This window comes from Gilliamella sp. W8123 (assembly GCF_016101085.1).
GTDB classification, from domain to species: Bacteria; Pseudomonadota; Gammaproteobacteria; order Enterobacterales; family Orbaceae; genus Gilliamella; species Gilliamella apis.
The window spans coordinates 173,014-230,684 of sequence record NZ_JACFRE010000002.1 but is presented as its reverse complement, the minus strand read 5'-3'; the positions used below and the strand labels follow the sequence as shown (position 1 = coordinate 230,684).

At 33.5% G+C, this 57,671-nt stretch carries 46 protein-coding genes and 2 tRNA genes (2 of these 48 only partly in view); 26 read left to right on the top strand and 22 right to left on the bottom strand.

All coding sequences use genetic code 11. From position 1 onward, the window contains the following. Both H3T56_RS03865 and yaaA read right to left on the bottom strand, forming a co-directional pair. Nucleotides 1-744 carry the 5' portion of an AEC family transporter gene (locus H3T56_RS03865; RefSeq protein WP_198192075.1) on the bottom strand. Its footprint begins 216 nt before the window's first position, so the window shows 744 of its 960 coding nt (coding positions 1-744); its start codon is at nucleotides 742-744; its stop codon lies beyond the left edge, outside the window. A gap of 14 nt (nucleotides 745-758) precedes the next feature. Continuing rightward, complete coding sequence (yaaA, locus tag H3T56_RS03860; protein WP_198192074.1) at nucleotides 759-1,532, bottom strand: peroxide stress protein YaaA; 774 nt, start codon at nucleotides 1,530-1,532, stop codon at nucleotides 759-761. Nucleotides 1,533-1,608: 76 nt separating this feature from the next. On the opposite strand from yaaA, the gene H3T56_RS03855 reads away from it, so the two are divergent. Both H3T56_RS03855 and rnz read left to right on the top strand, forming a co-directional pair. Next, entirely contained in the window at nucleotides 1,609-1,836 is a 228-nt protein-coding gene (locus tag H3T56_RS03855; RefSeq protein ID WP_086357582.1) for a YccJ family protein, read from the top strand. A gap of 6 nt (nucleotides 1,837-1,842) precedes the next feature. After that, a complete protein-coding gene (gene rnz, locus H3T56_RS03850; protein WP_198192073.1) occupies nucleotides 1,843-2,760 on the top strand; it encodes a ribonuclease Z in 918 nt (305 codons plus the stop codon). 393 nt (nucleotides 2,761-3,153) lie between these two features. Here the strand turns inward: rnz and argE are convergent, their stop codons facing one another. Continuing rightward, nucleotides 3,154-4,311, bottom strand: a complete 1,158-nt coding sequence (argE, locus tag H3T56_RS03845) for an acetylornithine deacetylase (RefSeq protein ID WP_086320650.1) — start codon at nucleotides 4,309-4,311, stop codon at nucleotides 3,154-3,156. A gap of 262 nt (nucleotides 4,312-4,573) precedes the next feature. Here argE and H3T56_RS03840 point away from each other — a divergent pair, with 262 nt between their 5' ends. The 5 genes from H3T56_RS03840 to H3T56_RS03820 all read left to right on the top strand — a co-directional run bounded on the left by H3T56_RS03840 (nucleotide 4,574) and on the right by H3T56_RS03820 (nucleotide 11,041). Beyond that, complete coding sequence (locus H3T56_RS03840) at nucleotides 4,574-5,197, top strand: hypothetical protein (RefSeq protein WP_198192072.1); 624 nt, start codon at nucleotides 4,574-4,576, stop codon at nucleotides 5,195-5,197. A gap of 374 nt (nucleotides 5,198-5,571) precedes the next feature. Further along, entirely contained in the window at nucleotides 5,572-6,645 is a 1,074-nt protein-coding gene (locus tag H3T56_RS03835) for an HlyD family secretion protein (protein WP_198192071.1), read from the top strand. A 13-nt stretch (nucleotides 6,646-6,658) separates the two neighbouring features. After that, nucleotides 6,659-9,460, top strand: coding sequence for a ribosome-associated ATPase/putative transporter RbbA (gene rbbA / locus H3T56_RS03830; protein WP_198192070.1), 2,802 nt, complete (start codon nucleotides 6,659-6,661; stop codon nucleotides 9,458-9,460). Between the two features lie 5 nt (nucleotides 9,461-9,465). After that, a complete protein-coding gene (locus tag H3T56_RS03825) occupies nucleotides 9,466-10,596 on the top strand; it encodes an ABC transporter permease (protein WP_086320648.1) in 1,131 nt (376 codons plus the stop codon). Nucleotides 10,597-10,666: 70 nt separating this feature from the next. Continuing rightward, entirely contained in the window at nucleotides 10,667-11,041 is a 375-nt protein-coding gene (locus H3T56_RS03820) for a hypothetical protein (RefSeq protein ID WP_198192069.1), read from the top strand. Between the two features lie 28 nt (nucleotides 11,042-11,069). On the opposite strand, the gene H3T56_RS03815 is transcribed toward H3T56_RS03820, so the two are convergent. Beyond that, nucleotides 11,070-12,335: a Y-family DNA polymerase gene (locus tag H3T56_RS03815; RefSeq protein WP_198192068.1), complete on the bottom strand. Its 1,266-nt coding sequence runs from the start codon at nucleotides 12,333-12,335 to the stop codon at nucleotides 11,070-11,072. After that, on the bottom strand, nucleotides 12,335-12,778 hold the full coding sequence (locus H3T56_RS03810) for a LexA family transcriptional regulator (protein ID WP_065578801.1): 444 nt from the start codon (nucleotides 12,776-12,778) through the stop codon (nucleotides 12,335-12,337). Before H3T56_RS03810 ends, H3T56_RS03815 begins: the two co-directional genes overlap by 1 nt. A gap of 277 nt (nucleotides 12,779-13,055) precedes the next feature. Between H3T56_RS03810 and H3T56_RS03805 the strand changes: the two genes are divergently transcribed. Then, a complete protein-coding gene (locus H3T56_RS03805) occupies nucleotides 13,056-14,585 on the top strand; it encodes a tannase/feruloyl esterase family alpha/beta hydrolase (RefSeq protein WP_065578800.1) in 1,530 nt (509 codons plus the stop codon). 71 nt (nucleotides 14,586-14,656) lie between these two features. Here the strand turns inward: H3T56_RS03805 and H3T56_RS03800 are convergent, their stop codons facing one another. After that, nucleotides 14,657-15,022: a helix-turn-helix domain-containing protein gene (locus tag H3T56_RS03800; RefSeq protein WP_065578799.1), complete on the bottom strand. Its 366-nt coding sequence runs from the start codon at nucleotides 15,020-15,022 to the stop codon at nucleotides 14,657-14,659. Between the two features lie 184 nt (nucleotides 15,023-15,206). On the opposite strand from H3T56_RS03800, the gene H3T56_RS03795 reads away from it, so the two are divergent. Next, entirely contained in the window at nucleotides 15,207-15,677 is a 471-nt protein-coding gene (locus H3T56_RS03795) for an ester cyclase (RefSeq protein ID WP_065578798.1), read from the top strand. 174 nt (nucleotides 15,678-15,851) lie between these two features. On the opposite strand, the gene H3T56_RS03790 is transcribed toward H3T56_RS03795, so the two are convergent. Together H3T56_RS03790 and H3T56_RS03785 are read right to left on the bottom strand one after the other, a co-directional pair. Then, nucleotides 15,852-16,430, bottom strand: coding sequence for a hypothetical protein (locus H3T56_RS03790; protein ID WP_198192067.1), 579 nt, complete (start codon nucleotides 16,428-16,430; stop codon nucleotides 15,852-15,854). A 34-nt stretch (nucleotides 16,431-16,464) separates the two neighbouring features. Continuing rightward, a complete protein-coding gene (locus H3T56_RS03785; protein WP_065578796.1) occupies nucleotides 16,465-17,208 on the bottom strand; it encodes an Imm52 family immunity protein in 744 nt (247 codons plus the stop codon). 504 nt (nucleotides 17,209-17,712) lie between these two features. Here H3T56_RS03785 and H3T56_RS03780 point away from each other — a divergent pair. Genes H3T56_RS03780 through H3T56_RS03765 form a run of 4 tightly spaced genes read left to right on the top strand, consistent with a single transcriptional unit; the run spans nucleotide 17,713 to nucleotide 22,074 of the window. Beyond that, the gene (locus tag H3T56_RS03780; RefSeq protein WP_065651157.1) at nucleotides 17,713-18,600 is read left to right on the top strand and encodes a substrate-binding domain-containing protein; all 888 of its coding nucleotides are present in this window, start codon (nucleotides 17,713-17,715) and stop codon (nucleotides 18,598-18,600) included. Nucleotides 18,601-18,651: 51 nt separating this feature from the next. Further along, nucleotides 18,652-20,145, top strand: coding sequence for a sugar ABC transporter ATP-binding protein (locus H3T56_RS03775; protein ID WP_065578794.1), 1,494 nt, complete (start codon nucleotides 18,652-18,654; stop codon nucleotides 20,143-20,145). Then, nucleotides 20,142-21,125, top strand: coding sequence for an ABC transporter permease (locus H3T56_RS03770; RefSeq protein ID WP_198192066.1), 984 nt, complete (start codon nucleotides 20,142-20,144; stop codon nucleotides 21,123-21,125). The genes H3T56_RS03775 and H3T56_RS03770 overlap by 4 nt, the downstream gene beginning before the upstream one ends. A gap of 16 nt (nucleotides 21,126-21,141) precedes the next feature. Further along, nucleotides 21,142-22,074 carry a sugar kinase gene (locus H3T56_RS03765; protein ID WP_086320602.1) on the top strand — a complete coding sequence of 311 codons (933 nt, stop codon included), beginning with the start codon at nucleotides 21,142-21,144 and terminating at the stop codon, nucleotides 22,072-22,074. Nucleotides 22,075-22,416: 342 nt separating this feature from the next. On the opposite strand, the gene H3T56_RS03760 is transcribed toward H3T56_RS03765, so the two are convergent. Then, nucleotides 22,417-23,238, bottom strand: a complete 822-nt coding sequence (locus tag H3T56_RS03760; RefSeq protein WP_065651155.1) for a DeoR/GlpR family DNA-binding transcription regulator — start codon at nucleotides 23,236-23,238, stop codon at nucleotides 22,417-22,419. A gap of 309 nt (nucleotides 23,239-23,547) precedes the next feature. Between H3T56_RS03760 and H3T56_RS03755 the strand changes: the two genes are divergently transcribed. From H3T56_RS03755 to H3T56_RS03745, 3 genes are all read left to right on the top strand, one after another. Then, nucleotides 23,548-23,973 (top strand): hypothetical protein, encoded by a 426-nt coding sequence (locus tag H3T56_RS03755; RefSeq protein ID WP_065651154.1) that lies wholly within the window; start codon nucleotides 23,548-23,550, stop codon nucleotides 23,971-23,973. A gap of 219 nt (nucleotides 23,974-24,192) precedes the next feature. Next, nucleotides 24,193-24,519 carry a hypothetical protein gene (locus tag H3T56_RS03750; RefSeq protein WP_065578790.1) on the top strand — a complete coding sequence of 109 codons (327 nt, stop codon included), beginning with the start codon at nucleotides 24,193-24,195 and terminating at the stop codon, nucleotides 24,517-24,519. A gap of 12 nt (nucleotides 24,520-24,531) precedes the next feature. Continuing rightward, nucleotides 24,532-25,368: an MBL fold metallo-hydrolase gene (locus tag H3T56_RS03745; RefSeq protein WP_198192065.1), complete on the top strand. Its 837-nt coding sequence runs from the start codon at nucleotides 24,532-24,534 to the stop codon at nucleotides 25,366-25,368. 150 nt (nucleotides 25,369-25,518) lie between these two features. On the opposite strand, the gene H3T56_RS03740 is transcribed toward H3T56_RS03745, so the two are convergent. Then, entirely contained in the window at nucleotides 25,519-26,406 is an 888-nt protein-coding gene (locus H3T56_RS03740) for a LysR family transcriptional regulator (RefSeq protein ID WP_198192064.1), read from the bottom strand. 443 nt (nucleotides 26,407-26,849) lie between these two features. On the opposite strand from H3T56_RS03740, the gene H3T56_RS03735 reads away from it, so the two are divergent. Next, nucleotides 26,850-28,226, top strand: coding sequence for an MFS transporter (locus H3T56_RS03735; RefSeq protein ID WP_198192063.1), 1,377 nt, complete (start codon nucleotides 26,850-26,852; stop codon nucleotides 28,224-28,226). A 17-nt stretch (nucleotides 28,227-28,243) separates the two neighbouring features. Here the strand turns inward: H3T56_RS03735 and H3T56_RS03730 are convergent, their stop codons facing one another. Continuing rightward, nucleotides 28,244-29,452 (bottom strand): MFS transporter, encoded by a 1,209-nt coding sequence (locus H3T56_RS03730; protein WP_198192062.1) that lies wholly within the window; start codon nucleotides 29,450-29,452, stop codon nucleotides 28,244-28,246. Between the two features lie 134 nt (nucleotides 29,453-29,586). On the opposite strand from H3T56_RS03730, the gene H3T56_RS03725 reads away from it, so the two are divergent. After that, entirely contained in the window at nucleotides 29,587-30,474 is an 888-nt protein-coding gene (locus H3T56_RS03725) for an AraC family transcriptional regulator (RefSeq protein ID WP_198192061.1), read from the top strand. Between the two features lie 49 nt (nucleotides 30,475-30,523). On the opposite strand, the gene H3T56_RS03720 is transcribed toward H3T56_RS03725, so the two are convergent. Then, nucleotides 30,524-32,740, bottom strand: coding sequence for a TonB-dependent receptor (locus H3T56_RS03720; protein WP_198192060.1), 2,217 nt, complete (start codon nucleotides 32,738-32,740; stop codon nucleotides 30,524-30,526). A gap of 1,161 nt (nucleotides 32,741-33,901) precedes the next feature. On the opposite strand from H3T56_RS03720, the gene H3T56_RS03715 reads away from it, so the two are divergent. From H3T56_RS03715 to H3T56_RS03700, 4 genes are all read left to right on the top strand, one after another. Continuing rightward, entirely contained in the window at nucleotides 33,902-35,908 is a 2,007-nt protein-coding gene (locus H3T56_RS03715; RefSeq protein ID WP_144187852.1) for a TonB-dependent receptor, read from the top strand. Nucleotides 35,909-36,216: 308 nt separating this feature from the next. Next, nucleotides 36,217-37,968, top strand: a complete 1,752-nt coding sequence (locus H3T56_RS03710) for an ABC transporter ATP-binding protein (RefSeq protein ID WP_144187850.1) — start codon at nucleotides 36,217-36,219, stop codon at nucleotides 37,966-37,968. Next, a complete protein-coding gene (locus H3T56_RS03705) occupies nucleotides 37,968-39,725 on the top strand; it encodes an ABC transporter ATP-binding protein (protein WP_198192059.1) in 1,758 nt (585 codons plus the stop codon). The genes H3T56_RS03710 and H3T56_RS03705 overlap by 1 nt, the downstream gene beginning before the upstream one ends. A gap of 145 nt (nucleotides 39,726-39,870) precedes the next feature. Then, a complete protein-coding gene (locus H3T56_RS03700) occupies nucleotides 39,871-41,088 on the top strand; it encodes an MFS transporter (RefSeq protein WP_198192058.1) in 1,218 nt (405 codons plus the stop codon). Between the two features lie 631 nt (nucleotides 41,089-41,719). On the opposite strand, the gene H3T56_RS03695 is transcribed toward H3T56_RS03700, so the two are convergent. Then, nucleotides 41,720-42,403 (bottom strand): helix-turn-helix transcriptional regulator, encoded by a 684-nt coding sequence (locus H3T56_RS03695; protein WP_144187846.1) that lies wholly within the window; start codon nucleotides 42,401-42,403, stop codon nucleotides 41,720-41,722. A 306-nt stretch (nucleotides 42,404-42,709) separates the two neighbouring features. Here H3T56_RS03695 and H3T56_RS03690 point away from each other — a divergent pair, with 306 nt between their 5' ends. From H3T56_RS03690 to H3T56_RS03675, 4 genes are all read left to right on the top strand, one after another. Beyond that, the gene (locus tag H3T56_RS03690; RefSeq protein ID WP_198192057.1) at nucleotides 42,710-44,068 is read left to right on the top strand and encodes an MFS transporter; all 1,359 of its coding nucleotides are present in this window, start codon (nucleotides 42,710-42,712) and stop codon (nucleotides 44,066-44,068) included. A 254-nt stretch (nucleotides 44,069-44,322) separates the two neighbouring features. Then, nucleotides 44,323-47,424 (top strand): type I restriction endonuclease subunit R, encoded by a 3,102-nt coding sequence (locus tag H3T56_RS03685; protein ID WP_198192056.1) that lies wholly within the window; start codon nucleotides 44,323-44,325, stop codon nucleotides 47,422-47,424. Continuing rightward, nucleotides 47,424-49,061: a class I SAM-dependent DNA methyltransferase gene (locus tag H3T56_RS03680; RefSeq protein ID WP_198192055.1), complete on the top strand. Its 1,638-nt coding sequence runs from the start codon at nucleotides 47,424-47,426 to the stop codon at nucleotides 49,059-49,061. Before H3T56_RS03685 ends, H3T56_RS03680 begins: the two co-directional genes overlap by 1 nt. Next, nucleotides 49,054-50,313 (top strand): restriction endonuclease subunit S, encoded by a 1,260-nt coding sequence (locus H3T56_RS03675; RefSeq protein WP_198192054.1) that lies wholly within the window; start codon nucleotides 49,054-49,056, stop codon nucleotides 50,311-50,313. Before H3T56_RS03680 ends, H3T56_RS03675 begins: the two co-directional genes overlap by 8 nt. 816 nt (nucleotides 50,314-51,129) lie before the next feature. On the opposite strand, the gene H3T56_RS03670 is transcribed toward H3T56_RS03675, so the two are convergent. The 9 genes from H3T56_RS03670 to H3T56_RS03630 all read right to left on the bottom strand — a co-directional run. Beyond that, nucleotides 51,130-51,205, bottom strand: a tRNA-Gly gene (locus tag H3T56_RS03670). Between the two features lie 17 nt (nucleotides 51,206-51,222). Beyond that, nucleotides 51,223-51,310: transfer RNA gene (locus H3T56_RS03665), tRNA-Leu, on the bottom strand. Between the two features lie 221 nt (nucleotides 51,311-51,531). Further along, a complete protein-coding gene (gene pgsA, locus H3T56_RS03660) occupies nucleotides 51,532-52,086 on the bottom strand; it encodes a CDP-diacylglycerol--glycerol-3-phosphate 3-phosphatidyltransferase (RefSeq protein ID WP_065578773.1) in 555 nt (184 codons plus the stop codon). 107 nt (nucleotides 52,087-52,193) lie between these two features. Beyond that, nucleotides 52,194-54,029, bottom strand: a complete 1,836-nt coding sequence (uvrC, locus tag H3T56_RS03655) for an excinuclease ABC subunit UvrC (protein WP_065613463.1) — start codon at nucleotides 54,027-54,029, stop codon at nucleotides 52,194-52,196. A gap of 1 nt (nucleotide 54,030) precedes the next feature. Beyond that, nucleotides 54,031-54,708, bottom strand: a complete 678-nt coding sequence (artM, locus tag H3T56_RS03650) for an arginine ABC transporter permease ArtM (protein ID WP_198192053.1) — start codon at nucleotides 54,706-54,708, stop codon at nucleotides 54,031-54,033. A gap of 9 nt (nucleotides 54,709-54,717) precedes the next feature. After that, on the bottom strand, nucleotides 54,718-55,494 hold the full coding sequence (gene artQ / locus H3T56_RS03645) for an arginine ABC transporter permease ArtQ (RefSeq protein ID WP_199283272.1): 777 nt from the start codon (nucleotides 55,492-55,494) through the stop codon (nucleotides 54,718-54,720). Nucleotides 55,495-55,578: 84 nt separating this feature from the next. After that, nucleotides 55,579-56,313: a transporter substrate-binding domain-containing protein gene (locus H3T56_RS03640; protein ID WP_065612946.1), complete on the bottom strand. Its 735-nt coding sequence runs from the start codon at nucleotides 56,311-56,313 to the stop codon at nucleotides 55,579-55,581. 29 nt (nucleotides 56,314-56,342) lie between these two features. Next, nucleotides 56,343-57,071 (bottom strand): arginine ABC transporter ATP-binding protein ArtP, encoded by a 729-nt coding sequence (artP, locus tag H3T56_RS03635; RefSeq protein WP_065578769.1) that lies wholly within the window; start codon nucleotides 57,069-57,071, stop codon nucleotides 56,343-56,345. A gap of 314 nt (nucleotides 57,072-57,385) precedes the next feature. Further along, on the bottom strand, nucleotides 57,386-57,671 hold the final stretch of the coding sequence (locus H3T56_RS03630; protein WP_065612947.1) for a vancomycin high temperature exclusion protein. The gene runs 362 nt beyond the window's last position; the window shows 286 of its 648 coding nt (coding positions 363-648); the start codon falls outside the window, past its right edge; it ends in the stop codon at nucleotides 57,386-57,388.

Sequence of the window (57,671 nt, the reverse complement as noted above, 5' to 3'; positions counted from 1 at the left end):
GGTCGCAATTGGTAACACAAATAGTTTGATAATACAGATTGCTATAGTGATATGTAAATCGTTACGAATTTTATATTCAGCCAGCCCCATACCTAATACGATTAATGATAGTGGTGCGGTCATATCACTGACCATTTTGGTCGATTTTTCGATAAATATAGGTAAAGGTATACCAGAGTAATTAACGGCCATACCGACAAATATACCGATGATGATTGGATTTTTCGATACATTTTTAAAGGCTTTGATAAAACCTTTGCTTGATAGTTTACCCATTTGCACAAATTCAATGGATACTGTTGCTAAAGTCCATAAAATTAAAGCATTAAATATTACGATAATGGCGACTATAGGAATCGCTTTTTCACCCAATAACATATTAATAATTGGAATACCAACAAATACCGTATTTGTGTAAATTCCACCCATAGCAAACATGGTACTTTCAGAACCATTAAGTTTAAAAAATTTAACCGCAATAAAGCAACTCAAGGCAAAAACAATAAATGAGCCACCAAAAAATACTAATAAAAGATTAATATCGATTTCTGAATGTTCAGAAAAGTGGCTCATAATTTGAAAGAGCATAATTGGGAAAGCAATATAAAAAGTGAATTTAGTTACACTATCGGTTACCGTTTTTTGCCAACGGCCCATTTTTACAGCAATATAACCTAACAAAATTAAGATAAATAAAGGTAAGGTGGTTAAAAACTGTTGCCATAATGTGATTAAAAATTCCATCTTAATATATCTTTCTATGCATGTTTTCTGGTGAAGTACCATTCTAATTCAGTTGAGCGATTAGAATCAAATTGATAGCCATCTAAATTAAAACTTTTAATATCATTATAATTATTAATGTTATTTTTTATAATAAATCGACTCATTAATCCGCGTGCTTTTTTGGCGTAAAAGCTGATCACTTTATAATCATCTTTGGTTTTATCTAAAAATATCGGTTGAATAATTTTGCCATTTAGGTGTTTAACTTGTATCGCTTTAAAGTATTCATTAGAGGCTAAATTAATTAAAGTTGGTTGAGATGATTTTGCTAACTCTTCATTGAGTTTATCGGTTAAGCTTTCTCCCCAAAATTGGTAAAGATTAGTATTGTTACCATTTTTTAACCGAATACCCATTTCTAAACGGTAAGGTTGAATTAAATCAAGTGGCCTTAATAAGCCATATAACCCAGACAGAATACGTAAATGCGATTGCGCAAATTGCAAGTCACTAGCAGTAAAATCTTCAACATGTAGACCTTCGTATACATCGCCTTTAAACGCTAGAATCGCTTGTCTGGCATTTTGTAAATTAAAATCAGGATGCCAATTCTGGAATCTTTCATAATTGACTGCCGCAAGTTTGGGGCTGATAGACATTAATTTAGCTAAATCATTGCTAGTTAGCTTTTTACAAACAGTAATAAGTTGTTTTGTTGCCTCTAAACATTCGGGTAGGGTATGGGTTGTAGAGATTAATGGACTTTGATAGTCAAGGGTTTTGGCTGGAGAGATGATAGTTAGCATAAAGAGTGTTACCTATTGTGTTTTGTGCGAATAGGGTTTATTTTACCTGTAATCTTAGCAAATAAGGAGAATAAATATGAATAGTACCAAAAAAGAAATACATGATATTCGATCTTGGGCAAATATTCGTGAAACCTCTATTGAAATTGCCGAGGCTATTTTTGAACTCGCTAATGATGATGAAAAATTAGCAGAACAAATTTGGGAAGAAGGTAGCGATGAAGTCTTAAAACTTGCCTTTTCCAAAACTAAAGCAGACAAGCTCTTTTGGGGTGAACAAACCATTGAGCGCAAAAACGTATAATTTTTTATGAAACTAACATTTTTAGGAACGAGTGCTGGGTCACCAACAGCTGAACGTAATGTAAGTAGTGTTATGCTTGATCTCCGACAAGAACGAGGGCGATTATGGCTGTTTGATAGTGGTGAAGCAACGCAAATGCAAATGCAAAAGGCCAATTTTAGTTTAGCCAAATTGGAGATGATATTTCTGACTCATTTGCATGGTGATCATCTGTTTGGTTTACCTGGTGTGTTGACTACTCGTTCTTTAATGCAAAACCAATCATCATTAACGTTAGTTGGACCTAAAGGTATTAAACAATTTATTCAAACAGTGATTGAAATTAGTTCTTCATGGCTTACTTACCCTTTAAATATTATTGAACTTGAACAAGATAGCTTAGTGTTTGAAGATAATAAATTTCGCGTCGACGCCAAATTATTACAACATCGAGTCCCTTGTTTTGGTTATCGTATTGTTGAAAAGGATCTTCCTGCAACGCTGGATATTGATAAATTAAAAAAAGATAACATCCAAATAGGTTCACATTATGCTCATTTAAAAGAAGGTTTAACCGTTACTTTAGAAGATGGTAGAACAATTAATGGTAAGGATTATCAAGGCGATATTAAGCAAGGCAAAAAAGTAGCTATTTTGGGTGATACCATCCCTTGTCAAGCATCCATTGATTTAGCTGAAAACGTCGATTTATTAGTGCATGAGGCCACTCAAGAGCAAGCTCTTGAGGCAAAAGCCATTGAACGTGGGCACTCAACGACAATACACGCTGCCAATATAGCTAAGCAAGCTAATGCTAAAAGGTTAATCATAACGCATATTAGCCCTAGATATAGTATTCAAGATAATCAAAAACTGGTTAATGAAGCTAGGAGCATCTTTGCTAATACTGAAATTGCTACTGATTTTGCCACTTTTCAAGTTTAATCAATCACGCCGACTTTGTCGGCTATTACTAATAAAACTAATTAAAGCCAAAACTATAACTATAACAATAATTAAAACATGACTTTTCTTGTATATTTTTACTAAATCAAGATGACTATATTTGTAAAAAATATTGAGGAGTCTATACCGTCTTAAGATGAAAATGATTCATTAATATCATTTAGTATCACTATTTACAGAAAATTTTTATTTATGATTGTAGTGGTTAGATAACTTTATAAATAAATTTTATTAAGTGATAAATGTAGGATGAAAAAGTAAGTTTTTGTAAAAAATATTGAGGAGTGTATACCGTCTTAATATAAAAATAATGAATTATTGTGCTTTAATAGCATTAAGCTGATTCGCCGACATTGCCGGCGAATGTACTTTTTATAAACAAAAATCTTTAATTAAATTTTCAATGGTTAATTTGGTCGGTTTTAAGAAATCCATTGAAATAAATTCATCCGGTTGATGAGCTTGCTCAATCGAGCCCGGTCCTAAAACGATGGTTGGGGCGATTTGATTTAAATATGGTGCTTCAGTACTGTAGTTAACGGTTTGCGCAGTGTGACCAACCAGTTTTTCGATATGATTTAATGCTGGGTGATCTTTTTTGCATTCATAGCCCGGTATTGGTGATACCTCATATTCGATGGAAACTCGATTAGGATATTGGTCCATAACGGGTTGTAATGCTTCACAAAGGGCATTATAAAGTGAGTCAATATCGTTATCTGGTAAAACCCGAATATCAATAATCAATTCACAACAGCCACAAATACGATTAGCTGCATCACCACCATGAATAACACCAAGATTCATGGTTGGATAAGGTACGCTAAAGCCATCATTATGATATTGTTGTTTGAATTTTTGCTTCAAAATAAGTAATCTTTCAATCACTAAATGCATGATTTCGATAGCATTAATACCTTTGTCTGGATCACTTGAATGGCCTGACTTACCAATAACTCTAATTGAATTAGATATAAATCCTTTATGAGCACGAATAGGAATCAATGAAGTAGGTTCGCCGATAATCGTGCAGTCTGGTTGTAGTTGCGTTTGTTGGGCAAAAAATGAAGCACCAGCCATTGATGTCTCTTCGTCTGCGGTGGCTAATACATAAATTGGTTTGGTTAATGTCTTAAGATCGATATCACGCAATGCATCTAATATAAATGCAAAAAATCCTTTCATATCTGCAGTGCCTAGCCCATAAAGCTTATTATTTTCTTCGGTTAACTTGAATGGATCTTTGCTCCATTGTCCATCATCAAAAGGCACTGTATCACTATGACCACTTAATAATAGGCCGCCTTGAGTTTTATTGTCACTATTGGAATAGGTGGCTAGCATATTAAATTTATTACGAGTATTTGGTACAGGTTGAATGTCAATTGTAAAGCCTAAATCAGCAAACCATTGCGCTAATTTGTCAATTAGTGGCTTATTGGAATAATCTAATTTTTCATTGGTTACATTACTGATAGTTGGAGTGGATATTAATTCATTATAAATTGTCAAAAAAGAAGGAAGAGCCATAAAATCACCTTTATTAAATAAGTCATAACGCTGAGAAAAATATATTTAATTACTATATTTCCTTACAACACTGCTAGCAATATCTTGTTGCTATTTTGTTAGACGGTTATTGATTAGCAACTAATTGTTTCATCATTGAATATTTCGCTACTACTATAGTTAAAGATAGACTAAATATTATTTGTCATTATTGATATAATAACTTATTTTAAGGCTACTCAAAGTAAAAAATTATTATTAATCACTAATAAGGAAATAGACAGTGAAGATTAAATCATTATGTTTTATTGGTTTACTCATGCCATTTTTCGCAAATGCGCAAAATCCATCATTTGATGATGATTTTAGTCATTTATTAAAAAGCTTTACCCAATGTGATAAGACTTTTTTTTCGGATTTAAATCAAAAAAAATATCGTAATTATTTTCCAATCGTAACTTTACCAAATGGTTATAGCAAATTTGTCACTAAATTAAATAATAATCCTAGAAAAAGTAGACTTACATTTGATCCTCCAATTATCTTTAATGGTTTGAAAATAGAAGGCTTTGAACAATCTGAATATATTTACGATGAACATCTGAAGTACTATTTTTGGGGATTTAACACCGATAATACCTTTGAAGAGATTAAAAGTGCGCTCTCATGGGTTGATTGGCAAATATCGGCAGATAATACACTTAATATTGCCAATGCATTATTTTATAAAAATGGTGTTTGGTCTGACAATAAACATGTATTAAACAATACCAGTCCGGTTAAAGGTACTGCCGAGAACATATTGTTTCTTGAAACTGATAATATTATTGGAAAAGTGACGATTCAATGTACTATTCAAGGTGATATTCCATTAAAAGAATTAAGACGTTTTAGACCGGATTTATGATCTTTTTCAAGATAATCGTTTAACATATTATAAAATAACTCCAAATTAATTTTATATTGATTTGGAGTTTAGTTTTTTTTATTAACCTCATTCTATTGACTAAATCAATAATATATTAAAATAATTTTCAATTAAATTAATTGGATATTCATTTTTTTTGCTTTTCTTTATAAATCATCATCTACGTTTATTGTGATCTCTATTTAAAATTATAAATGACCTTTTTTAGCTTTTACTGCGTTTGTCTTGCGAGTTGATATTATTTATAAAATACATTTGTTATGATGAGCATATTGAAAATAAATCGATTCTAACGATTAAATTTTTCGTTAAGTTATATTATAGATTTGTCACTTTAGAATAAGGTGTTATTCATGAAACAAATAAACAAAAAATGGATTGTTATTGCAGTTGTAGTTGTTATTATTGGTTTTATTTTGTGGCAGCAATTTAAGCCTGATGGCTATGGTGCTGATTTTACTAGTGGCAACGGACGTATCGAAGCTACTGAAATCAATATCTCTACCAAATTAGCCGGTAGAATTGAAAAGATTAATGTTGAAGAGGGCGATTTTGTCACTGCAGGCCAACCGCTAGTCATTATGCAAACTGATACGTTACAAGCGCAATTAAATGAAGCCCAAGCTCAACATCGACAAGCTATGAGTAATGAAGCGACATCAAAAGCACAAGTAGCTTTAAAAATGAGTGATAAAGTTGCTGCTTTAGCTGGTGTTACACAAAGAGAAAGTGACTTAGATATAGCCAATAAGCATTTACAACGTACTGCTGCACTTTATCAAAAAGGAGCGATTTCAGTACAACAATTTGATGATGATACTGCTAAAGTAAATAGTGCCAAAGCCGCATTAGATTCAGCTAAATCACAAGTTACTGCTGCCGATGCAGCGATTGAAGCTGCTCAAGCTGGTGTAGAAAGCGCTAAATCAGCGATAAATGTAGCGTTAGCGAATATTAATCAAATTCAAGCTGATATTAATGATAGTACCTTAACCGCTCCTGTTGATGGCCGTATTCAATATCGTATAGCCCAACCAGGTGAAGTTTTATCTTCAGGTGGAAAAGTATTAAATCTAGTCAATCTATCCGATGTCTATTTGACTTTCTTTTTGCCAGAAACAATTGCGGGGAAAGTGGGTATTGGTGATGAAGTTAGGCTAGTGCTTGATGCTCTTCCAGATAAAGCTATTTCTGCCAAAGTTTCGTTTGTATCTAGTGTGGCACAATTTACGCCTAAAACAGTTGAAACCAAAGATGAACGTCAAAAGTTGATGTTTAGAGTTAAAGCACAATTAAGTCCAGAATTGTTAAGATGTTATATTACTCATGTTAAAACCGGTCTTCCTGGCGTTGCATGGGTTAGACTTGATCCTAATACGGAGTGGCCTTCAGGTTTATCTGATGTTGCAAAATGCCAAACAAAATAATTGGAGATAGCATATGTCAGAATCGGATAAAAAGGATTTGAGGTTACTTGATGAAGGTAAAACCATTGAAGATGCAGTTGTCAATGTCAGTAATGTAACATTACATTATAAAAAAACTTGTGCACTCAAGGATGTCAGTATTGCTATCCCACCAAGATGTATGGTGGGATTGATCGGTCCCGATGGAGTGGGTAAATCTAGTCTATTATCTTTGATAGCCGGCGCGCATGTCATCCAAGAGGGATTAGTTTACGTTTTAGATGGGGATATGAAAGATAAATCACATCGTCAAAACGTATGTACCCGTATTGCTTATATGCCACAAGGATTAGGTAAAAACCTTTATCCTACACTGTCAGTCGAAGAAAATTTACAATTTTTTGCCCGTCTATTTGGTAATGATGCCGCCGAAAGACGGCGACGTATTGATGAGTTAACTAAAAGCACTGGTTTATATCCTTTTCTATCTCGGCCTGCGGGTCGTCTTTCTGGCGGAATGAAACAAAAGGTAAGTTTATGTTCGGCTTTGATTCATGATCCTGATTTACTTATTCTTGATGAACCAACAACCGGTGTTGATCCGCTTTCTCGTGCACAATTTTGGCAACTCATTAATAAAATCCGTGAGCAACGTCCACAAATGAGTGTTATTGTTGCTACTGCGTATATGGATGAGGCACAAAACTTTGATTGGTTAGTGGCAATGTATGGCGGTAAGATCCTCGAAACAGGTACACCACAAGCACTGTTAGCCAAAACAGGGAAAGATAATTTAGATGATGCTTTTATTCAATTAATGCCTGAAGATGCTAGAGAAGGTTATCAGGCCGTTGAAATCCCACCATTAGATTTAAATCAAGATTTAAAAGTAGCAATCGAAGCCAAAGGATTAACTAAGCAATTTGGCGATTTTATTGCGGTTGATCACGTTAATTTCTCTATAAAGCAAGGCGAGATTTTTGGCTTTTTAGGATCAAATGGTTGCGGTAAATCAACCACCATGAAGATGTTAACCGGTCTATTACCTATTTCATCAGGTGAAGCGTGGTTATTTGGTAAACCAGTTGATGCCAGTGATATTAATGTAAGACGTCATTTAGGTTATATGTCGCAGGCGTTCTCACTTTATAGTGAATTGACGGTTGAGCAAAACCTCGTGTTACATGCTCGTCTATTTGGTATTGAAGAAAGTAAAATACCAGCACGAGTCGAGGAGTTAGTTAAGCGTTTTGGTCTGGAAAATGAATTGAAAAGTTTGCCAGATAGTCTACCGTTAGGCGTTAAGCAAAGACTTTCTTTATCGGTTGCTGTGGTGCATAATCCTGAAATTCTTATTCTCGATGAACCTACCTCTGGGGTCGATCCGATTGCTCGTGATGACTTTTGGCGTTTAATTATTGAACTATCGCGAAAAGATAAAGTTACCGTATTTATCACCACCCATTTTATGAATGAAGCGGCGCGTTGTGATAGGATTTCGTTAATGCATGCTGGTAAGGTTTTAGCCAGCGATACGCCAGATAATATTATTCATTCTAAAGATGCGAAAACTCTTGAAGAGGCCTTTATTCAATATTTAGTTGATGCTGGCGCTGATGATACAAACAATGATGAAAAAGCTAGCGAAATGCCTAAAGCCGTAACTAATGATAACGAGCAAGTTAAAGTCAATGCGCATCATCTACAAGGGTTCAGTCTAACTCGTTTGATTGGTTGTTTGTGGCGTGAAACACTTGAGTTATCCCGCGATCCATTGCGCGCTTTATTAGCACTATTAGGTTCAGCGATATTAATGTTGGTGATGGGCTATGGTATCACGATGGATGTTGAGGATTTAAATTTTGCAGTATTAGATCGTGATCAAACGATCACCAGTCAAAACTATATTACTAATTTATCTGGCTCCAAGCGTTATTTTATCGAGAAACCGCCAATCACAGATTATGATGATATGGATCATAGGATGAGAAGTAATGAGATAGCGTTGGCTATTGAAATTCCCCCTAATTTTGGCCGTGATATTCTACGCGGTGATCCAGTTAATATCGGTATCTGGATTGATGGCGCCATGCCATTACGTGCCGACACAATTAAAGGATATGTACAAGGTATGCACCTTGCTTGGTTAAGTGACAAAATCAAAACCACTACCGGCACCGCATCTAGCTCATTGGCAAATATTGAGACCCGCTATCGTTATAATCCGGATATTAAAAGTTTGCAAGCGATGGTTCCTGCGGTCATTCCTATTTTACTCTTAATGATTCCGTCAATGTTAGCAGCATTATCCGTAGTGCGTGAAAAAGAGATGGGATCAATAATTAACTTATATGTAACGCCTGTTACTCGAACTGAGTTTTTATTAGGTAAACAGGTTCCTTATATTGTTATTTCGATGCTTAGCTTTTTATTGCTGTTGCTTATGGCGGTTACGATATTTGGTGTACCGATAAAAGGCAGTTTGCTAACTTTATGTTTAGCTGGATTAGCTTATTGTATCATTGCTACTGGCTTTGGTTTACTTGCTTCGACGGTAACACGTAGCCAAATTGCGGTTATCTTTTTAACCTGTGTTGGTACTATGTTACCAGCGATACAATTTTCGGGATTACTCAATCCAGTAGCATCACTAGAAGGGAGTGGGCGATATATTGGTGAAGTCTATCCAACTACCCATATGCTTATTATTGCTCGGGGTGTTTTCAATAAGGCATTAGGATTTTTTGATTTACATAACTCAATATTTACCTTACTGATCACTATTCCGATTATACTTGGTGCAAGTATATTCCTCCTCAAGAAACAAGAAGGATAGATATTATGCAAAGTTTTATTAATATTTATCGCTTAGGTATTAAAGAGTTATGGGGATTGATTCGTGATCCAATCATGTTATTATTAATCGCCTACTGCTTTACGCTGGATATTTATACCGCAGCTACCGCAACTTCAGACTCACTTCATCATGCTTCAATTGCGGTGGTTGATGAAGATGATTCGCCTTTATCAAGGCAAATTATCGCAGCGCTTTATCCGCCAATGTTTAATAAACCAGTTAAATTAAATTCAATGGATGAAGTTGATCGCGGAATGGATACTGATAGTTATACTTTTGCATTAAATATACCACCTAATTTTCAACGTGATGTGTTAAATAACCAAAGTCCAGAAATTCAACTGAATATTGATGCAACCCGAATGGGGCAGGCTTTTGTAGGTAATGGTTATATTACGCAAATTGTCACCAGCGAAATAACTAAATACTTTAATCAAATTGATAAACCAACCAGTTTGCCGGTCAATATTGAGGTTCATGCAGCCTTTAATCCTAATTTAACCCGTTCTTGGTTTGGTTCTGTCATGGAGATTATTAATATAGTTACCACATTGTCGATTATTTTAACCGGTGCAGCGTTAATGAAAGAGCGCGAGCATGGTACTATCGATCACTTGCTATCAATGCCTGTGACACCATTTCAAATTATGATCTCAAAAGTTTGGTCAATGGGGTTGGTGGTACTAGTTTCGACTTGGGGTGCATTGTTAGTCGTTGTTCATGGTTGGTTAAATGTGCCAATTGAGGGCTCGATTACCTTATTTTTAGTTGGTGCTGCTTTGCATTTATTCGTGACAACGTCACTCGGTATCTTTATGGCAACCGTGGCTAAATCAACCGCACAATTTGCGATGCTATTTATTTTGATTCTTTTACCGTTACAGATGCTTTCTGGTGGTAGTACGCCAAGAGAAAGTATGCCTGAAGTGGTGCAAAATATTATGTTATTTGCACCTACCACCCATTTTGTCGAATTAGGGCAAGCAATTTTATATCGAGGGGCTGGTTTAAGTGTGGTTTGGACCTCGTATGCGTGGTTATTAGGAATCGGTAGTGTGTTTTTCCTTATTGCACTGAAACGCTTTCGTAGTTCAATTGTTAATATGGGCTCTTAATTTTATGAATAATAAAAGTGCAAAAATTAACTTTATTTGCACTTAATAATTTAAATTATTAAAGTTTTTTATGAAAAAGATTCATTTACTAAAATATAGTATCGCAATTGTAGCTGTTATTACTGTTCCTTTTGCACAGGCTATGACGCTTGATGAAGTTTTCGGTGAAATTGATAATAAGGCGGCTGAATTTATAGCCACCTATAATCAAGAACATCATACTAATTTACATACACTTGAAGCAAATAGAAAATTTTACGCATCTAACTGCCTTTTACCATTAAAGGTAAAGTGGCATAAAATACGCTTAGGCTTAAAAAATCTTCCTCATAAATATGGGCTTTCAATTTCTTGTGAAAAATCTATTAATAGTGATTATAGAAAATGGGATGTATATGTTGATGTAAGAAATGAACAAGGTAATTCAATTCAATCGATTGATTAAATTATTATCTTAGCGGTTAACCAGTTATCTATTTTACCAAAGGTAACTCATCCCAACGAGTCGTATATCGTTGGCTAAGTCGCTCTCGCTTGATTTGCCATGCAGCAGTTTGTCTGATACCACCTAAGTGAATAGTATTTTTTCCCATTTTCTGATTGATGTCATCTATGGTTTTCATTAATTGTTCACTTTTGTGTTTTTCAGTTGCTGATGTTTCAGCAGTAAATAAATCCGATTGACAATAATTATCTTTAGTTTTTAAATCAAGTAACATCACACCTGATTTCATAAATAAAAAACCTGGTTTATAAATGGATTGTAACCCTTTTTGGGCAGCATGAATGATAATTCTTGAATCATCGCTCGCCGATAATAATGGCACCACAACTGACGGATTATATTGCGCTAATTCAGGTCGAAATCGATTAGTTTTTAAAAACACCAGTACGGCATTAGCAACTGATTTTTGCTTTCTCAATTTTTCTGCGCCACGGCTTGCATGTACACGGATTGCTTCTTGTATATCAAATAGATTATTGGTTAAATGGCCAAAACTACGTGATGTCATAATATTTTTTTTAGCTGTATGTAGATCATCTAATTCAATACAATTTATACCACGTAGCTCAAGTACGGTACGCTCAAGGACAACTGAAAAAGACTGTCTAATTTGTTTTAAATTTGTTTGGTGTAAATCCCAAGCGGTGTGAATACCTAATACTTTTAACCGTTGCGCAATTCGCCAACCAACCCCCCATATATCTTCAACTGAGAATTGCTTTAAGATAGTTATTTTTTCTTCCTGAGCCGTCGGAAAACAATAAACACCTTGATGAATAGGTTGTTTTTTGGCGATATGATTAGCTAACTTTGCTAGCGTGCGAGTTGCGGCAATCCCGATACTGACTGGGATACCTGTATCACGTTTTACTATTGCTTTTAAATTTTGACAATGATTTAAAGCATGGCTAAACCCGTTTAGATGAATGAAAACTTCATCGATCGAATAGAGTTCGATATCCGCAGTATAATGACGAACGGTATCAAATACTCGCTGACTCATATCTCCATAAAGCTCATAATTAGAGCTTAATAAGGTAATTTTTTTTTGAATATGGGGTGGAATTTGATAGGCCGGCATACCCATAGCGACTAATGGTTTTAATTCATTAGAACGAGCGATTACACAACCATCATTATTAGAAAGAATACCAATTGGTTTTCCTTCTAATTTGGGATTAAATACTCGCTCACAAGATGCGTAAAAATTATTACAATCAATTAAGCCAATCATCAGTGTCCTCGTTTACGTAGGGAATGAATGGTATGTATTACCACTCCCCAAATATGCACGTCTTTGCCAGCTAATGAAATAGGTGGATAAAGTTTATTGCCAGACAATAAATGATGTTCGCCATTGATAAAACTTAAACATTTACAGGTTAATTCACCATCCACAGCAGCAACAACAATATCATCTACTTTTGGTTGTAAAGATCGGTCGACAACAAGGAGATCACCACTATAAATGCCATAATCAATCATTGAGTCACCAATTGCTTTAATATAGTAAGTTGCACTAGGATGCTTCACTAAATGACTGGTTAGATCCAGTTTTGTTTCTAAATAATCATCAGCAGGAGATGGAAATCCAGCTCTTACTGGTGTATCAACTAAAGGTAAATAAGCAGTGAGCGAACTATTAGCTTGCCCAAGGACAACACAATATTTATTCAAGAAAAGACTCCGAAAAATTAATAAAAACGAATAGTGCTGGATAATTCGTATTAAAAAACAATATATGTATAAATATACAGTATAAAATTCTTAATTCAATAAAAATGAGTGTAAAAAAATAAAAATAGATGATTAAAATAGGTATTAAATTACTATCGATAAGTGATATTCACTGATAAAAATAATCATGATTAATGTTGTTATTTATACGGCTAATGACTAATATTAATGATAACTAGTTTTATAAATTATATTTTTTGAGGATAGGGATGAGGATATGATGAAATACAGTTTATTGTTTTTATCGGTGTTAAGTTGTTTAGCATCTTCTGCTTATGCGACTTCCGCGAAAGCTAATGTCGAAGAGCGTTGTCACGCATTGGCAAATTTGAAATTAGAGAATGCTAAAGTAGTAAGTAGCGAAATAATTGCCGATCGTTTTTCACCAAGTTCTAAATTGGCTGATACTTTAAGAGGTGCTAAAGCTAAAGAAATTGTTGATTTACCGCAGATTTGTCGCGTCGAATTATCCATTGAACCGGCTATTAATGTCGAAGTTTGGTTGCCTACTAATTGGAATCAGCGATTACAAGCAATAGGTGGTGGTGGATATGCAGGATTTATACCATTTGATAAATTAGCCGTAGCGGCTAAAAATGGTTATGTTGCTGCCGCTACAGATACTGGACATACAGGTAATTTAGTGGAAGGCAAATTTGTCTTTAAAGATGGTAAATTACAGGCCGATTCGATAACTGATTTTGCTTATCGTAGTGTACATGAGATGACTGTAAAAACCAAACAAGTCATAGCGTCATATTATGGTCAAGCTGCTAATTATGCATATTGGAATGGTTGTTCAACTGGTGGAAGACAAGGGCTAATGGAAGCACAAAGGTATCCGGCTGATTATGATGGTTTGTATATTGCAGCACCAGCAATCCATTGGGATAAATTTGTACCAGCAGAAATATGGCCTCAAATTGTTATGCAACAAGAGCTAGGTAAACCGATCGATAACGATAAACTGGAAAAAGTTAGAAAAGCGATTATTGAACTGGCTGATGAAAAAGATGGTATTAAAGATGGCCTAGTTAGTGATCCAGCAGCAGTAGAAATCAGCGATGAATTGCTAAATAAAGCAGGACTTGATAAGGACGAAGTTCTCACACTAAGAAAAATTTGGCAAGGACCAACAGATCAAAATGGCAAATCTTTATGGTTTAGCATTGAACCGACTGCACCACTTGATGTTTTAGCTAGTAATAAAGGGCCTTTTCCTATTCCAGAGGATTATTTAAAGTATTGGATTAAACAAGATCCTAATTTTGACTGGAAAACATTAGGTTACAGCGGTTTTGATAACTATTTTAATGAATCAGTAGAGTTATTCCGTCCAATAATGGGAACTGATAATGCCGATTTGAGCCAATTTAAAAAATTGGGTGGCAAAATGATTATTTGGCATGGTTTGAATGATCGCCTGATCGCACCGAAAGGAACAATTCAATATTATAATAATGTATTGAAGATTATGGGCGGTAAAGATTCAGTCGATGATTTTGCAAAACTCTACCTAGCTCCTGGTGTTGATCATTGTAATGGTGGTGATGGCCCAGATAAAATTAATGGTTTTGAGTCGCTCGTTAATTGGGTTGAGAAAAAACAAGCGCCAAACAGATTAACTGCCCAAAAAATTGAAAATGGTCAGGTTACCATACAACGTCCTTTATGCCAATATCCACAAAAAACGATTTATCAAGGTAAAGGGGATACGAATAATCCTGAAAACTTTATCTGTCAGTAATTAAATCATTAGCTAACCAATATATTTGGTTAGCTTTTTTATCCTTGCAAAAATAACTATTCAAATAATGACTAATTTTGCCGTTTTCTCGCTCGACAAATCGCTTGATGATTATCATCCGCCCACTGTATTAATGTGTTCATTGGTTTAAGAAATGATATACCAAGCTCAGCTAGAGCGTACTCTACACGAGCAGGGACTTGTGCATAAACGGTTCGAGTAATATAGCCATCTTTCTCAAGTCTTTTTAATGTCCGTGACAGCATTTGCCGTGATATATCACCAATTTCTTTATGTAAAGAATTGAATCGCATCGCATTATGTTCTAATGATTTTAGAATTAACAGACTCCATTGATCGCCAATTCTATCGAGAACATCACGAATAGGACATGGATGGTCAAATTCAAATAGTTCACTTTTTGTCGTTTTAGCCATTGTCATAATTATCGTTATCTCGTTTGCCTAAACAGATTAAGTCACATTGAGTTGACCTAGTCATATTTATGTTACTTATTGTTTAATTTAATTTTTATTGTTACTATCTAAGTGGTCTACATTATAGACTAATAAAGCATTATAAAAAGAGTTTATCTAAATTAAAATAGAAATTGGAGTTGGTATGAATGTAATTAAAAAAAGCTTTGTTATTGGTATTTGTTTGTTGAGTTTTACTGGTATTGCCGTTGCAAAAGATCTAAAGCAAAGAAATCTTGCTCAAGAGGAAGAAAATCGTACACTGGTTATCAATTTTTATAATAACTTCTTTAATAAGCATCAAGTGGCTGAGGCAACTAAAACGCTGTCTGAAGATTATAAACAACATAATCCCTATGTTGCTAATGGTAGAGCACCTGCGATTACGTATTTCGAAGGCTTCTTTAAACAAAATCCACAATCAAGTAATACTATAATTCGTTCATCAGTAGAAGGCGATATTGTATGGTTACATGTACATTCTAAAATCAATAATGATGATCTTGGTAAAGCGGTGGTTGATATATTCCGAGTTAAAGATGGAAAAATAGTGGAACATTGGGATGTGATCCAAAATGTACCAGAGCAGGCAGAAAATAATAATACGATGTTTTAATGATTGATTCGATAACTTATAAGCGATTTAATGGCGCTTTTTTATATTCAATTGAATTAAATTAATAGTCATCACCTTAATTGTTATTAATCTAGACATTTTATGCTAATCAATGTTATTGAAATTAGCTTTTATAAAGCCCTTATAAAGAAGGGCTTTGTTTTATATGTTTTATTATTCGTTAAGATAATTTTCAATAAAATCGAATTTACGAGCTACATAAATCATATCTTGAAATTGTTGTTGTGCTGGTTGGTCCGTTTTTTCGATCCATGCCTTAACTATAGGGTTATCTTTAAACGTTGGGTCAGATGCGTAGGCATATAAATAGGTTTCAATGACCTTAATTTCAGTAAATTTTAAATCAACTAAATAATGATAAGCCGCCAATAATCGCTGAAATAATTGAGTTGAGTTTTCATTAGGTAATGAAATATGCTCACTTTGCATATTGGTAATTAATTCATTGATATAACTATTCGCATCAACATGATAAATTGTTCTATTTAAAAATAGTGCTTCGGCTAATTTATCAGCGGCATCTTGAGTTATTTTTGCCTTTTGTTCTGCCGTTAATCTTGAGTTGCTTTTAATTGTTTGCGGCCCATTTTTAATCGCTTTCTTGGCTTCAATTTCACTTCGTGATGGATTGACATCAGGGTCATATTTTATTACAGCTATAATCGCCGCTGTGTTAACTAGAATTTTAGTTGCATCTAACAAAGTAGATTTATTGTTTATCATTTCAACCATTTTAATTCTCAAATTTTTATATTAATGTTATAGATTATAAATCGTTTTTCATAGGTAAAAGATCTGCTTCACGCAATTTCAATTCCACATTATTCATAGTTTTAATATCATCATTAATATTTTGTCTATTAGGAAAATGATCAAATAAAATAATGACAGTACCAACATGCTTATTCTCTTTTATAATTGGTATTAATTGATAAACTTCTGGATAATCTTTATGTTGTAATGGACTAGGTATGTAAGCCATTAAAGATAAGTTTATACGTGGCGGAAAGATATAAATTGAACTAGGAATTTCTCTACTATTCATAGTAATAAAGTTATGGCTAAATTTTTGTGCTAATCCAGTTATAAACGATGCCATTTTATCAATAATTTGTTTACTTTCAGGTAAATCAAAAGAAAAACCAACGGAAGATGTACCCGCCTGAAAACCTCCGATAGCTTTGTATCCGGAATAGAACATCAGATTACAATTAGATAATTTTTGACTATCGGCAAAACATAATAAAACACTGCCTCTTGTGTCGATTTGTTTACAAGCACGTGATAGTTTTTTTAATCCATATTCGGTAAATCCTTCAGAACCATAAATTAAAGCTTTAGGCTTACCTTTGGCTGTACTTCGAGTTGGATACCAGTGGGCATTGTCATCTATACAGTGTTGATAAATATTTAATATGTCATGTAGTTGTTGATTAAGATCGGTAAATACAATTTGCTGCTTTCTGGGAAGATGAATTTTAATATCAAATTGCGTCATGTTTATTTCCATGTAAACATCCCTATTTTTTATCTTTCATTTTTACAAATTAATCATAACATTATTTATCATTAAAAATGAAAGTAGTTTTACTTATTATTTTTTAATTTAAATAAGCAAAAATTTGACGATTAAAAAGATTTAATTAGACTATTTTGTCTGTTTCTAATTGAGTTTGTAGTAGTCAATATTGATGTTGCTAGCTTACTCTTAAATCTCCTATAAATAATATTTAACTTTTAAAATGAAAATATATTTTTATATTTTTGCTTTTATTTTGAAAATTTGAGAGCTTCGTCACAATAAAATTTGTTTCAAAAACTATACTAATAATACGTAGCGTAAAGTTACGAATATTGCAGTAAATAGAGAAAAATTATGGTTTCAAATCTTTTTAAGAATATTTTTCTTTGTATTGTATTTTGATAGTTGCATGATGATAAAGAATAAAAGATTGGATGATTTATTCTTTCCTATAAGGTTAATTATCATGCTTAAAATTAAGGAGCTCTTTCTATGAAAAAAATATCTAAACTCTTTTTTGTGTGTTTTCTATTTTTTTTCACTTTCGGCGCACATGCTAAGCAATATCATATAGGTGTTTCATTATTAACCCAACAACATCCTTTTTATATCTCATTAGCAGATGCTATAAAACAAAAAGCTCAACAGGAAAATGTTGATTTATCACTATCCATCGCTAGCCAAGATCTTAATAAGCAAATTTCAGACATTGAAGATTTTATTATTAAAAAAGTGGATTTAATTATTTTATCACCAGTTGATTCAAAAGGTGTACAAGCTGCAATTATGAAAGCTGAAAAGGCGAATATTCCAGTTATTACTGTTGATGTTCCTGCCGTTGGCGTCAAAGTCGTTAGTCATATTGCGACCAACAATTATGCTGGTGGTGTTACTGCCGGTGAGTTAATGGGGAAATTATTAAACGGTAAAGGAACGGTTGGTGTTATTGATTATCCTATGGTGCAATCAGTTGTTGATCGTGTTGATGGATTTAAAGAAGGATTGTCTAAAACTCCAGACGTCAAGATAGTGTCTATTCAAACAGGAATTACTCGTGCAGAAGCTCTTGTTGTTGCACAAAATATGTTACAAGCATACCCAGACTTAAATGGAATTTTTGGTTTTGGTGATGATGCTGCATTATCAGCGGTTATCGCGGCGAAATCTGTTAAAAATAATGATATAAAAATCATTGGTTTTGATGGCATGGATGAAGCAAGAAAAGCTGTAGATAAAGAAAAGACATTCGTAGCTGTAATTCAACAATATCCAAATAAATTAGGTGAAATCGCTGTAGCTACTGCAATTGACTATTTAAATGGTAAAAAAGTCGATGAAGTAATCCCAGTCACCCCTGGTGTATACACAGGAAAAGAATAATTCATAATAAGGGATAGGGTAATATCTATCCCTTCCACAAGGAATCAACTAATGAATAATATCATTTTATCTGTGGATTCTATTGCCAAAAATTTTGGTCCGATTCAAGCTTTGAAAAATGTTAGTTTAGATATCTACCAAGGTAGAGTTCATACGCTATTGGGCGAAAATGGCGCAGGAAAATCTACATTAATGAAAATTCTCGCTGGAATTTATCCGCCAAGTAGTGGAACAATTACCTATCAAGGCAATGTTATTACTATAAAGAATCCAACAGAATCAAGAAAGATAGGGATTGCTATTGTTTTCCAAGAATTGAGTTTAAGTAATAATCTAACGATTGCTCAGAATATTTATGCCAATAATGAACCAAATAAATATGGCATTATCTCTGATAATCAAATGATTAAAAATTGTAATGCATTATTTGCTGAGTATGGAATTAAGTTAAATCCAGCACAAATTGTTGGAACCATGTCTATGGCGCAACGGCAATTGGTTGAAATAGCTAAAGCACTTAGTTATGACGCAAAAGTATTAATCATGGATGAACCGACTTCATCATTAAGTGATAATGAAGCAGAACTACTCTTCAATATAATAGAGAAGCTTAAACAGAAAGGTGTTGCAATTATATATATTTCGCACCGGATGGATGAGATCATGCGTATCTCTGATGATATTTCTGTTATGCGTGATGGTGAGTATATTGCCACCCATCAAAAAAACGAAACCACCATCGATGAGTTGATTGCTGAAATGGTTGGCCGTGAAGTACAAAATATTTATCCACCAAAATTACCACATCAAATTCAGGATGATCCACCTTTATTAGAAGTTAGAAATTTAGATCATTCTAGAGAATTCAAAAATATTAGCTTTAAGGTGCATTCTGGTGAAGTAGTTGGCTTTTTTGGTTTAGTTGGTGCCGGTAGGTCAGAAGTGATGAAAGCGTTGTTTGGGGTAACTAAATACCAAGGTGAGATTTTTATTTCAGGTAAAAAAGTCAATATTAATTCACCAACTCAAGCCATTGAACATGGCCTTGCTTTCGTTACCGAAAATCGTAAAGAAGAAGGCTTGGTTTTGATGCATGATGTTCATTCAAATATTAATCATATTGCCTTTCAATATGAGCCATCTTTTATCATCAATAATAGAAAAGAATTATTAAATTCGACTAAATATATAAAAAAGATGGCTATTAAAACCAATAATCCATTCCAAGTAACCGGTAGTTTAAGTGGTGGTAACCAACAAAAAATCGTTATTGCCAAATGGTTAGTGAAGCCACCTAAAATTTTGATTTTAGACGAACCAACTCGGGGAATAGATATTGGTGCCAAATTGGAAATTTATAAATTAATAAGAGAACTATCATCAAAAGGTACTGCAATCATTATGATCTCATCAGAACTACCCGAGGTGATGTCTATCAGTGATCGTCTATTTGTTATGCGTAATAAAAAAATTGTAAAGGAATTTAATACTGAAGGGTTAACTCAACCAGAAGTAATGAATATAGCAACAGGAGCATCTGCATGAATACTAAAGAAAATACCTCGATGAATAATAGTAATTTTAAAGAATCTTTTTTTAAAGTATTCCGTCAATATGGGGGAATTGTTATCGGGCTAATTGCTTTATTCATTCTGTTTTCATTTATGAATAGTAACTTTTTAACGAGTACCAACATTATGAATATCGTCTTGCAAGTATCAATTATTGCGATTACTGCATTTGGTATGACATATGTATTGTTACTTGGTGATATCGATTTATCAGTTGGTTCAACTATAGCGTTAACAGGTACATTAGCGGCACTTGCTTTACTTTGGGGATTACCATTTTATCTTGCTATATCTATAGCCTTGCTACTTTCAATTGCTGTTGGTTTTATAAATGGTAGTTTAACGGCTCTTGCTGGTATTCCATCGTTTATTGTTACTGTGGCAACCATGGGAATTTTCCGCGGAATTGCTTATATCATTACCGATGGTAAACCCGAGATGATTATGGATGATGTATTTCTTGAATTAGGTAATGGTGATATTTTTTCAATACCTAATCCAATATGGGTGCTATTAATATTGTTATTAGTCAATCATTTTATCTTATCTAAAACAACATTTGGTCGAAAAATTTATATTACTGGTGGCAACAAAGAAGCTGCCGTTTATTCAGGAATTAATGTTAAAAAATTAAAAATACAAGTATTCATGATAACTGCATTAATGGCAGGGATCAGTGGGTTATTGTTAGCATCAAGACTCTATTCAGGTCAACCAAGTACCGCGCAAGGATATGAATTAGATGCTATTGCTTCAGCTGTTTTAGGTGGAACAAGCTTAAATGGCGGTCACGGCACAATTATTGGAACAATGATAGGCGCTCTAATCATCGGTGTTATTAATAACGGCATGAACTTGATGAACATTCCTTATTTTTATCAACTAGTTGTTAAAGGATTAGTCATTCTATTAGCTGTATATATTGATGTTCGTAATAAGAAAAATAGAGTTTAAGCGGAGTTGAATTAATATGAAAAAAGTATTTACACTAGGTGAAATTGTTGTCGAAATTATGGCTAACCAAAAAGGGCAATTATTTACTCATGATGGACTATGGAAGGGCCCATTTGCCAGTGGTGCTCCAGCAATTTTTATCGATCAAGTGGCGAAATTAGATGAACCAGCAGCGATGATAAGTTGTGTTGGTAATGATGGCTTTGGTGAGTTAAATATAAAAAAACTGGCTGATGATGGTGTTGATATCTCTCATATTAAAGTTATGGATGACCAAACTACGGGAAGCGCATTTGTAACTTATCATGAGGATGGTAGTCGGGATTTTATTTTTAATATAAAAAATGCTGCTTGTGCTCTGATTAATGAAGACATGGTTAGTCAAAAGATTTTACAAGATTGTGACCATCTTCATATAATGGGGTCTTCATTGTTTTCTAAACAAATTCTTGATACCGCTAAAAAAGCTATAGCTATAGTTAAACAAAATAAGGGTATCATTTCCTTTGATCCTAATATCCGCAAGGAAATGTTAAATCTGCCTGGCGTGAAAGATGCGCTGTTAGCAATATTACAACAAACCGATATTTACCTACCAAGTGAAAGTGAAGTCACATTATTAGCCGATACGGATAATGAGAAACAAGCAATCGATTATTTTTTAAATAATGGTATATCGTCTATTGTTATAAAAAAAGGTGATAAGGGAGCGAGTTATTATTCAGCAAGTGAATCTTTTGATGTGCAACCTCATTTAGTTACCGAAATAGATCCGACTGGAGCCGGGGATTGCTTTGGTGGCGCATATGTTGCTTTAATTCATAAAGGTTTTACAGCCAAAAAAGCCTTAACTTATGCTAATGCTTGCGGTGCATTGGCGGTGACAAAACAAGGACCAATGCAAGGTACGTCAACATTAGAGCAGCTTGAAAAATTCCTACAAAAATAGTTTATTTCAATCATGATTAAGCCCCTAATAAGGGGCTTTTTAATTAACTTTTCAATAGAAAACAGTATATTATATTAATAATAATCAATAATTTTTATATATTGTTTTACGCCTTCAGCAATCAATAATATTGAAAGTAGCTACCAAAATTTCTGTTTATTTGAGTGACGTTGTCACTAATTTTAGGGCGAATCTTAACTAAAATTAGCTTACAATATCAAATAAAAAGTCTAACTAAATAATAGTTTATATCAAAGTATTCAAGGTATTACTGTTTCTAAGAAAATCAATAATAAACTCCTTACTGATATCATATTTAGTTGCAGGAATTCTAAATTAATTTTAGTTTTTCATTGAGTTTTGATAGATAACGCTATCTTTATTGACACTAGATTGTTTAAATGAACAATTAGTTATCTGCTGATGATATTCTGCCATTGTTGAGTTAGAAAGAATGATGACATCAATTTGTTGAAGAGAAGCGAATCCAAAAGTATCATTTTCTTCAATTCGACTGGGTAGAAGTGCGATGCGACAATTAGCGTTGTTTAATAATAATTGATATCCTTCCATCAATTGACCATTAGATATAGCAATTTCATCATCGATGTTGATTGCCTCTATTTCAAATATAACAGTAGATAATTCATATTTAGTTAAGATCGTTTGCACATCTTTTTTATCAAAATTGGTATATTTTTGATTAAATACTCCTCCAATTAATACTATTTCTCCTTGAATATAATCTTTTGCTAACATAGCAAAACTTAAATCATTTACAAGCAATGTGAGATTTTTCTTATTATATAAATATGGTATGAGTTTACTGGTTATCCTACCATTTAATAAACATACTGTATCACCATCATTAATGAATGATAAACATCGCATAATCAAACTAATATCTGAGTAAGAGTTATTGGCTTCATTGTTTGAGTCGAGATGAGATTTATCAAAATTATCTTTTGGCTGTAAATATATAGCTCCGCCGAAGGATCGCTTAAGATAACCTTGTTGTTCTAAATAATTTAAATCTTGTCGTATTGTGACACCCGATACATTTAATAATTCAGATAATTCATCAACTTTAACTTCACCTTGTTTTCTAACTATTTCAGCAATATCCAATCGTCTTTTTAACAGTGAAGTATTTACTTTAGCCAATTTTATTTACCTCTTTAAAAAATTACGTATTAATAATTTCTGCAAAAGCAGATGATGAAATACTTTTTCTAATAAAACTTAAATTTATGATCTATTGCTCATTACTAAACCAGCGATAATCCTTATTGTTAGCTGTATAATCAATTGTTTATAATGATGTTTCTATAAAATAATATAAAACAAATTATCTTACTTATATTATTACAATGTTAAAATATTAAATATATATTTAGCTTTATTATCTGCATTATTATTTTTTTATAAATGTTGAACTAATGTTAGTTAGGGGCAAATAAAAGTAGCTGCTTTATGATTAAAAAATTAACCAATATACAAATCCATAACAATACAATCATTATTGATGGCCATGATAGTAAAGTTCATATAGATGGAACTTGCTTAGAGGCAGCTCTATTAACAGCTGAAAATAATATTTTGTTATTTGTTACTTTTGATTGTCCATTTGAAGAAATTTTAGCTATTTATTTATTCGATTTACAACAAAATCGAATAATTGATAAAGCGATGATATACCAAATGTATTATACAGGTTTTTTCAGTGATTTAGTGATTGTTTCAGAAAAAAGGCTTTCTTTTGAATTTATGATCGAAGGCGGTTGGACCTTAGCGTTATTTGATAAACCCAAAAAATCGCTAAGTCATTTATTACCCATGTCAGTGGTGAAGCGTCCTTTTTCATTAACAAGACACTTTAGTCTAAAAAGAAATGTTTAATCCTAAACTAAAATTGTTAGCATCCAGTTCTATGCCTATTTATAAATAAAAATCATGCTCTAATCTAATTTGTCTATTAACCATTTCGATGAGGACATCGAAATTATCCATTAGCATAAAATATATAATCTTTTAATAATATTGCTACGCTTTAAAAGATGATAGTACTTATCTGGTTAGGTTAATAAATTCAGTTAAGTTGATAATGGAGAGAATTAAATGCCAAGTATTACAATTTACACTTCAGAAAACCATAAGATTGAAAATGAAGCTTTTTCTGAATTTTCAATTTGTTTAAAACAGTTAACCCAAAAAGTGTTGAAAGCCAAAGATGATAATATACACATAGCTTATTTAACAACAGATATCGGTTATGGAAGACCGATCTATTTTGAAGCCAAATTAAGAAAAGAAATTTTTCGTAGTGAAGAGGTGATGAAAACCTATTTACATCAGGTTGATTTATTAATTGAAGAAAAAATGGCTGTTAAAGCCAGAATTCGTTGTTTTATGTATGACGTCGACAATATATTTGCTAAAAATTAAAGGTTTCTAACTATGAATAACGAATTTTCAAACAAAGAACTAGGAAATATTTTAGTTACAGCAATTAGTGATGGTTACTTGGATGTTAACTTTGATTTACTGGCAAATATTGATTTTGCAGAGTGTGAAAGAATCCAGCGAAATGCTCATCAAAAAAAACTAAATGCCGTGCATATCAATACATTTTTAGTTCAAAAACAAGGAATGAATATTCTAATTGATGCTGGTGCTGGTGGAGTAAAAGGTTGGGGAGGAGAATTAGTTAATAATTTAACTAAGCTAGGTCTTAAAGCTACAGATATCGATGCTATTCTATTAACTCATGCTCATCCAGATCATATTGGTGGTTTGCTTACTTCTAAGGGAGAAGTTGTTTTTCGAAATGCTAATTTATTGATTAGTGAAGATGAGTATAATTATTTGCAAGATGAAAATTCTTTTATAGCTGCTTCAGAACGTGTAAAAAATAATATTATTTTGGCTCGCAATGTTTGCAAACAGTATCAAGATAGATTGGGTTTCATTAATAAAAATCAGGTATTTCCTAATATATTTGCTATTCCTCTACCAGGCCATACACCAGGACATACGGGTTATAAAATTGTTGGTAGTAAGCAAAGTTTATTAATTTGGGGGGATATTGTCCATTTCCCATATATTCAATTATTAAAACCAAATGTCTCTATTGCTTTTGATTATGATCCGAAATTAGCAACAGAAACACGTTCCCAAGTGCTAAAAATGGTTTGTCGCGATAACATGCTTGTTGGTGGTATGCATTTTGGATCCAAAGGTTTCGGTTATATCAAAAAAAATCGAACAGGATATGAAATAGTTATAGATGATTGATTAAGTATGGTTATTTATCAAAATGATTTTTTCATTGAATTAATAGGTTAAGTATTTTTATATTAACTGTAATGTGAATTAGCGTTATTTTATAAATTCATATCCATTGCAAGTTATATCTTTATCATATTTCTTAAATAAAAGTTATTATCAATAGCCTATATAGCTTAATCGAGGATCTTGAAAAACTGAAGTAATCATATTAATCAATTTGTTGATGTCAAAATAAGAATAGTTTGTGTGATGGACCAATTCGATTTTGAACTCATTAAATTGTTTGTCTAGCTTATGTAGTTTAATTTTGTTTTTTATCTCATTACTAATTGAACAACGTAATACTAATGCGATTCCTTTTCCTAATGCTATATTTGAAAAAAGTACAGGATAAGATCCACATTCAATTACTCGTTCTGGTTTAATATTACTGGCAGAAAATAACATTTCGAAGTTTCGTTTTGATGTTGCGCATTGTTTACTACTGACCAAAAAAGTTTTGCCATCAAGATTAGCAATATTGGTAATTGTTGGGTGACTTTTATCTGTTGCTATAACGAGTTCCGATGCAAGTAGTATTTTAGTTGTATGTTTTTCGTTTGAAAAGCCAGAACCAATAATTACAATATCAAATTCATTTTTATCATAAGCATTGAGTAAACTGAGAGTATTGCCGATGGTAATATTAATATTTAATCCGAGTTCTTGCCCTAAATTAATTAAGGACGTAATGATATAAGGTGGTAGGCATTCAATTATTCCAACATTTATATTTGCATAATTTTCTTTGGTATTGGCGATATTTTTTTTGCAATCTTCCGCTAACTTTAAAATTTTGAGTGCATATTCATACAATATCAATCCTTGTTTAGTTGGAATGCATCCTCCAGTTTTTCTGTCCAACAAAAGGGTATCAAGATTGTTTTCAAGACTTTGTATTCTATGAGAAATACTCGATTGGACACGATTCAAACGCTCAGCAGCTAAGGTTATATTACCTGTTTCTACAACTGTTACGAACGCTTGAAGTTCACTTATTTTCATTTAACACCTTATGTTATAAATCAATTTGATATAGGGACTAATAGATATTTTTTGGATTTGTGCATAATTTTCAAATAATTATATTTAAATAACAATGCTCGAATTATGAACCATATTGTAGTCAAACTTATATGTACTGCATTATCAGTTTAGAGCCAACACTATTACCGAATCAATTATATAAAAGAGGATATGATTAAGGCATCTATCTTTTCGATAAGGTATTCGGTTTTATTCATTGGTTTTCTTGTATTGTAATAAATATAATTTTTAGTAATAAATTCATTTAATTACTTTATAGCAAAATGGTTACACAATCAAATGACTGAACATGATTATAGATCTTCTAAACAACGCGTATCGTTTGTTAATGTTGTGTATCCAAATAGGCTATTGATAATACGGCAATTCAATATAAATACTTATTAAAAAGATAAATTAATATGATAAACAACCATACACAAGAATTTGGTAGTTCAAGACCTTATTTTGCTACAGCAGCAATTTTAATCGGCGTCGGGATGTCGGCATTAGATGGTTCAATTGTGAATATTGCATTACCTTCTATTGTTAATGTATTAGATATTGAGGTGTCATCAAGTATTTGGATTGTTAATAGTTATCAGATTGTTAGTGCTGCAACTATGCTAATTTGTGCATCATTATCTTCAAGGGTTGGAGAAAAACTTTTTTTTAAATTAGGCATGTTGTTGTTTACGCTCTCATCTTTGGGTTGTGGTCTTTCGTCCAACTTCTCAATTCTTGTTGTTATGCGAATGATGCAAGGAATAAGTTATGCAATGATGATAAGTGTTGGGTTAGGTTTATATCGAACTATTTTACCGGCAAATATGTTAGGAACAATATTAGGATTAAATGCAATGGTCTTTGCAGTAGGTACCGCCATTGGGCCTGCATTGGGAGGCTTTATTATTTCATATTTAACTTGGCCTTGGCTCTTTTATATCAACATTCCGCTAGGTATCCTCGCTATAACACTTTCTTTTGTTTTTTTAGGCAAAGATAGCGAAAAAGGAAAAGGATTTGATTGGTTAGGCGCTATAAGCTCGGCAACTGCATTAGGGTTAACCGTAATTGCGGTTGATCAAATAGGACATTGGGATAATAAAACCCTTATATCTTGTATTTTTGTTGCGATAATTTTATTTATCATATTCATTAAAGCTCAACATCATACAAAATATCCATTATTGCCTTTAGATATATTTCATTCAAGGATATACAGTTTTGCTGTAATTTCTTCAATTTTAATTTTTATCGCTCAAGGGATAGCATTGGTCAGTTTACCATTTATATTACAACATACTTATGGTTATTCAGTACTTGAATCCGCATTTATGTTTACTCCATGGCCTGTAGCTGTAGCCTGCTGTGCACCACTAGCTGGAATACTTTCTAATCGTTTTAATCCAACTAAAATATCTTCAATTGGTGCAATGCTTTTTTGTTTAGGGTTAAGTTCATTAGCTTTTTTATCTGAAACTGTATCTACAATTAATATCCTATGGCGAGTCGCTATTTGTGGAGTTGGCTACGGTCTGTTTATTCCGCCAAATAATAGAGAAATGTTTACTAATGTTAAACATAATCGAACTGTTATTGCCTCAGGAATGTTGTCTACAGCCAGAACAACTGGTCAGTCAATTGGTGCTGCTATTGTTATGGTAATAATAATTTCATTAGAAGGTGATAAAGGAATAGATTTTAAACGATTTGTTTTTTATGCTTTTAGTTGTGCCAGTTTTATTGCCTTATTTTCATTTATTGCTAGTATTTCACGCATCCACAAAATAAAGTAATCAAACAATGAACACTATTATTTATTTCTAATCATTAGGTTAATAACAATAATACTTATTAGAGCCAATAAAAAGGCAATTAAATAATTAAAGTATTCTGTAATTGTCATTGAAATAGAGGAACCAATTATTTCAGAGAATAATAAGCTGCTCTGAAAAATAGCATAATCTGTAGCGGTTTGTTTTCCTTGCTTGGCAAAAATCATCGTGATGGTATAAATACTAACATTAATCGTTCCTATAGCAATACCTAAAATAGTCATCATAATGGTAGTCGTCATAGGATTAATATAATCAGGCATATAGTAAAGTAAACACCAAAACAGAATTAGGAAAAATAATAAACAAAAACCAAGTTTAAGCGTCTGATAAGGGTGTTTAGTTTTTAATAAATAGGCTGCAATGGCACAACCTAAAAGCATAGTTAAATACCCACCAATACCGGTATAGATACCAACATCACTCACAGAGAACCCATGATCCAGTAAAATAAATTTAGTTGTGGTTAAAATTACCGAACCAGCAAAAGGTATCATGATCGCAAGCAATAGCATATGGTAAGCATTTTTTCGTTTAAAAAAATTGTTGATTCTTGCGCGTGAATTGGATCGTGAATTGTGGCCTAAATTGGGCTCTGTCCATATAGTGAGTTGTAGAATCGATACAAAAATAATCACAACTAACAATAAGATACTATAGGTTTTTCCTAAATAATCATAACAAACTGTTACTCCAGCCCCACCAATAAGCATACCAGTAATATTGCCCATAACTTGAATACTATTTATCTGGCTAATAGTATTGTTTTGTGATAAATCAGCTGCCAGTCCATCAGTTGCAATATCGAGTGTTGCAGAAACGATACAAGATAAAATAATAACTAGAAGAAGATAAGTGGTTGTTTCTGCCGTAAAAGGGGTGAAGGCGATGATGGTTATAAGTATTGCTAATAAACATTGCATAGGCAGTAACCAGCTTTTCCGATAGCCAATTTTAGCTATCCAGTGATTTTCAACAATTGGCGCCCATAAAAATTTAACGACCCATGGTAAACCAGCTAGCGGAATCATGGCTATCACAGCCAGTGAAACACCTGAGTCACGTAAGAGGATAGGGTAGGCGTCAAAAGCCAGTCCTACTGGAATTCCTTGTATAATATAGAGCTGAGCAATAATAAATAAAAAATAGTTTTTTTGTTTATCTGCGGAGATGGTTTTATCGTCCATGTGGTGTTTTATAAGCTTTTATAATAAAAATATTATAAATTCTATGCTCCAAAGGATATTAGCTGATAAATGGTAGCTTTATTTTGTTGTAAACGCAAATGATATTTGTTATCGTTTATTTGTTTGGAGGATATATGCATTTAGATAAATTACCCAATAATAAAAAGAACAGTTCATTCATGGAGTTACAACCTGGTTTAGCGGTATGTGTGAATAGTGCCGATGATCTAAATGCCATCGATATCAATAAAGCATTTCCTAGTAGTGATAAATGTTTATGTTTTAATTGTCAGTTACAAGGTAAGTTGAGTATGCAAGTTAAAGATAGGAAACTTATTACCCATAAAGGGGATTTGACTTTCGGCTTTGCTGATGGTGAGACATTTCATCTACAGCACTCTAAAGATTTTTGTAACATTGAAGTTATGATAATGCCTGAATTATTGGATGTTTTACTCGGCGAAATGGATTTTCAATTTTCTAATTTGGATAAGAAAGTGAATTTTTTTCTGCATCATCATCCCATTCATCAAAATAGCAATGTATTATCTTGTGCTCGCGAGCTATTTTACTTGATGCAAAACACGGACCAGTCAAATCGATTATTAGTCTATGCCCATGTATTAAAATACTTAAATTGGTACTTCAAGTCTTTTGATAATCATTTAGGACATCAAGAATTTACCCAATGGGAGTATAAACAATTTAATGATGCACGTGACTATTTAATCAATGATTTAACCAATCCACCAACCATTGATTGGTTAGCCAAGCAGGTTGGTCTTAATCATAGCAAGTTAAAAAAAGGATTTAAGCAGATTTTTGGTAAAAGTATTTATGCCTATTATTTGACGGAAAGAATGAATAAAGCTAAACAATTATTAATCGAAAATAGTGTTACTGAAACAGCTATTATGCTGGGATATAGTAATATTAGTCATTTCAGTTCAGCATTTAGGAAACAGTTTGGTGTGTTACCTAAAGAGATGCGCCGCCAGCATTCATATAATAATGTTAAATAGTGGCAGCACAGATCAAAGTTAATAATATCAGGTTGTTACATAATGCATGTTAATAGTTATAAATGAAACCAACGCCGATTGTTCTACCTCTGCCTGGTGATCCAATGGTTGCATCTGGACCATCCGGATACATGGCAGGAATATAATATCCCCATATATCATAAGATTTATTGAGCAGATTATCGCCCCATACATAAAATTCAGCATTTTCAGTTTTAACGGCAATTCGAGCATCAAGTTTGTTATAAGCTTTCAAACCAAAATTATTTTGTACATCGGCTTTACGAGAGCCAATATAACGATCTGTTACTTGTGTTTCCAATGATATTCCTGAAGCTAAATTAAGCGGTATAGAGTGTAAAATGGTTAAGTTAGCATTCCAATGTGATGTATCCGGTACTTGGTTATGTTTTTTCACATGAGCTAAACTTTGGCTTGGAGTGCCGACGATTTTAGCATTGGTGTAACCTATGCCGCCGGTAAAGTCCAAGTTTCCAGGTGCTTTCCAAAAACCATCTAGCTCTACACCATAACTTCGAATATCATAATTTTCAACCACAGATACAAATGTTGCTGGATTGTAAGCCATTAAGTGTTCACGTTTTGTATCGTTATAAAATAGTGCAGTGTTTAGTCCAACGGTATTATTTTCAGTTTTTAATCCAATTTCATAAGTGTTTACATAAGCTGATTTATAGGCTTGGTCTGAATAACCCAATGTGGCAAAATCGGTTCCTTCATCATTAAAACCACCTGTTTTATAACCTCTAGAATAGAGACCATAAAGGGTGGCATTATCGTTGAGAAGATAGTTTAATCCAAGTCGACCAGTAGTATAATGATCAGTTATTTTTTGCTTATCAAATGCTAAAGTTGGCATTCCCGACGCATTGTCGGTATAAATTGCGTTAGCTGACCATTTTGCTCGATAATTTTTCTTTTCGTAAGATTGGCGAATGCCGGTTGTTAATTTCAATTTTTCGGTAAGAGGATAAGTAATTTCCCCAAATAGACCTACATTATCTGTCTCAAATTTTCTCTTAATATCTGCATTTAAAGGATTAGTCGGGTAAAAAACATCTATAACATCATAGGTGTTTCTATGTCGGTTATTAGTATAATAATTAACTCCGGCAACCCAAAATATAGATGCATCAGGTTTTGAAGAGATTCTAAATTCTTGATTGAAAAGATTCTCTTTAGTTAAAAACGACCAATTTGAAGGGGGAGATATACCTATTAAATGGTTATATAATTTACCTTCGTAAATCGGTGCTCGATTGTCATTTTTAGAGTAAGAATAACTTGTTATAGAACTTAAAACACTATTATCAAGTTGATGTTCAACTTTAAAATTAAAACGGTAAATATTTTTGTCATTCTTATCGCTGCTATTAGGAATGTTAATTTTTGGATGGTGACCGTAAGGACGCATAACATACATATCATCCATACCCATTGCATCTTCTAATTCAGTAATAAATGAGATAGATGTGAGTTCTGAAGCTTCCCATAACAATGAACCTCTAGCGATTTTATTTCTAAGAATACTCACTGGTTTATGGTCATTAACATTTTCTAAAATACTATCTGCTTCATCATAACGGACAGCAAAACGGCCACTTAACTGCTCGGTTAAAGGACCACTGATGACACCTTCTGTTAATATTTGATGGTCTTGTCCAAATTCGGTTCTAAAAGTTGATTCAAAATAACTAGTTGGTTTTTTTGAAATAACATTGATGGCGCCAGCCTCACTATTTCTACCAAATAGTGTTCCTTGTGGACCTTTTAGTACTTCGACACGCTGAACATCAAGTAAATTTAAGGTCGTATTACTTCTTGACTGTGGCATCCCATCGACGTTAATACTAACCGAACTGTCATCGCCACTCATTGGTAATACCGAGCCGACGCCACGCATCCGTATAGATTTCGCCGCTCCCATATTACTAATTACTTGTACGCCCACAGTATCATTTAAAGCTTTTTCCAAAGTCATTTCGCGACGGTCAACCAATTTTTTATCATCAGCAATGTTGATGGTAAAAGGAATATCTTTGGCTGACTCTTTGACATGTCTAGCGGTAACAATTAATTGTTCTACTTGATTAGTATCGTCTTTTTCATCAACTGTATCTGCCATTGCACTAAAAGATAAACAGAAAATACCGGTCAATAACCAAGGTGAATTAATAATGCTTTTGTTAGAATAAAGTAAAGCTTTATTCGTTATTTTATTGGTGAAAACTAATTTGTATCTCATACTTTTTTCCTAAATTCAGCCATAACCCAAATAAGCAATAGGGGTATATTTTTGCTTCATTAATAAATTGATTATTTAACGTGCTACTTAATTAGCAGCATTGATATGTTTAAATAAGAATAATTATCATTTATAATGTAAATGTTTTGCTAGGAAAGGACTCCCCATATTGGGCAAAAATAACCGAATCAGGTCTGTTTTTTGCTAATTTCACTGTTTTTTTATTTAATTAATTGATTTATATATGAAATATTTTGCTGCTATTTTCTGAAATTTTGTGCTTATAAGCATGATATTGCGAAATGTTAGGTTGAATTAATCGCATCATTTGAAACTATCATTTAAATAACAAAAAATTATCTCTCATATCTAATATTCTTAACTTTGTCACTATATGTTATTTAGCATTTATATCGTTATTCTAAATTAGTTGTTAATCATTCTCTGTTACAAGGTGATTCTTATAAATTATTTAGTATCTATAGCTATATTTGATTACTGACCTCTGATATGCCAGCCTCATGATAAACGTCTTGCATCAACTGATTTAAATATGGCTATGAAATATGTAAATAAGTGATCAAAATCAAAATATTTAATATTCCAATTAATAATCTAAATTTGCACAAAAAAACATCTTATTAACCTTTGGTAATAAAGGTTAAGCATATTGTTTGAAAAAATTTCTTAATACAAATGTTGTTCCCATTAATTTATTTAATATCAATAAATTAAATGAATTTTTCATGATGAAAAAACAAATGTTTGATAGGTTTGACAATAAGTTTGCAATATGATAAAAGATCTCAACTGATAATAATTATCAATATCATTGATGGTCAATTTTATCTGTTTACAGATAAGTAAAATTTTTAAAAAAAGTAAAAAAAATGGCTATTTAACAGAATATTATTGAATAAAAAGCGACAAATCAAACCTTTGAGGATGCTGTTTGGGAAGTTGGTGATAATTTAGAATTGACTAAAATACTTCAGCAAGCGTTTCACACTTATTTTCGACTGATTGGAATATACGGTTGTTTTGTTTTACTCAATAAAACGAACACACTAACAAACCAAAAATCGGAATTTTGGGTTTGGTACCAGCTGGTCATTAATATGCAGCAATATGTGAATAACATAATAACAATAGGATTTGTACATGAAAAGTTTGAAGTCTAAATTAAGTTTATTTAGTTTGTGCATGATTAGTGGCTATAGCGCGGTTAGTATGGCAAATGAGATCAGCAATAAGACAGAAACACAACAACCTGATGATATAATCATTGTCGTCGGCGAAAGAGTTGACCGCAGCGAGGTTGAAACCGGTTCAAGTGTTAACATTATTACCAATAAAGAACTAGAGCGTCGTCCAGATCTGTACTCTTTAAATCAGGTATTAAAGGAAACACCTAATATCATAGATACAGGACTGGGAAACGAATTACCCACAATCCGCGGTATTGAAGGTTCGAACTCGCCTGGTTCTATGGCATTCTTTACCGGTGCGCGCCCTCGCTTTAACGTTTCAATCGATGGCCGTACCTCAAACTATAACGAATTGGCTTACGGTAATAAATCATTATGGGATATGAAGCAGATTGAAGTGTATCGCGGTCCGCAAAGCTATGCGCAGGGGCGTAATGCTATTGCCGGATCGGTGGTTATGCAAAGTAACGACCCAGTCAATGAATACGAAAGTGCAGTAAAGTTTGATTACGGTAATCAAAACCGTCGCCAGTACGCAGCGATGCTTTCCGGGCCTGTACTTAAAGATGAATTATTATTACGCCTGAGTATGGATCGACAAGAGCGACAGTCATCTGAACATCTTGCTGATTATTATCCGGCAGGTAACTCGCGTAAATTTGAAGCAACTACAGTGAGAGCAAAGCTTTATTGGTTACCATCAACACTCCCCGATTTTTATAGTCGCTATACGTTTTCCCATATTGACTCACGAGCGCCACAGGGCGAGTTCAAGCCACGTAATAAGTCTGAAACTTACCGGGCAGTATTCCAAGTACGTTCAGCGAGTAATATTTGGGATATTGGTTATCAAATAAATGATGCTTTAGAATTTGAAAATAAAGTTATTTATTCAAACTATATTCAGGATCGTTATGCGCTTTCCTCCGGAGGACCAGCTCGGGTTGAAGGTCATGAAGTTCAGGTTGAGCCAATATTGAGATTCAATTCTGGAGATTATCGCGGTTTAGTCGGTTTGTTTTATTACAACTCACCTCAAGATGAATCGGTGTTATTAATTAAGAAAAACAATTATCACGATAAAACTGAAACGAAGGCGATATATGGCGAAGTAACGTTTAACCCTCTAGCATATATTGAAGTAAATATGTCTGCTCGCTATGAACAAGAGGATCATAAACGTAACGGAGGAAAACTCTTTGTTGTGAACTACAAAAGTAAAGAAAAGGAATTCCTGCCTAAACTTGACGTAGCCTATCTTTTTAACGACGCTCATCGCATAGGTGTCAAGGTAGCACGCGGTTATAACCCAGGAGGTGCCGGAATCTCATTTATTCCACCTTTTGCAACATATGAATACGATACTGAATATGTGTGGAGTTATGAGTTGTATCATCGTTGGATTTCACCAAACAAGCGCCTAAAACTTAGTACCAATCTATTTTATAATGACTATAAAAATTTACAGCTTCCTTATTATAATATTTTTGGTAGCCCAGTAATTGATAATGCCGATAAAGCAGTGACTTATGGTGTAGAGTTTAATCTTAATTGGCAAGCAACAAATGATTTAAATCTTTTTGCAGGCGTAGGGTTGCTGAAAACTAAAATTAAAGAATTTTCAGGGAATCCAAATTATAAAAATAATAAACTCAGCCGTTCTCCCGGTTATACATTCAATATAGGTAGTTATTATACATTGCCTGCGGGCTTTGAAATTGGAGCTAACTTAAATTACACCGACTCTTATTACTCATCCGTATCGAATAGTAAAGATTCAAAAACTAACGGATACTCACAGGCAAACGCGTATATAACCTATAACTTCAAACATGGCAATATAAAGCTCTATACCGAAAATGCATTTAACTCTGATAAAAAAACTAAAATTATTGATGGTGGGTATACAACTTATCAACAGCCACGTATGGTGGGGATTTCTACAGAGCTGAGATTTTAACAACGATAGTCGCTGTATAATTATCAATGTGATTTAAGGTTAAATTATATGAACAACTCAAATAATACTGGATTTCTCCTGTATTGATATAACTGACTAGATTCTATTAATGGGACCGTTATGCCTACTTTGCCAGTATAGTTCGCTTAGCAAAGCAAAAAACTTAAGCAAAGAAAAAATTTCGGCAGTAAAAAGGTTAACTTATTGTAAGAGAAAGCAAAGGCATTCGAGGTTAATATGTTTAATTGCGATAACCTAGAGATTGTTTCTTATTACATGATAGATATAGGCTAAGGATACACTTAATTATGAATCACACGGATATATTTCTGCCAGTAAAGAATAAAGTATCTCATTCAATATTTTTGGCATCAATTGCTCAGGTGCTTAAACTGAGTATCTGGTTAACGTTGATCTGGGTTTTACACCAATTGATGTTGGATGCTAGCGTCTTCCCGGGATTGCCGATTGTCTCTCTACTTGTTCTGAGTATTCTTTTTTATACGCTGAGAACTTATGCTCACGATAAGTCTCACTATGCGGCATTTGAACTAGAAAAAATATTACGAACTAGGCTTATCAAAAAGATCAATCAATTGCCAATTGAAACGGTTAGAAACATGGGCAACGGAAATCTTGTCAAAACATTAATTGATGATATTAAAGAATTACATGCCTTTGTGGCTGATGCTCCGCCCTTAAAAGCCGAGGCATTCGTTACGCCAATTTTTACCTTGCTGGTTTTATTTATCTTTAATTGGGTCTTTGCAAGCATTGTATTTGCCATCACTTTAGTTACTTTTCTACTGCTGAGTTTTATCATGAAAAAAGCTAAGCTTTTAAAGGAAAGCTATAATAATGCAACTATTCAAATCAACAGTAAAATCATTGAATATATTCAGGGAATGAGTGCGGTAAGAACATTTGATGCCGGGGAGGGAGCATTCGGTCAATATCAAAAAGCACTGGAAAACTATAGCCAGGTGGTCTTTCATTGGTTGCAATCTATGCGATTGTCTACAAAAATTGCTCGCAGCCTTTTCTCCGCTATGCCGATGAGTATCATATTAGTTGTTGGATTGAGTTTAGCCCAACTAAATGACCAAATCTCATTTATCACGACGTTCTGTTTTTTATTGCTGGCGATCGGTATTGCAGAAAGTGTTCATCCAGTGATGAGTCTATTTCAGATATTACAAAAGTCAAAGGCAGCAATAGAAAGGATATTTGAAGTTGAAAATCTACCAATTTTAGCGGCGCCTTCCAACCCGCTATTACCTGATAATAATGAGATAATTTTCAAAAACGTTGGGTTTTGTTACCAGAATTCTGACTCTGTTTTATCCAATATCAATATCAAAATTCCTGAAAATTCATTTACCGCTCTTATTGGTACATCTGGTTCTGGTAAGACAACTCTGACAAATCTTATTCCTCGTTTTCTTGATGCAACCTCTGGAACGATAACTTTAGGTGGAGTTAATATAAAAGAGATTGAATACGCTGAACTTATGTCGAGAATCTCATTTGTTTTTCAAGATAACTTTTTATTCTCATGCTCTATCGCAGATAACATACGCTATGGGTTGGACGATATCTCTGATGAAGATGTTATTGAAGCCGCCAAAAAAGCTGAAATTCACGACTTCATTTTGACACTTCCTCAACAATATAACACTCTGGCAGGAGAAAGAGGGCAGTTATTATCCGGTGGTCAAAAACAGAGGATCACCATTGCCCGAGTTTTTTTACAAAATCGACCGATCGTTATTTTAGATGAACCGACGGCTTTTTCTGATGCCCGAAATGAGGCCTTGTTGTTAAAAGCCTTTAACCGTTTAATTGATAAAAATAAAACTGTCATTATGGTAACCCACCGCTTATCGACGATTGTCAATGCCGACCAAATAATATTATTGGATAAAGGGATGATTAAAACTCATGGGACACATAATGATTTAATCGAAAATTCTAGTGATTATAAATTGTTATGGCAAGAGTATAACAAAGCAAAAGATTGGTCGATTCCAGTCAATAATTTGGCTGATGGAGAAAAGTGATGAAAGAGTATATTAATACAGACACACGCACAACAAAATCATTGCTGAAAACGTATATTGGCTTAATCAATGCGGCTGGTAAGCAAAAGAAAATATTGATCCGCAGTCTGATTTATACTGTGATCTCCTCTTGTCTATTTGGCGTTTCGTTGGTTTTACTATATCCCTTATTTGCAGCACTAGAAGCCAAAAGTGTTACTGCAACAGTTACTCATTTAATTATTGTCGTTGTTCTATTGATAGGTAGTTTTATTTTTAAGGTGCTTTGTGAACGCTATGATGCGGATGGTTATTCGACGTTGGCAGTTACCGAGCTAAGGGAAAAATTAGGTAACAAGCTAAGACATATTTCCTTAGATTATTTAAGTCAGTTTAGATCTGGGGAAATAAATTACCTTATGATGCAAAGTGTAAATGAAGCGGCAGTATTTACATTTATGCTACTCAATATCATCATTATCGGCGTGGTTGTACCTCTATCAGCTGCAATCGCCTTGTTCTTTTACAGTTGGCAACTTTCTTTGATGATGCTTTTGGTCTTTCCAATGGCAATTCCACTCTACCTGTGGCGTAGGAAGGCCTATCGCAGAGGTTTTAGCATTCTGGCAGAAGCCAATGCCAAATTAAAAGGGGAAGCTGTCGAGTTTGTACAAGGACTTGACGTATTAAAATCGACAGGCCAAACCGAAGAGAAGATGACAGAGTTTATTAAGGTAACAACAGATGTGGCAAATATACTGCGTATTGGCACAAAAAAAGGCGAAAAACCTAACTTAATTATAACTATCGTGATCCAAATTGGTTTGATCCTTATCATCTCGTTAGGTGCCTATTTGGTGAATGCTACGACCATTTCTTACCTCTTATTAGCCAGCGTGTTATTAATCGTTGCTCGTTCCACGGATGTATTAAATTATTTTGTACAAATGTCATCAATGCTTGAATCATTAGTTATAGGGTACGAAAAATTGCAGGAACTGTTGAATGCACCATCATTACCTGAAAAAAAGGCAGAGATTATGCCTGATCACTATAATATTGAATTTGAACGAGTTAACTTTTCGTACCGAGGGCAAGACAAATATGTTCTTAAGGATATATCCCTTCAGATCCCAGAAAAAGCATTAACCGCTTTGGTCGGTGCCAGTGGTTGCGGTAAGACTACAATAACCAAGCTTATTCTTCGGTTTGCTGATGTAAAATCAGGAAGTATTAAAATCGGTGGTATTGATATTCGAGATATGTCTCAGAGTAAGTTAATGAGCCTAGTCTCTGTAGTATTTCAGGATGTCTATTTGTTTCAAGACACCATTATTAATAACATTAGAATGGCAAAATTATCCGCTAGTGACGAGGAAGTCATCGAAGTTTGTAAACAGGCAAATTGCCACGAATTTATCCAGAATTTCCGCGACGGTTATCAAACACAACTCAATGATATTGGTAAAAGTCTCTCTGGTGGGGAGAGGCAGCGTATCTCTATTGCCAGAGCCATTTTGAAAAATGCACCTATTCTTATCCTCGATGAGCCAACTGCCGCTCTCGATACTGAGAATGAACTGGCAGTGCAAAAGGTGATTAATAAGCTAGTGCAAGGGAAAACAGTATTAGTTATCGCTCATCGACTTTCTACTATCATCGGTGCTGAGCAAATTGTAGTAATTGATAAAGGCGAAATAGTGGAAAGTGGTACTCACCAGCAGTTATTGCAACAAGATGGAATTTATAAAGAGTTTTGGCATCTTCAGCAAAATTAACTCTATCTGCCGCATTAATGTTGTTGCCCACTGTGAGTTACGAAGTGTAGACAGCTTAATGTGTTGCAACATTTTTAGTCGTTTGCTCTTCGTCTTTGAAATTGGATGATAAATTTTTTAGTAAGTTCGTTATTGTGAGGTTGATATGCAAAAGAAGACATTGTCTTTATCCTTTATATGTTTGTTGATAACCGTTTTTTTAGACCAAATTGGTTTATTTCTTATTAACCCGATTATCCCCTCTTTGTTGGAATCGGTAACTCACGAGGGGGTCGTTGATAATGCGCTTATCGGTGGGTGGCTGCTAGCAACTTTTGGTATAATGCAGTTTATTTTTGCGCCAGTAATGGGGGCGGTTTCCGATAAATTTGGTCGCAAGCCAATTTTAATTATTTGCTTCACGGCATTTACCCTTGATTATTTTTTATATGCCATTAGCCAAAATTTATATCTTTTATTTCTAGCTCGAATTATCGCTGGTATTGCTGGCTCTTCAGTCATTGTTTCTCTGGCAAGTGTCGCGGATATGAGTGATGAAAAAAGTAAAATGCAGAATTATGGTTTTATATTTGGCGTAATGAGTTTGGGCTTAGTTATTGGACCATCTATCTCAGCAGTTGTAGTTCAGTCTGGGATAAGAGTTCCTTTTTATGTTGCTGCTATCTTTAGCTTGCTGGGGTTACTGTGCGTTATTTTCTTTTTTAAAGAAACGCTACCTAAAGACAAAAGAAGAGCATTTAAAATTGATAATCCGTTTTCTTCGGTAGCTTATTTTCTTAAGTGTAAAGGCTTATTTCACCTATTTATTGTGCAAATTATTTTTATGTTTGCGACGCAGTTCTCTATTATCTTGTGGCCATTTTTTACAAAATATCGTTTTACATGGAATGATAGTCAAATCGCAACATCTTTTGTCATCCTTGGAATCGGAGGCTTATTTGCCCAAACAGTTTTGCTTAAGCTAGTTCGCTATGTGCTAAGCGATCATCAAGTTCCTTTATTAGGATTCATTTTATTTGCGCTTGGGTTGACATGCATTGCTCTTTCTAATAGTACTTTAGCGATATACATGGCGATGATGATTTATAGTTTTTCAAGCATCAGTAACTCCTCCATTGTAAGTATTTTTTCATCGCAGGTTACTGATTCAAAGCAAGGGCTGTTAATGGGAGCATTGTCGTCTATTACCAGTTTTTGGGCTGTATTAGGGCCAGTTTGTGCTACCAGTATGTATTACTTTACGGTTAGTCTACCCTTACCAAATAGTGATGGTTATCCATTTATTTTTTCAGCAATTTTGGTGTTGATATGCTTAATCCCGCTATCTACAGGATTAAAAATAGTAACCGCTAAACATAATTAATCGTTGTCACGTTAAGGTTTATATTAAAATGACCCATAAAAAGATAAAAAATATCCCCAAACAGATTTGTTTTTTATTTTTTAATTTATATTCCACGCAGTCTCTTGGCATAACCTTTTTGTCGGTTGCTTTGATTTTAGTTTTATATAATAACGTTACTGCGCTGGATAAATTAAGCCTTATTCTACTCATGTCTTTCTCAATTACTTTTAAGGTGTTATGGGCGCCGTTTATTGATAAATATTTAAAAACATCGTCAGGCTATTATCAGAATTGGCTGTTGGTTGCACAATTTTTGATGATATTGTTTTTATTTACGATTACTTTTATTTATTCAGTTAATGATTATTTATTAGTTTTATTGGTCATTTTATTTTTTCATTTAGCAAACACAACCTATCTAGAGCATATGACCAACCTCATGCCATCGTTAATTCCAGAATTACATCATTATATGGTTAAGATGGAAAACTGCTAAAGATTAATACTGCTAAAGCGTCAGTTGCTAAAATTATTGCATAAGGCTGTATTTAATTATAATGATAATTTATAATTTTATGTTAATCAATGTGTTAGCATGATATCAGAGATTTTTTAGCGGTGGTATTAATTAATATTTATTGTAAATTTCCTATTTATCAATTAATAACAGATTTAAATTTTTCCTTCCTTTTGGCGTAATTGTCAATCCACGATTATTATCATTTTGTTTAAACCATTCTTGTTGTAGCATTGATTGAAGCAATAAAGTCCCTAATGGACCACCAATATGATCCCGATGTTCAGTAAAATCTATACAGCGCTTGCCAACACAAGCTGTGTTAGATGTGTTAAATAATAACTTATGTTCATTAAAAAAGAGTTTACCTTTTTCAGTAACTACAAAAAAATTGTCTTGTATAACAATAAATTCATTATTAATAAATGATTGGGTAAGTGCTACAGACCATGAGCCAGCTAAATGTTTATAACATGTTCTTGCCTCTTTAAATTTTTCTTTAGTTTTAGAGTTGGATAAAAATAAACAATCATTTGGCGGAATAATGTTAAACGTTGATTCAATAAACATTGCTGTATCTTGATTTTTTATTTCATAGTAGTGGTGTTTACCACATACTCTGTGATGGATAAGTGCAACATCTTCTAATTTTTTTAAATGAAACCGAGTAGCTTGTGGTGATAAATTCAGTCGATTTGCTAACCATGAGGCTGAAAGCGCTCTACCATTCATTAATTCCGTAATTATCATAATTCTACTGACGTCAGACATTGCATCCGAAAATCGTATTAAATCCTCACAATATAATTTACTCACTTTTTAGAATCTCCAAAAAAAGTCAATGGCATTTTTAGTTATTATTCAATTGGCAACCAACTAAGCAAAGCATATTAATATAAGCTTTTTTGCTAATTTGTTTAAATTTCTTTTTAAACATAATTTATAAAAAGTAAATAAGCTAATTGGATATTTTCACCAACACAAAAAGAAAGTACATGAAACTCTATGAAAAAAAATATTTCATTTTTGCAACTTCTATTCTAATGGTTGGTTACTTTTGCATTCACTTTTTTCTGTAGGTAGTCAGTTAAAAGCGAAATTTTAGTAAGGTGAGACCTTTAAATGACTCAAGCAGTTAATAGTACTAAACCAATGTATTCTATTTATATTATATGTTTTTTAGGATTATTTTTATCAACATTAGATACTGGGATTATAAACTTAGCGTTAAATTCCTTTTCAGTCGATTTTGATGTTTCTTTAGAATATATCGGATTATCAATTACTTTATATTTATTATTGCTAATTATTTTTCTAGTTCCTAGCGGTTGGCTTGGTGACTTTTTAGGGCAAAAAATAGCGTTAATAGTAGGCTTCTTGCTTTTTGGTCTAACCTCAATGATTGCTGGATTTTCAGATTCTGCTAATCAGCTTATTTTATCTAGATGTGGACAAGGAATAGGTGCCGCATTATTGCAAGCAAATTGTCTGGGATTGGCTGGTTTACAATCAAGCAAACAAAAAATAAAATTAAATTCTTTCATAATGTTGGCGATAAGTTTAGGACCAATTTTAGGACCTTCTTTTGGAGGTATTATTTTAAAATTATGGGGGTGGCAATTTTTATTTCTAATTAACGTTCCATTGTGTATTGTGGGATCTCTTTTTTGTTTGAGAATAAATGAATCAGTAATCTTACTAAATAAAGAGACTTTCGATTTAAAAGGAATGATACTATTTTTCATGATGTTAGTCGGTTGTGTTTCTCTTATTTATTCTAATAATATAAACCTATCGTCGGTTGAAACAAGCTTCATCAGTTTTTCTACTTTGATCATATTTTTATTTTTTTGGAAGATTGAATCAAAACACTCCAATCCTTTTTTCCCTGTCAAATTATTATCAATTTCGTCAATTAGATACATTTCAATTGGCAGTTTGATTTTTGGACTGACCGCGGGCATTATTTTTTCAGCATCACCTATCATATTTACTAGAGAAACTAGCTATCCTATTGACGAAATAGGATTAATTTGTACTGCTTCACCCATTGGCGTTATTTTAAGTGTATTTGTCAAAAAAGTAATAAATCCAAATTATAAAAAAATTATACTAATTTATGCTTTACCGCTTATGTTATCTGCTTTTGCCTTGCTTTTCTTGGTTAGTTTTAATATTTCAGTCTTTAATTATGTTATAGCTGCTATGTGCTACGGATTAGGTGGCGGACTGTTTCAAAGTTCATTAATTCAGATAGCGATGGAGCAAAAAAAAGATAAACAATCCACGATAGGAAGCTTGATAAGGCTTTTTCAAAATGGGGGAATTATTATTGGAGCAGCATGTTCTTTAGCGTTGTTAGAAATAGATATTTCCCCTTTAGAGAACATTTCTAACTATCAAACATTATGGGGTATTACTCTTGTTGTACTTTCAACCATGTTGGTATATTCATATTTTTCGTTGTTTAGGAAAAAATAATTAAAATTTTATCGGTTATCATGTAGCTAATTGTGCAAATAGATAACATTTAGGATAAATCATTATATAAAAGAGTGTTTGAAGTGTATTTATTTGTTCATTTATTGCAGAATTGTCTATAACTAAGCTCATCAGAGTATGAAATAGGATAAGTATCACTTAACGGAATTACAAAAAAATCTGGACGAATGGTTAGATTATTACAATAATAATCTAACTATTAAGGAAAACACGTCGAGTAATAGGGATTAGCTATGGCATTCAATGAAGATACACGCGTTAAAATACCTACCATTATGCATTTGGTTCGTTTAGGGTATCAGTATTTATCACTCAAAACACAGCAGTGGGATATTAATACCAATATTTTTCCTGAATTATTCCTTCAAGCGATTGCAAAAATTAATCCCAATCTAGAGCAAGATGATGTCAAGCGGCTATTGGAAGAAGTAAAATTAGCGTTAGATAATGAGGATTTAGGTAAAGCCTTTTATGAAAAATTAACCGCGAGTTCAGGGCCAAAACTTATCGATTTCGAATGTTTTAATAACAACAGCTTTCATGTGGTGACTGAGCTAACCTATAAAAATGGTGATGAAGAATTTAGACCCGATATAACGTTACTAATTAATGGTATGCCGTTAGTCTTTATTGAAGTTAAAAAACCAAATAATCCTGAAGGAATATTAGCTGAGCGAGATCGAATTAATAAACGCTTTCAAAATAAAAAATTTAAGCGCTTTATAAATATAACTCAGTTTATGATCTTTTCTAATAATATGGAATATGAAGATGGCGCCGTCCAACCACTACAAGGTGCTTTTTATGCTAGTGCCTCTTATGGTGAGCCTATTTTTAACTACTTTAGAGAAGAACTAACATTGATTTTATCTGAACTTTCTAAGCCGTTGGATGAGCAAAAAGAGCTAGAAATTCTCAAAGATAATAACAAAGAGACGCTTCGAAGCAGTGATGAGTATCAGCTCAATAAAAATGAGCTTAGGCCAACAAACCGTATTTGTACCTCATTATTAAGCAAAGACAGATTAGCTTTTATTTTACGCTATGCATTAACTTATGTGGCAGAAAAACAAGGGCTTGAAAAGCACATAATGCGTTACCCCCAAATTTTTGCAACCAAAGCGATTGAACATAAACTTAATGAGGGTATTAAAAAAGGCATTATCTGGCACACCCAAGGCAGCGGTAAAACTGCTTTGGCTTACTATAATGTTAGGTTTTTAACCAATTATTTTCAGCAAAAGCAGATTATTCCTAAGTTTTATTTTATTGTGGATCGGATCGATCTACTTATTCAGGCACAGCGAGAATTTACCTGCCGTGGCTTAACTGTTTATACCATTGATTCGCGTGAGGCATTTAGTCAAGATATTAAAGCGACTAAAGCGATTCATAATAATACCGGTAAGTCCGAAATTACCGTGGTCAATATTCAAAAGTTTAAAGATGACCCGGATGTTGTTTCAACGAACGATTATGATGTCAATATTCAACGGATATACTTTTTAGATGAGGTACACCGCAGCTATAACCCTAAAGGTAGCTTTTTAGCCAATCTAGAACAATCTGACCGAAATGCGATTAAAATTGGTTTAACCGGTACGCCATTATTGGGTACAGACTATAACTCGCGCCAACTATTTGGCGATTACATTCATAAATACTACTATAATGCCTCTATTGCCGATGGCTACACTCTAAGGCTAATTCGTGAAGAAATCGCCACTCACTACAAAATGGTTTTACAAAAAGCCTTAGAAGAAGCAGAGATTCAACAAGGTGATGTAGATAAAAAATTTATTTATGCCCATCCTAGCTTTGTTGAACCCATGCTGGATTATATTATTACTGATTTTCATAAAAGCAGATGCACCCTTGCTGAACCAACCATTGGTGCAATGGTCATTTGTGACAGTGCGGAACAAGCCAAGCAACTCTTTAAGTTATTTAATGAACGTTACCCACAAAATAACCAACTACTTAACCAAGTAGCGGCTAACGATAGTGAACTGACTCCATTAAAAGTAGCAGAACCAATCACAACCTATACTGTTAAGCGTAAGCATGAGAACAAAGTTAAAACAGCCGCGTTAATTTTGCACGACGTAGGTACAAAACAACAGCGTAAAGACTGGGTTGAAGACTTTAAAGCAGGCAAAATAGATGTGCTCTTTGTATTTAACATGTTATTAACAGGTTTTGATGCCAGACGATTAAAAAAGCTCTATTTAGGGCGTATAATACGTTCTCATAATCTACTGCAAGCGTTAACGCGGGTAAATCGACCTTATAAAGATTTTCGCTATGGTTACGTAGTCGATTTTGCTGATATTAGCAAAGAGTTTGATGCTACCAATAAAGCTTATTTCGAAGAACTACAAGACGAGCTGGGTGACGAAATAGAGAGCTACTCACAACTGTTTAAATCGCAAGAAGAAATTCAGCAAGAGATCGAACAGATTAAAGACGCACTATTTAAATACAATATCACCAATGCTGAAATTTTTTCACAGCAAATTAATGAAATAGACAATCGTGAAACTATTTTAGCACTTAAAAAAGCCTTAGCTAATGCCAAGAGTCTTTACAATCTTATTCGCCTTCAAGGGGAGTCTAGTTTTTTAGAGCAACTCGATTTTTATAAGCTTAATCTGCTTTACCGCGAAGCGACTAATCGGCTTAATCTACTTAACCTAAAAGAAAACCTTGAAAAAGGCACAGAAAACACTAACCTATTGAATATTGCCTTAGAAGATATTATTTTTGAGTTTATTAAAGTGGGGGAGAAAGAACTTCAACTGGCAGACGATTATCAGCAAACACTCAGACGTACCCGTGAGGCGCTGAACACTAATTTTGACCAAGATGATCCTAAATTTATCACCTTAAAAGAAGAACTGGAACGGTTATTTAAGAAAAAGAACTTGAGTGCAATTACCCAAGAGGAAATGAAAGCCAATACCGAGATACTCAATAAAATTTATGGGCGTATTAAAATATTAAATAGAGAAAATAATTTGCTTCGCCAAAAATACTCAGGTGATGTAAAATACGCCCGCATTCATAAACGCTTAACAGAAAAAAACGAAATGAGCGCGAATGAACGTAAAATTTTCGAAGCACTAAATGGTGTAAAACACGATACCGATGAGCAAGTATTACAAAACTTACAACTTCTAAATAATGAAGGGTATTTTAAACAAATTACCATGCCTACGGTCATTAACCATTTTATGACGCAACAACAGATTAATTTAAATCCTACTACCTCTCATTTTATTAATGATCTGGTGGTTAAAGAATACCTTAAAGAATTTACTAACGGAGCTCCTTAGTGGTAGTTGAACTCTCCTTTCAAGAACAAACTAGAACCTTAATTGACGATCTAAAAGCAATTTGTGCTAACTATGGCTTAGGTAACGATGGCAACGAATTTAAAATCATCACCCAAGCTTTTCTCTATAAGTTTTTAAATGACCAATTTGCTTCAGCTGTTAAAAAAACGCAACCTCACATAGCTAAAACTGATAAGTGGGAAGAAGTATTAACCTCAATGGAGTGTGAACAATACGAAATGCTCCTGTTGAGTTTACCCGCAGGGGTAGCGCATTTAAAACCTGTGCATTTTATTGGCTATTTGTTTAACAACCAAAATCAAGAAGATTTTGCTAAAACCTTTGATGACACGCTAATCGATATTGCCAGTAGCAATACCGACGTATTCTCCATTAAAACAGAAGGCGGGGCTAAGGTGGTTTTATTTGACCGCCTCAGCAACTTTATTGCCGACGAGAGCAAAAAAGATGACTTCTGTCGTGCTATTATCAACAAGTTAGTAGCCTTTAGCTTTGAACATGTTTTTTCAAAAGGCTTTGACTTCTATGCCACCATTTTTGAATACCTTATCAAAGACTATAACAGTAATAGTGGTGGTAAATATGCCGAATATTACACCCCTCATGCTGTAGCCCGTATTATGGCGGCGGTGCTAGTACCTGTTGAACAACGAGGGAAAGTAAATAACGTTAGCTGTTATGACCCCTCTGCAGGTTCGGGCACATTATTAATGAACGTTGCCCATGCCATTGGTGAAGCCAGATGCAGCATCTATACCCAAGATATTTCACAAAAGTCGTCTAATTTATTACGTTTAAACTTGATTTTGAATAATCTGGTGCATTCTATTCCTAATGTGATACAGGGCAATACTATATTGCACCCATATCATAAAGAAGGCAATCAACTAAAACATTTTGATTACATTGTGTCTAATCCACCCTTTAAGCTGGATTTTAGCGACTACCGCGATGACTTAGACACCAAAGCTAATAAAGACCGTTTTTTTGCAGGCATTCCAAAAATCAAAGCTAAAGATAAGGACAAAATGGAGATTTACCAATTGTTCTTACAGCATATTATCACTTCCTTAAAACCAACAGGTAAAGCCGCTATAGTCGTGCCCACCGGCTTTATTACTGCTCAATCAGGCATTGATAAAAAAATCCGTGAGCATTTGGTGAATAATAAAATGCTGGCAGGCGTAGTCTCCATGCCTAGTAATATTTTTGCCACCACTGGCACTAATGTCTCGATTATCTTTATTGATGGCACCAATAAAGAACAGGTAGTTTTGATTGATGCCTCCAACCTTGGTGAAAAAGTGAAAGATGGCAAAAACCAAAAAACTGTACTTACCCCAACCGAAGAACAACACATTATCGATGCCTTTAATCAAAAACAAGCACACGAAGATTTTTCAGTGGTGGTGAGTTATGAGGAGATTATCAACAAAAACTATTCCCTAAGCGCCGGGCAATATTTTGACGTAAAAATTGAGTACGTGGATATTACTCCAGAAGAATTTGCTGCCAAAATGCAAAGCTATACTCAAAACCTTGATGCGTTATTTAAAGAGTCTCATACGTTAGAAGAAGAAATTAAAAAGCAGTTGGCAGGGTTGAAGTATGAATAATGTAATAACTGCTTCTGAGTATTGTTTTTCTGTATTTGATGGTACACATGATTCGCCAAAGCAATCACAAATAGGATATCCTTTAATCACGTCCAAACATTTATCTAATAATAGCTTAGATATAAAGAATTCATATTTAATATCGGAGTTAGACTATAACGCTATAAATAAAAGAAGTAAAGTTTCGCAATGGGATATTTTATTTAGTATGATTGGAACTGTTGGGGAGGTTTATTTAGAGAAAAATAATGATATATGTTACGCGATAAAAAATATAGGTGTATTTTCATGTAAAGATGAAGATAGAGCTAAATGGCTTTATTATTATTTAAAAAGTCCAATCGCTAAAAAACACATAAAAAGATATTTAAATGGGGCTGTTCAGAAATTTTTACCTTTATCAGCATTAAGAGATTTTCCTGTTTTTGATTTTAATCAAAACTCAAAGTTACTGACAAGACTAATTAGTTTTTTAGATGAGAAAATAATAATAAACAATCGTATCAATACAGAATTAGAATCCATGGCAAAAACCTTATATGACTACTGGTTTGTGCAGTTTGATTTTCCTAATGAGGAAGGAAAACCTTATAAAAGCTCAGGCGGAAAGATGGTTTATAACAGCACGTTAAAACGTGAAATACCTGAGGGGTGGAGTGTAGATAGGTTAAAGCCATATATTAACTTTAAAAGAGGTATCTCTTATAAAAGTAATGAAATTTCGGATATTCAAGGGAAAGAATTTTTAAATTTGAATTCATTTTCATTAAAAGGTGAATTTAAAATTGAAGGAACAAAACATTTTATTGGAAAATATAATCAAGAAAGTTTAGTTTCTAGTGGTGGATTAGTAGTTGCTATCACGGATGTAACTCGTAATGCTGATATAATAGGAAAAGCTTTTATTATCCCGAGTATATTTGAAGATGGTGCACTTATATCCTGTGATGTAGTGAGTGTAACTTCCGAAAGATTGAATAAATTTTATTTAGAGCAGTTATTTAACTCTACCTATTATCATAGTTATATAAAGTACTATGCTTCTGGAACGCTAGTATTACATCTTAATTTAAATGGTATAAATTGGTTTAATACTATCTTACCGCCTGTAGGTCTATTAAATCAGTTTGAAAAATTTTGTAAGCCTATCTTGAAGAAAAAAGCGGTAATTTTAAAAGAAAATAAACAGCTCATAGAATTAAGAGACTGGCTCCTCCCCATGCTAATGAATGGTCAAGTCACCGTGAAATAACAGTGCTCGCTTTAGTTTGACTAAAGCGAGTATTTTTTAAAGCTAATATGTGAGTATTATAACAATTGACTAAACTTAATCCTTGTCTTGATAATTAAATCTAGTCGTCCAAAATGTCACTAGCTGAGCCTTACGAATGATCCTAAATAAATACCTCGCAGAATTACGGATGTTTTGCAACAAACAGCGTGTGCTTGTTACTCATTGAAAAATAACTACGAAATCGATAAAGGTTTAGCTGAAAACTTCGCCTCAATCTACTGTTTAGGATAATCCAACTCATCGAGGGCTGTAGATAACGTCGCCCGAATCCCATGCTCTGTTAAACGCCCATTATACCTAATCGTTTCACCTCATAATTCAGTGTATTTTCACTGGTGGATAATTTAGGGTAAGAGTGATGGTAGAGTAAATAAGGCTGCCGTTTACCCTGCAAGGTAAATCAAAAATGCCAAGACTTACCGCCCGAAGGCGACACAAACAATGCCAAACATTCAATATCCTTCAAAGTATAAGCTTTCGATTTAGGTTACAATAATGTTTTTCACTAAGGCGTCAGAAAAAGCCATTGACAATCTCCTCAATAAACAAAATAGAAAAAAGAAGATTCCAATAATTAGGTGATATAACTAAAAAACAGTCAGAAATGCAATGTAGCACTTGTTTACTTTAATGTATCGTTGGATGAACCACTTACGCATTGATTATAGTACACATTAGTACTCTTTAATGGAGTATAAAACAAGGCTTACTGACTGATGTTAAAAGAGAAAAAAACGCTAAGCATTTGGTTATAAAAGACTAGATATCGTGACTTGGAGCGGGAAACGAGGTTCGAACTCGCGACCTCAACCTTGGCAAGGTTGCGCTCTACCAACTGAGCTATTCCCGCATGAGAAGTGTTTTAAATGGTGCCCGGGGCGAGACTTGAACTCGCACGGCCAAAAAGGCCGAGGGATTTTAAATCCCTTGTGTCTACCGATTTCACCACCCGGGCTCAAAACTTAGTTCCGAAAGGTAACTGCGTTTTGGATGCTGTGCATTTTACCTATCTTATCATTTCAGTCAATAAAAATTTCAAATTAATGGTTTGATTGCTCAATGTTTGACTGATTAGTCGTTAAATTAGGCTATTTTGTCTATTTTTACAAAATTATTTAGCTAACTTGATTATTAAGAGATTACACAGATAATATCTGCGATATTTCATAAATATGTTTAATCTTCGTCTAATAAATCACTTTGCGCGATCCAAAGATATTGCAACATAGATAACAAAGTTAATACAGTTGCAATAAGTAGGGCAGCTAGACCTGCATATATAACCAGATCGCAAGGACGCCAAAGTAACCAAGTTAACGCTGTCATTTGGGCAATAGTTTTAATTTTGCCAATTGAAGATACCGCAACATTATTGCGTTTGCCAATTTCTGCCATCCACTCTCTTAATGCAGAAATAATGATTTCTCGAGAAACGATGATGATAGCCGGAATAGAAATCCACCACGCTTGATAATACTGAGTGATGAGTACCAATGCGATCGTCACCATTATTTTATCGGCGACAGGATCTAAAAAGGCGCCAAATTTAGTGGTTTGACCTAATCGACGAGCGAGGTAACCATCAAAAACATCTGTAACTGCGGCAATTAAGAATAATAATGCCGAAAAAAAGCCAGACCATTCATGAGGAAATAGATAGAATGCCAACACAAAAAAAGGAATAAGTATTACTCGAAATAATGTTAAGAATGTAGGTAAGTTGATTTTCATGTGACATTAGCTCATTTTGTTTTATTAATCAATTGGTTAGTGATAATTAAAAAAACAGTGTTTTCTTACTGATTATGTTGCCTGAAAAATGTTAATTTTTCAATGTGTTATTGCTGTAAATTTAGATAAATTTTTTCAGCTAACGATTTGGAGATGCCTTGTACTTGGGCTATTTCATCTATACTAGCATTTTTTAGCTCTCTAAGCCCGCCAAAATGTTTTAATAATGCTTGGCGTCTTTTTCCGCCAACGCCTTCTATATGCTCTAACGCACTATCAGTTAATTGTTTAACACCTTTTTTACGCTGACCTACAATCGCATGGTCATGTGATGCGTTACGGATTTGTTGAATTAATAATAGAGCAGGGGAATGATCATCTAAATAATAACCTTTGCCATGAGCTTCAAAGAAGAGTGTTTCTAAACCTTCTTTACGCTCAGCACCTTTAGCCACCCCGATTAAAATAGGATGATGTTTATCCCAGTTTACTTGTAACTTCTCAAATACTTGTAAAGCTTGATTAAGTTGTCCTTTTCCACCATCAATAAAGATAATATCAGGGATTTTGTCTTCAGGAAGATCTTTTTTACTATAACGACGAGTCAATACCTGTTCCATTGCTGCATAGTCATCACCAGGTGTGATACCAGTAATATTATAACGACGAAATTCAGATTTAACTGGTCCTTTATCATCAAACACAACACAAGAGGCGATAGTATTTTTGCCCATAAAATGGCTGATATCAAAACATTCCATTCTATTGATTTTCTCAATTCCCAAAAAGGCTTTTAAAGCATCGTATCTTTGTTTAATAGTTGAGTTTTCTAATAGTTTATTTTTAACTTCCGTTTGAGCATTAACGGTTGCAATATTTAATAATTTAAGATTATCACCTTTCGGTTCATCAACTAATTTAACCTGATGTTCAGCAACAATAGATAACGTTTCTTCCATTGCTTGTTTATCGGACAACGAAAAATTCAGAAGAATTTTTTTTGGAATATTCCTGTTTTGATTACCTTGTAGATAAAATTGTCCTAAAAATGTCTCAATAACTTCTTCAAGTTCAGTATTAGAGGGAACTTTAGGAAAATAAGAACGATGACCAAATGTTTGACCATTACGGATAAAAAGCACATAAATACAAGCTAAGCCAAGTTCATAGTGAAAACCGATTACATCCAAATTATCATTATTATTGTAGATAGCTTGTTTTTCATTAATGTGTTTGATTGCTTGTAACTGATCACGCAACGCTGCTGCTTTTTCAAAATTAAGCTCACTACTGGCTTTTAACATATCAGCGGTAATTTTTTTTAAGATTTCATCTGACTGTCCAGATAAAAATAATCTAACATAATTCACTTGTTCATTGTAATCTTCATCGCTGACTAAACCCGGTACACAAGGGCCTAAACAACGTTTAATTTGGTACTGCAAACAAGGACGTGTTCGATTACGATAAGTACTATTAAGACATTGCCTTATCGGAAAAGTTTTTTGTAATAATGCGAGAATTTGTTTAACTGCATAGCCACTCGGGTAAGGGCCAAAAAACTCATCTTTTTTACGATTAACTGCTCCGCGGTATAAAGATAATTGTGGATGGCGTTCTTTACTTAATTTAATAAACGGATAGCTTTTGTCATCTTTAAGTAAAACATTATATCGTGGTTGATATTTTTTGATATAAGTCTGTTCAAGCAAAAGAGCTTCGGTTTCGGTATTGGTGATGGTAAATTCTACTCGATGAATATGACTCACCAATCGATCGGTTTTGATGGTTTTTTTACTACTGTTAAAGTAACTTTTTAAACGATTATTGAGGTCTTTCGCTTTTCCCACATAAATGATGGTATCTTTATCATTAAACATTTGATAGATACCTGGTTTATGTGGGACGGTTTTTAAGAAAGATACAGAATCAAATTGGCTCATATTAATTTTCAAAGGTGAGGGCTTTTTTCTCTATTATCCTCATAATGGTGCTTAAAATACCATTTATCAAGAGGTAGATGAGCCCAGCAACAACAAAAATTGAGAAATCATAGTATTCACCATTTAGTGTATTACTATATCCCATGAGATCCATAACAGGAATCATTGATGCTAGTGCGGTTCCCTTAACCACGAAGACAACTTCATTAGAGTAAGTAGATAGTGCTCGTTTTAATGCATATGGCATTACAATTTTGAGTGTTTGTCTTTTATTCATGCCTAATGCACTACATGCTTGCCATAGTCCTTGTGGAACAGCTTTTAAAGCACCATAGAAAATTTGAGTAGTGTAAGCTGCACTATTAAGCGTTAATGCTAAATAAGCGCAAAACCATGGCGATGAAATAAATTCATAAAAAGCGGGTACTTTACTTAAAATTTCGCCAAATTGTGAAGGTCCATAATAGATTAAAAAAAGTTGTACCAATAAAGGTGAACCAGTAAAAATAACAATATAACCACGTATCGTTTTAGTTAAAAACTTTGAATTTAAAGATAAAAGGCAAGAAAAAACGATAGCTAAAAAACCAGCTGATAATATGCCAGCGATACTTAAACTTAAAGTATCAGGTAGACCTTGAAGAATGATTTTTAGATAGTAAATAAAATTATCAGACATAAAATGACCTTACTGACTATTAGCTGATGAAGGTTGTTCAAATTTGGTAGAGCGTTTTTCAATATGAGCAATAACGCGTTGACTTAAAACTGATATTACTAAATAAACAAGCATAGCAATAAAATACCATAAGAAAGGTTGGTTGGTTCTTGCGACAATTGTTTTGGTTTGCATCATTAAATCATCAATCGCTATCGCAGATACAAGGGCGGTATCTTTTAATAAAATTAACCATTGATTACTCAAACCAGGTAATGCATGGCGCCACATTTGCGGCATTATTATGCGGAAAAAGGTGCGGGATTTACTAAGTCCCAATACTTGAGCTGCTTGTTTTTGTCCACTTGGTATCGCTTTAAATGCTCCACGTAAGGTTTGTGATGCATAAACGGCATAAAGTAAGGATAAAGCAAAAACACCGCATAAAAATGGATCTGGTTGAGTATTTTCAATATTCATTTTTACGGTAAATGATGTAAAACCAAGTGGAATGGTAAAACCATCATCTAATGCCATCAATAACAGCGGTAAACCGGTATAGATTGCCACCACAATTAATAATTCGGGTAAAGCTCGAATAGTTAAATTAAATAGTGACATTAACCATGCAACGGGTTTGAAGGGTACTGATTCTAAAATAGTAAAAATGAACGCAAAAAACATGCCGACAATTAACGATACAAATGCTAATGATAACGTTATTGCGGTTGCTTTAGTTAGCGGCAAAATATACCCATCCATAGAAGAGAGTAACCAGTCGATACCGTGTGCAAAAAAGTCTGACATAAAAAAACCGTAATTAAATTAAAAAAATAAACTCGCCGCAGAGTATGCGGCGAGATCTCAAAGAACAGATTTTAGTAAATAAGATTATTTACTAAACCATTTTTTATAAATAATATCTAATTCACCATTTGCTTTTAATTTATCAATTGCTTGGTTGAATTGTTCAAGTAATTGATCATTTCCTTGACGTAAAGCGATACCTAAACCTTCACCAAAGAATTCATGATCGGTAATTTTGTCACCCAAAGCAACAATCTCAGCATCCTTACCTAACCATTCTCCAGCAACAAATGAGCTTGAAACAATGGCATCAATACGTTTTGCTTTTAAATCTAGAAAAGCGAATTGATAGCTGTCATAACTTACTGCTTTAACATCAGGGTACTTTTCATTTAAGTATTTTGAATACGTTGTACCTTTTTGAATACCAACTTTTTTACCTTTCAATTGATCAAGACTGGTTAATGAGTCTTTCAAAGTAATAAATTGAATTGAGCTGTCGTCGTAGTAGATTTTAGTAAATGCAACTTGTTTTTGACGCTCTGGAGTAACATCAATACCTGCAATTGCCGCATCAATGCGACGAGTTTTCAGGCTAGGAATTAAACCATCGAATGATTGGTTAACAATTTTGCAAGATACTTTCATTTCTTCACAAAGCTTATTCATAACGTCAATATCGAAACCAACAATTTCATTTTTATCATTAGTAAATTCGAAAGGCGCATAGGTTGCTTCGGTACCAATAGTTAATGTTTCTGCTGCTTGAGCTGCAAAAGCAGAGCCTGCAAGTAAAATAGCTAGTAATGTTTTTTTCATATTTCCACCCAATCTGGTTTTAATTAATGTTAATGTGATAAGTAAGCTTTAAACTCTTCGGTTTTTGGATGAGCAAAACACTCAAGTTGTCCCTGTTCAATAATCTTACCTTGTTCCATGTAAATCACTTGTGAAGCAACTTTACGTGCAAAATCGACTTCATGAGTAACAATAATTTGTGTAATTCCGGTTTGTGACAGTTCATTAATAATCTCGGCAATTTGTGATGTAATTGCTGGATCTAATGCCGCTGTTGGTTCATCAAATAACAAAATTTTCGGCTCCATCATTAATGCTCTAGCAATAGCAACTCGTTGCTGTTGGCCTCCAGAAAGATGGAGAGGGTAGCGATGCGCCATTTCATCAATTTGTAGACGAGCTAAGATTGACATAGCTTTATCACTAGCTTCTTGTTTTGATAATTTTAATACTTGGCATGGCGCTTCAATCAAATTTTCCAAAACGGTCAAATGTGGCCATAGGTTGTAATTTTGAAAAACCATACCGACATTTTTACGTAAAGTTCGAATTGTTGATTCACTTATTTTTTGCGAAAAATCGAAATGCGAATCAGCAATCGTCATTTCACCTGATGTAGGAATTTCAAGTAAATTAAAAACTTTCAACAAAGAACTTTTGCCTGCACCGCTCTGACCAAGTAAAACAATTGTTTCACCTAAAGGGTAACATAAAGAAACATCGTTCAATGCCTGATGTGTACCATAAAAACAGTTAATATGGCTTAATTCAATATTCATTAGTATTAGATAAATTGTTCAAATTTTAATTGACTAAATATTACTTTTTTTTGCATAAAAATGCAATCTAAAATATTAGACAAATACTTTATGAGTTAATTTTTAAGCAAAAAAATATAATTTTCAATTTTTATTATTGGATAATATTATATTAAATCAATTAGATGTAATTAAAAATATTTACTATACTGATATTTTTATTGATAGAAAAGAAATATATAAATGTAATTCTAATTGATAATTTAACGAATTTGTATGTATTAATAGCTTAAAAAACCCCTTTCCTCAAAATTTTTTACAGATTTTAGCTTAATTTATTCATCATTATTTATGATAGGGATGATAGGTCCAAGATATTTAGGTTTTTGATTCATTATATATAGATCAATAAAGGCACTAACACGAGCTAGCATCTCTCTTATACGAACTAACTTCATACTTTTGGGTGCTGGAACGGCAAAACACTGTGCTTGAATATCTTGCGCAAGGGCAATAAAAATCGCTCGTTCGCAATGGAACTCTTGCGTAATAATAGTAAAATCATCAGCATTGAAAACTTTATTAGCCCGAACAACTGAATCGAAGGTTCTAAAACCAGCA

Bases quoted from the DNA above. Each gene is read 5' to 3' on its own strand.
- H3T56_RS03640 (WP_065612946.1), bottom strand. From the start codon at position 56,313: ATGAAAAAAACATTACTAGCTATTTTACTTGCAGGCTCTGCTTTTGCA.
- H3T56_RS03795 (WP_065578798.1), top strand. From the start codon at position 15,207: ATGAATGTAATTAAAAAAAGCTTTGTTATTGGTATTTGTTTGTTGAGT.
- rnz (WP_198192073.1), top strand. From the start codon at position 1,843: ATGAAACTAACATTTTTAGGAACGAGTGCTGGGTCACCAACAGCTGAA.
- H3T56_RS03725 (WP_198192061.1), top strand. From the start codon at position 29,587: ATGCATTTAGATAAATTACCCAATAATAAAAAGAACAGTTCATTCATG.
- H3T56_RS03765 (WP_086320602.1), top strand. From the start codon at position 21,142: ATGAAAAAAGTATTTACACTAGGTGAAATTGTTGTCGAAATTATGGCT.
- H3T56_RS03815 (WP_198192068.1), bottom strand. From the start codon at position 12,335: ATGATTGGCTTAATTGATTGTAATAATTTTTACGCATCTTGTGAGCGA.
- H3T56_RS03825 (WP_086320648.1), top strand. From the start codon at position 9,466: ATGCAAAGTTTTATTAATATTTATCGCTTAGGTATTAAAGAGTTATGG.
- pgsA (WP_065578773.1), bottom strand. From the start codon at position 52,086: ATGAAAATCAACTTACCTACATTCTTAACATTATTTCGAGTAATACTT.
- H3T56_RS03685 (WP_198192056.1), top strand. From the start codon at position 44,323: ATGGCATTCAATGAAGATACACGCGTTAAAATACCTACCATTATGCAT.
- yaaA (WP_198192074.1), bottom strand. From the start codon at position 1,532: ATGCTAACTATCATCTCTCCAGCCAAAACCCTTGACTATCAAAGTCCA.
- H3T56_RS03790 (WP_198192067.1), bottom strand. From the start codon at position 16,430: ATGGTTGAAATGATAAACAATAAATCTACTTTGTTAGATGCAACTAAA.
- H3T56_RS03735 (WP_198192063.1), top strand. From the start codon at position 26,850: ATGATAAACAACCATACACAAGAATTTGGTAGTTCAAGACCTTATTTT.
- rbbA (WP_198192070.1), top strand. From the start codon at position 6,659: ATGTCAGAATCGGATAAAAAGGATTTGAGGTTACTTGATGAAGGTAAA.
- artP (WP_065578769.1), bottom strand. From the start codon at position 57,071: ATGAATATTGAATTAAGCCATATTAACTGTTTTTATGGTACACATCAG.
- H3T56_RS03705 (WP_198192059.1), top strand. From the start codon at position 37,968: ATGAAAGAGTATATTAATACAGACACACGCACAACAAAATCATTGCTG.
- uvrC (WP_065613463.1), bottom strand. From the start codon at position 54,029: ATGAGCCAATTTGATTCTGTATCTTTCTTAAAAACCGTCCCACATAAA.
- H3T56_RS03785 (WP_065578796.1), bottom strand. From the start codon at position 17,208: ATGGAAATAAACATGACGCAATTTGATATTAAAATTCATCTTCCCAGA.
- artM (WP_198192053.1), bottom strand. From the start codon at position 54,708: ATGTCTGATAATTTTATTTACTATCTAAAAATCATTCTTCAAGGTCTA.
- H3T56_RS03755 (WP_065651154.1), top strand. From the start codon at position 23,548: ATGATTAAAAAATTAACCAATATACAAATCCATAACAATACAATCATT.
- H3T56_RS03720 (WP_198192060.1), bottom strand. From the start codon at position 32,740: ATGAGATACAAATTAGTTTTCACCAATAAAATAACGAATAAAGCTTTA.
- argE (WP_086320650.1), bottom strand. From the start codon at position 4,311: ATGGCTCTTCCTTCTTTTTTGACAATTTATAATGAATTAATATCCACT.
- H3T56_RS03855 (WP_086357582.1), top strand. From the start codon at position 1,609: ATGAATAGTACCAAAAAAGAAATACATGATATTCGATCTTGGGCAAAT.
- H3T56_RS03820 (WP_198192069.1), top strand. From the start codon at position 10,667: ATGAAAAAGATTCATTTACTAAAATATAGTATCGCAATTGTAGCTGTT.
- H3T56_RS03805 (WP_065578800.1), top strand. From the start codon at position 13,056: ATGATGAAATACAGTTTATTGTTTTTATCGGTGTTAAGTTGTTTAGCA.
- H3T56_RS03700 (WP_198192058.1), top strand. From the start codon at position 39,871: ATGCAAAAGAAGACATTGTCTTTATCCTTTATATGTTTGTTGATAACC.
- H3T56_RS03835 (WP_198192071.1), top strand. From the start codon at position 5,572: ATGAAACAAATAAACAAAAAATGGATTGTTATTGCAGTTGTAGTTGTT.
- H3T56_RS03745 (WP_198192065.1), top strand. From the start codon at position 24,532: ATGAATAACGAATTTTCAAACAAAGAACTAGGAAATATTTTAGTTACA.
- H3T56_RS03710 (WP_144187850.1), top strand. From the start codon at position 36,217: ATGAATCACACGGATATATTTCTGCCAGTAAAGAATAAAGTATCTCAT.
- H3T56_RS03730 (WP_198192062.1), bottom strand. From the start codon at position 29,452: ATGGACGATAAAACCATCTCCGCAGATAAACAAAAAAACTATTTTTTA.
- H3T56_RS03740 (WP_198192064.1), bottom strand. From the start codon at position 26,406: ATGAAAATAAGTGAACTTCAAGCGTTCGTAACAGTTGTAGAAACAGGT.
- H3T56_RS03675 (WP_198192054.1), top strand. From the start codon at position 49,054: ATGAATAATGTAATAACTGCTTCTGAGTATTGTTTTTCTGTATTTGAT.
- artQ (WP_199283272.1), bottom strand. From the start codon at position 55,494: ATGTCAGACTTTTTTGCACACGGTATCGACTGGTTACTCTCTTCTATG.
- H3T56_RS03770 (WP_198192066.1), top strand. From the start codon at position 20,142: ATGAATACTAAAGAAAATACCTCGATGAATAATAGTAATTTTAAAGAA.
- H3T56_RS03800 (WP_065578799.1), bottom strand. From the start codon at position 15,022: ATGGCTAAAACGACAAAAAGTGAACTATTTGAATTTGACCATCCATGT.
- H3T56_RS03690 (WP_198192057.1), top strand. From the start codon at position 42,710: ATGACTCAAGCAGTTAATAGTACTAAACCAATGTATTCTATTTATATT.
- H3T56_RS03775 (WP_065578794.1), top strand. From the start codon at position 18,652: ATGAATAATATCATTTTATCTGTGGATTCTATTGCCAAAAATTTTGGT.
- H3T56_RS03715 (WP_144187852.1), top strand. From the start codon at position 33,902: ATGAAAAGTTTGAAGTCTAAATTAAGTTTATTTAGTTTGTGCATGATT.
- H3T56_RS03780 (WP_065651157.1), top strand. From the start codon at position 17,713: ATGAAAAAAATATCTAAACTCTTTTTTGTGTGTTTTCTATTTTTTTTC.
- H3T56_RS03750 (WP_065578790.1), top strand. From the start codon at position 24,193: ATGCCAAGTATTACAATTTACACTTCAGAAAACCATAAGATTGAAAAT.